The following is a 57,671-nucleotide window of genomic DNA, read 5'->3' as shown; positions in this document are numbered from 1 at the left end:
GAAACGGAGAGATTATGCTGGTTCTGGCGCGCAACCGGCTTCATCAATTCCTTCACCCAGTTGGTGTTGGGATAGTTGATCGGGTCGGAGCCGTCGCGGAATTTCTGGATCTCGGCATCGCTGTACCGCTGATTCATCCCTCCCGATGGGTTACGGTAATAATCGATCGTATTCAGGATTCCCGCATACGTAGGCGCGTCCACGAACCTGGGCATGCGCGTGGGCTGCACGAAGCCCTGATTGAAGGAATAGTCAAAGCGCGGCTTGCCTGCGAGGCCCTTTTTGGTAGTAATCAAAATAACCCCGTTCGCAGCCTGTGCCCCGTAAATGGCTGCGGAAGCGTCTTTGAGTACCGAAATACTTTCAATGTCGTTCGGATTAAGGCGATCCAACCCTCCTATTGCATTGGCGATACCGTCGATGACGATGAGCGGGTTACTGTTGCCTGTCGTAGCGCGGCCGCGGATCAATATACTCGACCCGTCCGACCCAGGCTCGCCGGACCGGTTATTGGCGATCAGGCCAGGCAAACGGCCGGCAAAAGAGTTGGAGATGTTGGCCTGCGGGCTGCGGGTTATTTCCGATCCCTGCACGGTCGCCACCGAGCCGGTAATATTCTTTTTAGACTGCGTACCATATCCTACCACTACCACCTCTTCCAGCGACTTCGAATCCACTTTCAAAGTCACATCCACCACAGTTTGCGTGCCGACCGTCACTTCCTGCGAAAGGTAACCTACGAAGGAAAATATCAGCACCGCCGGTCCGGCGGCAGACTTATCATCCGGAATATCCAGCACATAGCTACCCTGTTCGTCGGTAACCGTGCCCCGCTGGCTGCCTTTCAGCACCACGCTCACGCCGGGCAGCTTATCGCCCTTGTCGTCGGCGACCGTGCCCGTGAGCCGGATGTCGGCAGTACTCGCCGCGCCGATCGTCTGTGCTTCGCCGGGAACCAGCGGTTCCTGTAAAAACGACACTTTGCGGCTGCGTTTGAGGATAATCTGGCCATCGCCGGGCTGGTATTCGATCTGCAAAGGCAGCAGAAGCCGGTCAAGCACGGCGGAAAGTTTCTCATTGCTGGCGTTCAGGTTTACGCGGGTACGTACGGGAATAATGCTGCGGCTGTACGCGAAACGCACGCCGGCGAGGTTCTCCAACCGGTCGAGGGCACTGCCGAGCGGGATATTTTCCGCCTGGATGCTCACGTTTTTGGCCAGCAAGTCCTGCGCATTGATGTCCCTCGCATAACCGCCCGCCGCGATCATTCCAATCAGGAAAAGCTGTAAAATCGATAACCGCATAATATGGTATGCCGTCTTGCTTTTTAGGAAAAAATACATAAGTTTGAAATGGTTAATATGAACAATAGGAAGCCTTGCATCACCGGCCAGTGATGTTCCATCAAGGTCTTCGTTCAGGATCAGGGGTGGCTCCAACACTCCTGATTTTCTTTTGAAGCAGGTATTATTTCGGTTGGTTGAATTTCGTCATAGGGCGGCTGTTAGGTGTCTGTTTTAATTGATATTGAATGGAATCGCATTTACTCCGAAACGGCGCATCCTTCCCCTCGGATCACGATCTCGTCATTTTGCATCACATAGTTCGCATCCACGATCTGCATTGTCATTTCAAGTATTTCTGAAAGCCGGTTCTGGTCGAACGTGGCTTTTACCCGGCAATTTTCAAGATTAGGATTTTCAAGACGGATCTTTACATCGAATTTATCTTCAAGCCTTTTCATCACTTCTCCCAGCTTCGCATCGGTGAATGTAAGTGAAACAGGCTGCCATAACGGCGCTTTCTCGGCCACGTCGGGTACCTCTTCGCTGACGAGCTCCCCGGAGGCCACTTTGAAAACCGCCTGCTGGTGCGGAAGGAGCATTACTTCTTTGCCTTTGTCAGCCGTTACGGAAACCTTGCCTGTCACCACCGAAACTGCATACTCCGCCTCGCCCTTGTTGGCACGCACATTGAAACTTGTACCCAGCACTTTCACCTGCACCGACTCCCCATGCACGAAGAACGGCCTTGAAGGGTCGTGGGTTACCTCAAAAAATGCCTCGCCTTCGAGGGAAACCTCGCGGGAATCTTCATTGAAATCTTCCTTCGCATAGGTAATGCGCGTACCTGGATTCAACCACGCCTCGCTGCCATCGGGAAATACATGCTTCCGCACCTGGCGGGTCTTGTTGATGGTAGAATAAGTGTGCTTTCCGAACCTGAAAACCGATTTATTCTGGGATAAAAAATACCTCATACCCAGTCCGGCAACCAGCAGGATCATCGCCGCGGCGGCGTAGCGCAGGTATTGGCCGAGGGTCCGGTGCCGCAATGGTACCGTACGCGACACGCCGGGCGTGTCCACGCGGGACGTATCCACGCCGGACGTATCCACGCCGGACGACAGTCTCCGGATTTCGTCCTGCACTTTGCCTAAATGCCGGGCTTGGTCGAATGCAGCTTTCTCACCAGTCTCCTCCGACAACGACGCGTACCATTCGTCGACCTGAAACGCTTCCTCAGGAGTACATAGTCCTTCGACATAGCGTTTCAAAAGCTCCGGCGAAATGTTGTGATTGTTCATAATGTGTTTGTAATGACCTATTATTTCAGTCCCTATAAACAGGACGCGCCGTACGCCGGTATCCCTAGTGACTTTTGAAGAAATTTTATGACAAATACTATTTGAATCCTTATTACTTTTGATCGAAGTTGAAGAATGCACCTCATGAGTAAGGATTACCGCGGTAACGACGACCTGGAATTATGGCAGCTTGCAAAGGTTTCGGACGATTCGCTGGCCTTTGCCGAGCTGCATCGCAGGTATTCGCCCCGGCTTTACGCACTCGCATTGCGGAAGACGGGCAGCAGTGAGGTGTCGGAAGATCTCGTTCAGGATCTCTTTGTGCATTTATGGCTGCAGCGGACGGGCATCGCCATTGAAAAAGCATTCAATTTCTACGTTTTTTCCGCGCTTAAAAACCGCATTATCTCCCATTTACGGAAACAGCTCGTTCACCACACAGTGTCGTTGAACGACATCGACCTGGAAACATTGTCGTCGCAGTCGGCCAACCTGGTGCAGGAATGGCTGTCGTTGAAAGAAGTGCAGGAGATTTACTCGCGCGAGCTCGCGAACCTCCCCGAGAAGAGCAAACAGGTATTTGAAATGAGCCGCAGCGGCGTCCCCAACAAGGAAATTGCCCAAATGCTCGATCTCTCCGAGAAAACGGTCGAGTTCCACATCAGTAAATGCCTGCGGGTACTGCGGGCGAAGTTCGGCTATGTGGTGAGCGTCCTGGTGTGGGTGCTGGCAGCCGGAATGTAGGCGTCATCTACCGGCACGCATTTTGCACGTATAGTGATAAAATGCTCTTCCCATGTTTGAAGTTTCTGAATTAAGAAAAATCCTCATGCACGATCATCCGTTCGGCTTCCTCCTGGAAGTGGTGCTGCGGACAGTCGTTATGTTTATGATCATACTGGTTGCGCTGCGAGCGTCCGGCCGGCGCGGGATCAAACAACTTTCGATCTTTGAACTTGTCCTTATTATCGGATTGGGCTCCGCCGCCGGCGATCCGATGTTTTACGACGATGTAGGCATTTTGCCCGCATTAGTCGTTTTTCTCGTCGTCATTACACTCTATATTACCGTTACACGACTTTCGGACAGGTTTGTCAAGATCGAAAAACTGCTGGAAGGCGAGCCGTTGTACGTGATCCGCGACGGCAATCTGCTGATGGACGCATTCCGGGAATCGGGCCTGTCGCAGGACGAATTCTTCGCCGAACTCCGCCTGCGTAATGTGGAACATCTAGGCCAGGTGCGCACTGTACTCATCGAAACCTCCGGCGAATTCAGTGTATTGTTTTATGCGGAAAAAGACGTCCGTTACGGCCTGCCCATTTTCCCCAGCGAGCTGCAAAACAAACTCTCCGGAACAACTCATGAAAACTGCGAGTACATCGCTTGCGCGAAATGCGGCAGCGTGCGCAACGCCAGGGACTTCGACCAGCTACCGACATGCCCCGAATGCGATGCCTGCGAATGGATCGAAGCTTCGAATGCGAAGCGGGTAGGGTGAGTTGCTGCGTATTGGTATACCTGACAGCTTAATTCTCCGGTGCTATCGGCAACGGCAGATAATCCCGGTTCAAAATCATCCATTCCTGCAAGCGCGTTTTCAGATCGTGCTCAATCGCAGCTATTTCCGCTTTGCCGGATAGGTTGTTTGTTTCGTCGGGATCGGCCTGTAAATCGTAAATTTCGAACATTTTGCGACGCTCGGCGAACAGCAGCTTGTCGTATTTCTCGTCCAACCTGCCCTCGGCATGCTGCTGTTTCAAATCGAGCCAGAAAGGTTGTCCGGCGAAATCGACCGGATGGTAGGGAATCTGCCAGATCGCATTGTAGATCAGCTTGTACTTTTTATTAAAAATAGTCCTGCCCAAATCGAAATTGGAAGAATTGGTAGGCAAGCCCTGCCCGTGCGCACCACGGACGGCGAAAATATACTCGTGGCCGCCCTGCTGTGAATCGGCAAATGCGGGAGTGAGGCTTTTGCCGGTGATCTCTTTCGGAACAGGTAAACCCGCAACGGCAAGAAATGTGGGTGCGATATCGATACCGGAAACAAGCGCGTCGCTTACCTGCCCGCTCTTGATCAGCCTGGGATAACGGATGATCAGCGGCACGTGGATGCCCAGGTCGTACAATGTTCCTTTACCGCGCAGCAATGCCCCGCCGTTGTCCCCGATGAAGACAACAAGCGTATTTTCTTCCAGCCCACGCTTTTTCAGGTCATCCAATACACGGCCCACGTCGCTGTCGAGGCGTTGGATTTCGCCGAGATAGGCGGCGAAATCAGCCCGCACACCTTTGGTATCGGGCCAATGCCCTGGCAATGTGAGCGATTGCGGGTCGGGTTCAAAATCTTTGGCATTGAAGATCCGGTGCGGATCGCTATACCCGACTTGTACGAAGAACGGCTTGTTTTTAGGCGCTTTGTCCAGGAACTCGGTGTACTGCTGGAAGATACTGTCGCGGTTACCGGTCGTTTTCAGGTAGTCGACCCGGTTTTTAAAGGTTTCCAGGCCATATTTCTCCAAAACCGCTACCGTTTCGGGCACTCGGCGGTTGCCGTCGAGGTGGAAGCTCCGGCCGAGAATACCGGTATGGTAGCCGCCTTTGCGAAGCAGCTCGGGATAGGTCGTCACGGAGGCATCGAGCGGGGCCGAAAAGCGGGTCATCTGCACGTCGAGCGTATTACGCCCGGTCATGATCGCCGCCCGCGAAAGCACGCATTGCGGCGCGGTGGTATAGGCACGCGTGAAGCGGATACCTTCCTGCGCGAGTCGGTCAATATTTGGTGTTTTGATCTGGGGATAGCCATAGCTGCTCAAAAACGGCGCACTGTGGTCGTCGGACACGATGAGTACGATATTGGGGCGTTTCTGCTGGCCGGAAGCTGTCGATGCAATAAATGCAAGAACAATTAGAAGAAGAGTGATCCGGTGTTTCATTTCGCGTCCTGCTTTTTAGGATACACCTTGTCGATAGACGCCCCTTCATCCCCCTGCTGCCTCATCCAGGCCTCGAGTTCTCCGCGCAAGGTGGCAATGCGTTGCGCATATTGCGGGTCTGCCGCCAGGTTTTTCAGTTCAAAAGGATCTTTTTCGGTATCATAAAACTCGACGGCAGGCCGGTGCTCGAAACGGTCGGTGATCTTTTTGGCATTCGCATCAGCCTTGTCATCTACCCATGAAAACCACACAGTATTGCGGTCTTTGCGGTTGCGGTCCATCATGAAGCGGTTGTAATATGGCTTGTCGGACGCGAGGTTGAGGATCAGCTTATAGCGGTGGTCGCGGATGCTGCGGATGGGGTAAGGATCACCCTCCGGAATATTGTTATGAATTCCGTAGGCGTAGTTTCTCGCCTCTTTGTTCTTGCCTGAAATGACGGACAAAAAGCTGCGCCCGTCGAGACCGGCAACGGGCTTCCCACCGGCAATATCGATCAGCGTCGGCATAATATCTTCATATTGTACCAAGGCGTGCGTCTCAGTCGAAGGCTTTACTTTCCCCGGCCAGCGGACGAGCATCGAGCTCCGCTGACCTGTATCGTACAGGTTCCACTTCGCTCCCGGAAACTGCGCACCCTGCTCACCGAGGAAAATCAGGATGGTGTTTTTGTCCTGACCCGTCTCTTTCAGCAATGCACGGATCTGCCCCACCTGATCGTCCAGCCGGCGTACCTCGGCGAGGTATTTCACAAATTGCCTGCGGGTAATGGGCGTATCCACCCAGTTGGCCGGCAGTTTAAGCTTTGCCGCGTCGAATTCGGTGGTATCTCCCACAGTCCAGGGTGCGTGGGGATTAATGCTCATTACAAAAAGACAGTACGGCTTGTCGCTGCCCGTGATGTATTTCTTAATATCGTCGAGGCGGTAATCGTCCGTCGGGGCCACACAGTTAGGCTCAAAACCTTCGACGATATCGAACGGAAACACGCTTTTAGGTTTCGTCACATGGTCTTTTCCCGTCAGCCCTACGCGATAACCGAGGTCGGCCAGGTAATGGCCGACGCTTTTCAGATGGTCGTACACCGGCTTGTGGTTTTGGAACGAACCGTGGCGCACCGGATACAAACCTGTAAAAAGCGACGCCCGCGTTGGTACGCACATCGCTTCCGAAGTGAACAGGTTATGGAATTTCAGCCCATCCTTCGCCAATGCATCGATATGCGTGGTTTTGAGGTTTTGACCGCCATAGCAACTCAGCTGCCGACTGTCAAGGTCGTCGGCCATGATGAGGATGATGTTGGGGCGTTTTGCGCCGGCGTTTTTTTGACCGCCGGCTGGAAATGCCTGGCCACAGCTGGCGCAAAGCGGTAATAATACGTTGAGAATAATGCAGATTCCGAATGCTTTAAACATACACCTGTGGTTGTCATTGTTACCCGTTCGACACAAATCATTTCCGGATTCAATAAGCTAATAACCAATCCCTTCTAATGATTGATAAGGAGAAAGAAGTCGTCAAAGCGGCACAACCTCCGGTTCATCGAGCAACACTTCCCGGCGCGAACGCAGCCGTTCCACAAGCGAATCGTAATGCAGCAGCCCCGCCGCTTCCACCACGAGCACGCCCACAAACTCGCGTCCGCGCCCGATGATATTCAATCGTTGGATCCGTACGCCTTTTACCGATTCCACCAACGATGTGATGTGGTGCACACTCAACGTTTCGGGATATGTGAGTTTGAGTTGATAGGTCTTCATATAGCTTGCATTTAGTCGTTCATGAGTATTAGTTTATTACTTTATAGATCCGGAGTCAGATCAGTGGTCTCCGTAGCGCTTCTCACCTGCTGAGACGGCTAGCGTCAGCTTGTTTTGCTTGGGGGGAAGCGGACAGGTCGCGTACGGAGAGAATGCACAAGGCGGGTTGATGGCTTTATTGAAATCCAGCCATGCGGTACCATCAGCCTCGACGGAAGAATACAGGAAGCGGCCCGAGCCGTAAGTCTCGTGCTTGTTGGTTTGGTCGGCGAAAATAATGAACAGGTTTTCAGGCTTACCGACGGCGTCGAGGCTGTATTCCTTGCCATCGACATTAAAAACGAGTTTACCGGGCGAGACCTGGTTATCGATACGGCCCGTAATGTCGGTAATCGACACCGTGCGGCCCTGTGTTGGCACAAAACGCGCTTTAACCCGCCATTTTTCCTGCACAGGGTACCTTTCAATACCTGTAAAATCTTTCAGGTATTCGCTTTCCAGGTCGCGCAGGCGGATCGCATATTTCTCACCACGCTTGATCACAAACCACCTCAGCGGACCATGTTTCAATGTAACGGGCTTGCCGTCGGGGAAAATATCCAGCTTGGTGACCGGCTGGTCGCCATTGAAGATTTGCGCGCCCGGCTTCGCTCTGAGCGTGATTTTGTCGTTTTGAAGCACAAATTCACCCAAGAACGCATTGCTTTTACCTTCCGGAAAGAGGATATCGTTTTCCGCCGCGCTACCGAATGTGTTTTTGCCCTCCTTCAACCAGAACAGCCCGGCCAGGTTCAGCCAGCCCGATTCCGCTTTCAGGCTCTCGACACGTTTCTGGTGCCAATCGCGGATCTGCTCTTCGTAAGTATTGTCGGTTGCCGCAAATGCAGACAAAACCCATGCCGCCGCCAGCCCCACTAATTGATAAACATGCCTTTTCATTTCAGGTGTTTGTTAAATGATACATACCCATTCCTGCACCGGCGGATCTCCGTGGCGCATCAGAATTCGCAATTTGTTGGTGGCTGGTACACAAAATTAGTTAAACTATTTAATCTACCAATTTAATAGTTTAATATTTCAGAGAAATTTAACCGCAAATAGTTCCCCGGACCGGCGTCATCTGCAAACCCTCCTTTGACCTTACAATAAGAAGCGGGAACCCCCTAGCGCCATTTTTTGTAATTTCAACCTATGAATACTAAACCGGCGTTTCCGACTCTTGGCATCGATGCTTTTGACTCTTCTACGGAGTCGGGTTACAAGCTTTTGCGCCATGAGATCGATGGTAAAAGCCGGATTGATAAACCGCACAAGCACGATTTCTTCATGCTTTTTGTCGTGAAGCAGGGCGGCGGGACGCATTCTATCGACTTCGTCGATTACCCGGTTGCCAATGGACAGGTGCATTTGCTTTTTCCCGGCCAGGTCCATCGCTGGGAACTCGATGAAGCCACATCTGGATTTCAGCTAATGGTAGGGCGACGTGCTTTCGAGACTTCTTCTAACTTTCTGCGACTGTCGTTTATATCCTACCGGAACCACCAGGTGATCGATCTGCCGCGAGCTGTTTTCCAGGCATTGTGCTATGAGCTGGAAACTCTGGAAGGCGAGCTGGGCATGCCTTTGGTAGATTGGGATATGGTACAACTTCGCAGCCGGGTGGCTTTGCAACTTGTAAGCCGAGAAGCCGAACGCATTTACGAGGATATCGGCACCTACCGGGCCAATCCGATCCTTTTCAAATACCACGCACTGGTGGATACCCATTTCAAGACCCACAAGACTGTCGCATTCTATGCTGACCAGCTCAACATCTCCCCCAACTATCTTAATATTCTCTGCAAAAGGCACTTGCACGTACCCGCCACGTATCTGATTCACAACCGCGTGGGTTTGGAGGCGAAGCGCTTGCTGCTGGTTTCGGGGCAATCGGCCAAGGAGATTGCTTTTGAACTGGGTTTCAGTGATCTTCCTCATTTCTCCAATTTCTTCAAAGCCCAGACAGGTTCTTCGCCCCGCGCCTTTCGGAATTCGTTATAAATCCTACAAGTTTTGGCATAAATAGCGCATCGTTCAAACGCGTCACCGGGGTTAACTTTGCTTAAACCTTAACCCCAGGCATATGGAGTCTATTTCCCGCAAAACGTTCATTAAAAGTTCAGGTCTATTGTTGGCAGGCGAAATACTCGTCAAGAAAGCAGGAGCATTCGCATCCGGTGCCGCGCAACCGGCAGAAACAGCCAGTAAACCTGCGAAGAAATGGATGCTGAAAAACGTGCGCCTGGAAACGGGTTTTGTGTATGAGGACGGTGAGGTGATCGCCACCGAAACCGGACTTTTCCGGGTAGAGATCGAAGGCGGGAAGATCAAAGCCGTGCTGCCCAACGATCCTAAAGCCGATGCTACCGATGCCAAAGGGCAACTGATGCTGCCGGCGTTCAGGGATATGCATATTCATTTGGACAAAACCTATTATGGCGGCCCCTGGAAAGCGCGGCTGGCGAAAAACCGTTCGGTGAAGGATATGATTGCGTTCGAGCAGAAAACTTTGCCCGAACTCCTGAAAATGTCCACTTACCGGGCCGAAAAGATCATTGAACTACTGCAATCCAAAGGAACGAATTTCGCCCGAAGCCACGTCAATATCGAACCGACCTCGAAGTTGGATTCGTTAAAGAACCTGCAAAAAGCCATTGAAAATAAGAAAGATAGTTTCGGAACAGAGCTCGTCGCTTTTCCGCAGCACGGGGTTTTCTATTCGCATTCAGAGCAATGGATGAAGGAAGCCGCCGCGATGGATATCGACTTCATCGGCGGTCTCGATCCGAACGCCATCGATGGTAGCGTTGAGAAACAGATCGACTTCATCGTCCAACTAGCCCTCGATCACGGTAAAGGCATTGATATCCACCTGCATGAAGGTGGTGAGCCGGGTTTAAAGACGGTCGAATACCTGACGCAGAAAGTTATTGAAAACCCGGCGCTCGCCGGCAAAACATTCCTCAGCCACTGCTTCGTACTTGCCCGGCTCGAAAAACCAAAACTGGAAGAAGTATCAGAAAAGCTCGCGCATGCACGTGTGGGCGTGATCTCGACTATTCCGTTTGGCAGCACCATTATGCCCATCCCGACCCTTTACCGCCATGGCGTGACGGTTATGACCGGCAACGACAGCATTGTGGACCATTGGAACACATTCGGGTCCGGGAGCGTGTTGCAAAAATCGAATTTGATGGCACAGCTTTACGGCCAATCGACGGAACTCGACCTGTCGCGCTGCCTCAAACTGGCAACCTGCGGTATTCTTCCGCTCGACGAAAAAGGAAAGCAGCAATGGCCCAAGGCTGGCGACGAAGCGAGTGTGGTGTTGGTAGATGCGAGTTGTTCCGCCGAGGCTGTTGCGCGCATTTCACCCGTGAAAGCGCTTGTGCACCGCGGGAATCCGGTTTATCGGAACTGAATCGTGGTTCGGGGGCGGTCAGGGGTGGTCATTTATTGTCATTTGTGGTCAGGTGTTGTCATTGATTGATCATCCATGAGCAAGCGTGAAGAGAACCCAATACACTATGTAGGATCGATGCCACCTATGTTACATCGCCATGCGATTCCGATGACGCATTTAACTATTCTTGACTACATCTGACTATACCTGACCACTCATGACCATTCCTGACCACAAATGACCACACCTGACAAAACCTGGCTACACCTGACCAAAAATGACTATCAATGACCATACATGACTGCACTTGCCACCCTTGACTACACCTGACCACAAATGACAATCAATGACCAGGCCTGGCTAATCAAGCCAACGGTTCCTTTCGCATTTACCACTTATCAAGCGTAACCTGCTACATTTCATCCAATTAAATTCATCCCGGTTTCCGGCGCCGCGATAGTTTCGTGCTCAGTTAGTTTAAACACTGAACACTTAAAAATCATCGCTATGAAACACAGCATCGGGAAAATTGGAACGGGCCTTGCCATGTTAGGATTATTGGCGCTGCCCGCCTGTCATCGGCAGATGTCGGACACAGCCCTGGAGCGCGAAAAGGCAGCGATCCGGGATGTCATTGTCCAGGAAACGACTGCCTATTACAAGCAGGATTACGCCGCCTGGAAAAGTACGTATGTTACCAAACCCTATTTCCGCGAACATGGTTATTGGGACGGTTTCCCGGAAAAAGTACGGATCTATAACAGCTTCGCCCAGCTCGACAGTTTGAAGAAAAAGCAGTTCGACGAGAACAAAACCGTTTGGCAAACGGCCGTCGTCGCGCGGAGCAACGAAAATTTCCGTATTTACGGCGATGTGGCCTGGTACACCTCCGACCAGATCTCTTCCGACAAAAATACCGGCAAGCTGCTCGGTCGCTCGGTGGATATCCGGATTTTGGAAAAGGAGAAAGGAAAATGGAAGATCGCCTATCTTGGCTTCTACTACTTACCTGAAAAGGGTAACTGATTTCCCAGGCGGCACTCCGAATTTCTTCCTGAAAGCATTGCTGAAATGCTGTACCGAAGAATACCCCAGCGCTTCCGCCACGTTTTTGATCGGTACACCTTCGAGCAGTTGCTGCTTTGCTTTGTGCAGCTTCACGTCACTCAGATAACCGAAAACCGTGGTTTGGTAGAGCTCTTTGAAGCCATTTTTCAGTTTGAATTCGTTGATTCCCACCTGCCTGGCCAGCTCCTGTAACGACAGGGGCTGATCGGTGTTGGCTAGCAACAGGTCCTTGGCGTGGTGAATGGAATCAACGTCGTATTGGGACTTTAGTACCGATTGCCCCCGCTCTCTTCCAAACGCCTGGCTCGCCCTGGCCTGCAGTGTGAGGAGTTCCAGACACTTCGCATTGAGGAAAAGCGATTTCAAGCCTCCTTTGAAATTACAGTTGATAATATCCGACACACATTGCCGGATTTCGGACGTTATGGCCATGTTGTGCTCGGACAAAGTCGCGAAACGCCCGGCGGCCACGTGCTCGCAGAACCGGTCGATCATCTCGCCGTTTCCGGAAAGGGCGCTGATAAAGTACTCTTTCCGGAAATGGAGTTCCAGGAATTTATATCCGCCACTCTCGTTGAACTGCCCCGTGCCGTCGAATGCCGGCTCGTAGATGATATTGTGTTCCTGAGAACTGAACCGGTAGGAGCGTCCGCTGATGAAGTTCTCGAGTCGTCCGCCGCCTGAAATGCTGAAATGCAACTCCACGAAATCAGGTGCATCTGTTGTCCGGAACCGAAGACGGTGCTTTTGTAAGGCAATATCCCCGTATATAATGTAGATATCCGGCAGAGTGATCTCAACAATCTCCGCGTCGCCGAAGAAAAAGCTGTGTTTTTGCCTGTGCTCTGTGACCAGTGCCGGGCCGGGGCCGACGCTCGGCTGCTCCAGATGTTCCGCGCCATCCAACGCCCGCAGTTCCACCCATGGTCCTTCGTTGTGACAAATACTCATTCCCATAATAATCCCTTTCGTGTTAAAAGCTATCCGGATTATGTAAAAATGCTTCCGCTGAATGGCCGCACCTTTGACCAAAACTACAACGGTTTAAGCCACTTTATCAACAAGCTTCCATTTTAATTCAGTTCTATGAGCCATGAAAATCAACCAAAAAGCGGGATTGCCCGGCTTTTGGAAATTGCAGGCGCCAAACGCAACCTGCTGATCATCGCCGGTGTGCTGGCGGTGGCGCACGCGCTGCTTTCCATCGTTCCCTACGCATTGGTCTATTCCATTATCGATGCGTTGCTGTCGACACCGATGGAAATAGGGTTGGTGAAACTTTACATTTACCGGTCGGTATTTGCGGCAATCGCCGCCTACGTGCTGCTGTACGCGTCGGGCATGGTTTCGCACGTGGCGGCGTTCAACATCCTGTACGAGCTGCGCCGGCAAATGGCGGATAAACTCGGGAGGCTGCCGCTGGGTTTCATCAATCAGTCGAATTCAGGCGCATTGAAAAAAATCCTCGCCGACGATGTGGAGCGTATCGAAAACTTCATCGCCCACAGCATTCCCGATCTCGTCAAAGGCGTGGCGTTGCCGGTGGTTACGCTCGGCTATTTGTTTACGGTGAACTGGCAACTGGCACTCACAAGCTGCATTCCCATCATTATGCTGGCCGTAATGATGCCTTTTATGTTCGGCAAGAAATTCAAAGCCCTGCTCACGGAGTATCATAGTTCGCTGGAATCGATGAATGCCGGGATTGTGGAGTTCGTCAGGGCGATGCCCGTGATCAAGATATTCGGGCACAATGCAGAGCGCTTCGATAAATACAGCCAGGTCGTGCTCCGCTTCAAGCAAATGGTGATTGCCTACAATAGTACGGCATCGCCTGCATTCGGGATATTTATCAGCTTTATCAGCAACGCCACGCTGCCGGTGCTTGCCGTGGGGCTATACCTGTATTTCTCCCAGGGCATTACGTTGTCGACGCTTTTCCTGTTCCTCATTCTCGGCGTCGGTTATATCCGCCCGCTTTTTGCGCTCAGCACACTGGGCCCTCAAATTTCGGTGATCAACCACGGCGTGAAACGGCTCGATGAAATACTCTTTGCCCAGGAACAGGAAGCAGAGGGGGATGCATATCTGGATAACGATTTCAGCGTACGGTTCAAAAACGTCTCATTCGGTTATCAAAAACACCAGTATGCATTGGATAACGTCAGTTTCGACGTTCCGCAAGGCACTATTACCGCACTGGTTGGACCTTCGGGCTCGGGCAAATCTACGGCCGCACAATTGGTCGCGCGTTTCTGGGATGTCGATAGCGGTGCGATCCTGATCGGCCGGCAGAATATCCGCAATGTCAGACCGGAAGAGCTCATGCGAAACATTGCATTTGTATTCCAGGACAGCTTTATGTTCGAGCAAAGCATTTTTGAAAACATCCGTATGGGGATGGACAAAACGAAAGAAGAGGTGATCCAGGCCGCCAAAGCCGCCCAGTGCCACACTTTTATCGAAAAAATGCCATTCGGTTATTACACGCCATGGGGGCATTCGGGTGCACACCTCAGCGGCGGCGAGCAGCAGCGCATCCAGCTCGCGAGGGCCATCCTCAAAGACGCACCGATTCTCGTACTCGACGAAGCCACGGCGTTCAGCGACCCCGAGAACGAGTCCCTCATTCAAACCGCCCTCAATAAATTGATTTCCAACAAAACGGTAATCGTAATCGCTCACCGGCTCAGTACCATTACCGCCTGCGATCAGATCGTGGTCATGCGGCAAGGAACGATAGTGGCCAAAGGGACCCACGAAGAACTCCTCGCCGAATGCCCTATGTACACGGGGATGTGGCACGCACACACCCGGGCAGGCGAGTTTGCACTGAATTCATGAACGACCATTCCAAAATAGGAAAACCAATATCAGAGAAATGATCCAGAACCTCATTTATACATTCAGGACCGCACCGGCTATTGTGCGGAAAAGCATTTTGCTCGAACTCCTGCACAGCCTCTTGATAGCCGTACCGACGGGCTTCCTACTGCTCATTATACAGGAATTGTTCTCCCCCGCGCCTGATCCGCAGAAGCTCTGGACTTATGTGGGTATCATGGTGGTATTCATTGCCGGGCAATTTTTTGTTTCGGTCAAAAACATTGTCCGCAGCAACGATATGACCTATACACTCTCCACCAACTTGCGAATGGCCTTGGGCAGTCACTTGCAACGGATTTCAATGGGTACCTTCAAGCAGCGCGATCCGGGAGAACTGGCTTCGGTCGTTTTGCAGGATGTCGCCAATTTTGAGCTGATTTTTGGTCACACCGTCGGCAATATGGCCGGAGCTGTATTCGCAACGGTGATCGTATCGGCCTTTTTGCTTGCCACCGACTGGCGCCTCGCGCTGGTGCTGCTCGCGGCGCTGCCATTGGCCTGGGTGCTGATCCGTATTTCGGACTACCTCGTTGTGAAGCAGGGCCATCATCACGTGCAAGCCCGCAACGAAACCGGAGCCCGCTTTCTGGAATACGTGCAGGGGATCCGGCATATTAAGTCATTTGGCATGACGGGCCAGCGGTTCTCCACGCTGCAAAGAGCGCTGGACGATTTCCGCAAAGCAAGCATTAAAACAGAAGCTATCCCGGGTCCATTCGTCCTCACAGCCGGGCTCGTGCTCGAACTGAGTTTCCTGCTGATGGTCAGCCTCGCGCTCACCTACCTGGTTGCTGGCAACCTGCCCGTTCCGGTACTCATTACATTTCTGATCGTCGGTTACCGGCTGTTCGAACCCACCAAAATACTGCTTGTTGACTATGTAATCCTGCGCTACATGAATATCAGCCTCGACCGGATCGTCACGCTCTTGCGCACGCCCGTGCAGGCATCCGGACGGGAACTACGGCCAGTGAACTTCGATATTGAATTCGAAAATGTCAGTTTCGCGTACCGTGACGGCCGGAATGTGCTCCAAAATCTCTCGTTCACGGTGGCGGAAAAGAGCATGACCGCGCTGGTAGGGCCGTCGGGTTCCGGAAAGACAACCATTACCTCGCTAATCGCGCGCTTCTGGGACGTGCAATCGGGCAGCATCCGCATTGGCGGTGTGAATGTGCAGGATATGCGCCCCGACGACGTATGTGCGCTCGTGAGCGAGGTATTCCAGGAGGTGTATTTATTTGATGACACAATTTATAACAATATCCGCTTCGGTCGCTTGGACGCCACGGAGGAGGAAGTGCTCGACGCGGCAGAGAAGGCCCGGGTAATGGATTTTGCCTGGGAAATGCCCGACGGATTGAATGCCCGCGTCGGCGAAGGCGGCAACCAGCTATCCGGTGGACAAAAGCAGCGGATCAGTATTGCCCGTGCGCTGCTCAAAGACGCTCCGATCGTTTTACTGGATGAAGCTACCGCCTCGCTGGACCCGGAGAACGAAATTTACATTCAGCAGGCAATCCAGGAATTGGTGAAGAACAAAACGATAATCGTCGTCGCGCACAAACTGGCGACAATCCGCAATGCAACCCAGATCATCGTGCTCAGCGAAGGCCGCATTGAAGAACAGGGCAGTCACGAGGCGCTCAGGCAAAAGCAAGGCCTGTATCATCGGCTGCATCGAATCCAGCAGCAAAGCGGCGGGTGGCGGATCGAAAGCAAGGCCCCCTATTTCCAGGCCGATTCGGCATTGTAAATTTCCAGGTTCTTTCGTCGATCCTGTTGTCCGGAAAGTTAGTGTCACGTTACGCGATCAGCCCGTCGACCACCTTGCCATGAACATCGGTAAGCCGGTACCGCCGTCCCTGATGTTTGAATACCAGTTTCTCGTGATCGAGCCCGAAGAGGTGCAGCAATGTCGCCTGGAAATCATGCACATGCACGCCATCTTTGACGACATTATAGCTGAATTCATCGGTTTCGCCGTAGACCTGCCCGGTTTTAATGCCGCCACCGGTCATCCACATCGAGAAGCAGCCGGGATGATGGTCGCGTCCGTAGTTATCGGCGGTGAGCTTGCCCTGCGAAAAGCTCGTACGGCCGAATTCCCCGCCCCAAACCACGAGCGTGTCTTCCAGCAATCCGCGCTGTTTAAGGTCTTTCACCAATGCAGCCGACGCCTGGTCGACGTCCCTGGCCTGTTTCGCGATGTTTCGAGGCAAATCGCCGTGCTGGTCCCAGCCCATGTGATAGAGCTGGATAAATTTCACATCGCGCTCGGCCATACGACGCGCGAGGAGGCAATTGGCGGCGAACGTTCCCGGCCTCCGGGCATCCTCACCGTACATTTTGTAGATATAATCGGGCTCGTCGGAGGTATTGACCGCGTCCGGCACGGACGTCTGCATTTTGTAAGCCATTTCGTACTGGCTGATCTTCGATTGTATTTCCGGGTCGCCCCAGAGCGTAAACTGGTGCTCGTTCAGTTCTTTAATGCGGTCCAAAGCACGCCGCCGGTCCTCCTTATGTACGCCATACGGATTTTGCAGATACAGCACCGGGTCCTTACCGGCCCTCAGCTGCACTCCCTGGTGGTGCGACGCCAGGAAACCATTCGCCCAGGCGGCCGTACTTAAAGGCTGGTCACCGGTGACGCCCTTGGAAATCAATACCATAAAATGCGGGAGGTTCTGATTATCGGATCCGAGCCCATAGCTCAGCCACGAACCCATCGACGGTCGACCGCTTTGCTGCGAACCGGTTTGGACGAACATCACTGCCGGTTCGTGATTGATGGCCTCCGTAAATACCGATTTGACAATGCATAAATCATCGACAATACCCGCGGTGTAAGGCAGAAGCTCGCTCACCCACGCGCCCGACTGCCCGTATTGTTTAAAATCATAAATCGATTTGACCAACGGGAAAGTCGATTGCCCTGCTACCATCCCCGAATTTCGCTGTGTTGACTTGATCGAATCCGGGATTTCCTGCCCGTGCCATTTGGCCAATGCAGGCTTGTAGTCAAATGTTTCGAGTTGCGACGGCCCGCCGCTTTGAAACAGATAAATAATGCGCTTCGCTTTGGGAGAAAAATGCGGCCCGCGGACAAACGGCGCCACAGCCGACTCAGCGCCTCCTCCCTCCTCTCTGCGGGCGCCGGGGGAAGTACCTGCCTGCAAAATGCTCGAAAGCGCGATGGAACCGAAGCCAAGTCCCGCCTTCGTGAGAAAGTCCCGGCGGTTGAGTTGTGTCAATACCTTTTTCAGATCTTCCATAGCTATATTATTTGCGGGTATGCCCCTCGTCGGTATTCATAATCGAACTGGAAACGGTCGCGAGGGCGGCTATTTCCTCTGGTTGCAAAGTCGTATCCCACTTGCGCTCGCCTGTATGCAGGTATTCGAGTGCCTGCGCGGGCTTCGCGCGGAAACGTTTCAACTCGTCGGCGTAAAATGCCCCGAGTATCCGTTGCTCCGTTTCGTCAGGCTTCCTACCCGTTATCAGTCTGAATGCCAAAGCCGTTGCATCTTGTCCGCCTGTTTTACACGTATGCAGAACTTTCTCGGCCAATGCCCTGGCAGCCTCCACATACTGCGGGTCATTGAGTAATACCAATGCCTGTAAAGGGGTAGCAGTAGCGCGGCGTTTCACCACGCATTCCCCGCGTTCGGGCGCATCGAAGATCAGCATGGATGGTGGCGGGGAGGTCCGTTTCCAGATCGTGTAAAGGCTACGACGGTACAATCCTTCACCGGGCTCCTGCTGGTATTTGTAGCGCCATACCTTATCGCTCAGCTCATCCCAGAGCCCGGCGGGTTGATAGGGATAAACGCTTTTCCCGCCAATCTTGTTCACCAGCAATCCACTGATAGCAAGCGAGTTATCCCGTATCATTTCAGCCGTAAAACGAAACCGCGCGCCTCTTGCGAGCAATGCATTATCCGGGTCTTTTTCAAGCAGTTGCGGTGTGGCTTTGGAGGTCTGCCGATAGGTTGCCGAAAGCATAATGAGTTTGTGCAGCCTTTTGATATTCCAACCGGATTCCATGAAATCGACGGCCAGCCAATCGAGGAGTTCGGGATGCGACGGAAGGTTACCCTGGTTGCCAAAATCGGCCGAGGAACGTACAATACCGTTTCCGAAATGCATTTGCCAGATGCGGTTCGCGAACACCCGCGCGGTGAGCGGGTTATTTTTGTCGAAAAGCCAGCGCGCGAGACCCAGTCTGTTCGAGGGAAATTTCCCTTCGAACGGCATTACCGCATCCAGCGCACCGGGAGTCACCCGCTTGCCGGGCGCATTGTACGCGCCGCGCATGAGCAGGTAAGTCGGTCGCGGCTTGGGGAGGTCGCCCATTACCATCAGTTCCGGAACGCTGTTGATCAGCTTGTTTTGCTCGTCCATCCGGGTTTTCAGGCTGTCTCTCAGCATTTGCGCTTCCGCATTGAAATGCGCATTGTAAAACTCCTTCACCATCGACTTCTGATCCGCCGAAACCTGCATTTTCAGCATTTCAGCAGCTTTTTTGGGGTTATGGTTATATAAAACTTCAAGAGCGGTCAGCGATTTGTCGTAGATTTTCAGCTCATCGATCCCGCCGTCTTTGAAAGGAATGAGCAGGTTACGCTGCCCGACCATAAACCCCTGAAAACCATAAGTATGAATATCCTTTTCATACAAAATACCTTTGTACAGATTATCAAAATCGACCCCGGTCTTTGCGGCCTCCCCATTTACATAAATCTTCGTCCCGGACGCCTTGCTGGAACCGTCGTAAGTGACGGTAACCCTGGTCCATTGCTTCACAGGTACGGGGGCGAGGGTGCTTACCTGGATAGCATTTTGCGGGTAGGAGTGCGCAATGATAAACTGTAACTTGTTGTCGGCGAGCCTCAACGAGTAGCCTTTGTAACCCAGTCGCAAGTCTTCGCAATGGTAAAAAATACCTGCATCCGGATAAACCGTATTCGGATTGATCCATAGTTCAACCGAAAAAGGCTCGGTCCGTTCATGCCAGCCGATATTGTTCCCGAGTTTGATGGAATTATAGTCCGATACAAAATAGGCATTACCCTTCACGCCGGGTTTCAGAATGATTTCGTTGCATTGCGCCAGCTGTTTCGCATTGAGCGCATTCGGCATGACCACTTTGCCATCGGCAGTTTTCACGGCCTTTTCGAAAGGATAATAGGCGACCATTCCCTCGCGGATCTTCTGACCCAACAGTTTTTCGGATAACCCGCCCGCTTCCTGCCATTTCCGCAGCTCTTCCTCCGAATTGTCTTTAATCCGGGCGAGCCGGTTGCTGAGTCCCGTGATTTTCCGGTCGAAAAAACGGAGCATTTCTTCATTTTCTTTGCTCGTCAGCAACAGGGCAGGGCCCGGCGTCTGATCGGGGCCGTAAACGGGGCTTCCGGTTTCGTTGGTGCTGTTGAAAAGACCGAACATTTTATAATAGGCCTCCTGGCTGATGGGGTCGTACTTGTGGTCGTGGCAGCGGGCGCATTGCACCGAAAGGCCCAGTATCCCCTGCCCCAGCGTCTGCACGCGATCGGCATTGTACTCCACCCGGTATTCTTCAAAAACGATCCCAGCTTCCGAGCTTTTCTTATGCAAGCGGTTGAATGCCGTGGCCAGGATGGTCTCTTTGGTTTTATCAGGCAACAGGTCGCCCGCCAGCTGCATCGTCACGAACCGGTTGTAAGGGATATTACGGTTGAATGCGCTGATCACCCAGTCGCGCCAGGGTGAAAAATCGCGGTGTTTGTCATCGAGGTACCCATCACTATCGGCATACCGCGACACGTCCATCCATTCGCTGGCCATCCGCTCGCCGTAAGCAGGCGATTGCAGCAGGCGGTCGATCAGTTTCGCATACGCATCGGGTGACTGATCGGCTACAAATGCGTCAATTTCAGCGAGTGTCGGCGGCAAGCCTGTCAGATCGAAGCTTGCCCGGCGGATCAGGTCTTCGCGACTGGCCTCGGAAGAAGGCGACAGCTTTTCCTTATCCAGCCTTGCCAGAATGAAATGGTCGATCGGTGTGCGAGCCCATCCGGCCTGCTTTGTTGCCGGTACCGCCGGCTTTTCGGGTTTGATGAATGACCAATGCGGCTTGTATTTAGCCCCCTCCTCGATCCAGCGTGTGAGTATCGCTATTTCTTTTGCGGATAATGTGAGATTGGAGGCGGGCGGCGGCATCTTTAAATCCGGGTCCTGCGAAACAAGCCGGTTGTAAACCTCGCTGGCTGCCAGGTCACCGGGAACGATCGCGTGGTGCTTACTACCCTGTCCGTTTTTGGCGTTTTTTAGCGCTTTGTAAGCCCCTTCCTCGGTATCCAGCCGCAACCCACCTTTTTGCTTTTTAGCGTCCGGCCCGTGGCAGGCGAAGCATTTATCCGAGAGAATCGGTTTTACATCATAATTAAAATCCAGCTCCGAGGGTATTTCCTTCAATGCGAGTTTCACCTCTTCCGGCTTTTCAACGCCACAGCGCGCCAGGACCAGCATGCCCGCACAGGTCGCGGCCACCCATTTTCCCCACTTCAAAAAGGCAAAGTTCTTCGCTCGTAACTTCATGGTTTTCCTGTCTTTACGCACCTTTCAGAAGTTAAAAGCCGGAACACCCTAATTCTTAGTCATATATTGTGATTAAAGTTTTTAATTTAATTTTTCCGATATCACCACGGTACGACAACCGTCGCTTCGCTATCTCTTTTGAAGCGCCCAAACGTCCCCTTTCCAGGCCGGATCGGCACCTGTGTGCTTGCCGCTGAAAATCCACAGCTGATCATGGAATACGACACTGCTACCACCGCTCCGGGGGCTCCATGGGGCATGATCGGCGTGGCGGAACCAGTCGGTACCGTTCGAAGAAAACCATACGTCGTTTAATGCGCCTTTGTAGTGATCGGGATTGAGATCACGGCCTCCGTATACCCATAGCCTGCTGTCGAATACGCGCACGCCCATGTCGTATCGCTTTTTCCAGCCGGCTTCGTTTGTGAGCTGCGTCCAGCTTTTACCGTCTGCCGAACGCCACACATCGGCCATTCCCTGCGCGCCTACCATGTACAATGTGTCTCGCATGACCACTACCTGCGGGAAATCGCGCGGTGACCATGGTGCCTGCGCCACTTCCTGCGTCCACTTCAGGCCATCGGGCGACGACCATATGTCATTTTTCATTTCGAGTGATTCGAAATCCCGCGATATTCTGGAAGTACCGCCGAAAAGCCACAATTTGTCTTTGAAAACAACCAATGCATGGCCTTTGCGCGGCCCCCATTTGCCATTGGCCACTTTCTGCCAATCAGAGCCATTTTCCGAATTCCAGATTTCATCCGTGAGCTCTCTTTCCTGGTAGCGCATTCCGCCGGTTTGCCAGAGCTTGCCGGCGAAGTAAATACCCGACAGCCAGATGCGTTCGCCCCAGTCGTTTTTCCCGTGGCGCGTCCAGGTAATGCCGTCTGTCGACGACCAAGACGCTTTCTGGCCTACCATCCAGAGGTTGCCGTTAAATGCGACGTGCGGTACGAGCCCCATGGGGAATGTGCCGGATTGCCATTCGTACTGATGCGAACCATTTCCAGCCGGGAGGATTTCTTTCCAGGCGTACGTGGGTTTGCAGAGCATGGACTCGCGGTGGCGGGTAAAGCAGACCAAAGCCAACACCAGAACGGTGATTATGAGCAAGTTTCTGAGCGTTTTCATAACAAAGCATTTGATGTTACCCAAAGGAAATCAAATACCTGCACCCGGAAAAATAATGTAGACGAACCGTAGAAAACGTAGACCAACACGCCGTTAGAACCCGCGGACGCGTTGCAGGCTATCAGCTATTTCTCCAATATACCTTTTTCTACACTTTCATTGATCACGCCTTCCGCATACGCCCACAGCGCCTCCGACCCTTCTTTGATCACCTTCTTTTTCTCGTACACTTTTTCGTATTTCACGCCGAACTCGCGCCAGGTGCCGCCGTTGTTAGAGCTGTTTTGCAGGAGCGGTTCCAGACGGTCCATGGCCCGGGCAAATTTGGCTTCGCTCGTCTCGCCCGCCTCGAACTCTTCCCAGATGGCGATTAAGTCGCTAGCCTGTTCCGCGGGGAGCATCCCGAAAATCCGGTTCGCCGCGAGCCGCTCGTTATCCGTATTGATATGGCTTTTTTGCGTGTCGTAAATGAATGTATCACCCGCGTCGATCTCCACGATGTCGTGGATCAGGACCATTTTCACAACTTTAAGAACATCCACCTGCACATTGGAATGCCCGGCCAGCACAACGGCCATTACCGCCAGGTGCCAGCTGTGTTCTGCGTCGTTTTCGTTCCGGTCGCTGTTTAAAAGCCTGGTTTTCCTCTGAATGTATTTGAGTTTGTCAATTTCCTTGATAAACTCAATCTGTTTCAACACATTACCTAAATCCATCACCTCCGTATTTATAGTTTCAAAAGGTGAAATTACAAGGCATTCGGGTAAAACAGAAACCGCGCATTATGCATAAATGCAAAGTGCTATCAGTTGTAAAGCAAGTTTACAACTTTACAACTGAATCGTTATCTCCTCAAACAGTAGATCATGCCTCATAGCCGGTTTCATCGAATTTCGATATGGCAGCTCGGCGGCATTCGGGGCGGGAACAGGATACTGGTGATCAATCCCATCCATAGCCGTATTAACCCATCAATTTCACTTTCAATTTGATCAATGTGTTTCTGATCTGATGTTTGGTTCTGATGGCTTGCCGCTCCAATTTTAAAGCAAAAGGAATGTCCTTCGGAATCAGGTTGCGGGATAATAAATAGGCTTTCGCTCCGTCCTCGGAGTTTTTATACAAATCAAATTCAGTATCCGCGCGGTGTCCGCTTCCGTTGTTCGAGAATGGGGCGTGCTGCATGTGCGGCTCGAAAGGGAAATTGATAAACTTGTAACCCCGGTTGAACAGCGAATGGAACCAGATTGCGCCCCAATCAGTGCCATGCCAGCTTCCGCCAAAAGGCAGGATATCGCCAGTGGGAACTACGTTTTTCCGATAAACGGGCACGTTGACCAGGCAGGCGTACTCGTTCAACCGGCATTCGGGTAGGGGGTGGATGATTTCCCTGTCGATCAGTTTGTAATGTATATGCGCGCGCGGCGGATTGTACGTATCCACCAATTCCTTCAATTCCGCTTTGGTCGGCACAAAAGTTTCGAACCGACTGCCGTCGCACAGTTTGGCGGAAAATGCAGGGCAATTCCAGCATTGGCCAACCATTCCTATTCCCGCAACGGCTCTCTCGCCATCCCCCGGGTTAGTTTCATTTTTTACTCTCGTCAGCATTTTCCCCAACAAATCGTCTTCGTAAAGACAGTCATTGTGTGAGAGAAACAAAAACTCCTTATCGGACTTTTCGAGCGCATACTGGTATTTGAGACCATACCGCTTTTCAGGATCTGAAAGCCACGATTCATCGGGATTACCGGCATAGTAAAAGTATTGCGGATAGACGTATTCAATGGGCAAGTCTTTGAGGTAATATTTTAACAATGGAATAGCATCGTACTGGTAATACGGCTGTATTTTCTCAATGACCAGGTAAATCTTGTGAATGTGCCTGGAAGAATGTTTCCAAAGTGTCAGCAGGGTTACGGCAGTGTGGTACGGCTTTCCGTAGTAATTAATACAAACGTCAATTTGATTCATGCATGCGATTTTTATCACCCGCCAGAAACCATAAATACGATGGTTCGCAAGGGAGCGCGCGAGGCTGCAAAGAAACAACTTTGAGCTGAATTTATGCCTATTCAGCGCGGGTGGCCTCCGGAAAAAACGCAGTACGTAGCACTTGTACCAAACCACAAACTATTGACAACAAATTAGTTAACCGCTTAATGGATAATTGTACCCTATTCAAAAAAAACGTCTTACAAATGCAGCCCTCCATTTACCCGCTTAATAGGAAGTAGAAGTAGATTGACACCTGGGTCACTTTATGCATTTGAATTAACCTTAAACCTCTCAGTAACTTATGCCTACCTTCACAATCAATTTTGTCAACAATTCGGACTCATCAGGAAATTTTTGTGTTTTCCAGCAAAACCATAACAGCCCGAACCCGGATGTTTTTCCACTGGCGTGGCGCGTGGAAAAAGCCGGCCCGCATTCGCAGTTAGCCATATCCTGGAATATGGAGCTCTATTTCTTCTGGGGCAAGACCGGCGCTTTAAAGCCCGGGGTTGTTTTTAATGCAGGTGAAAATTCGCCTACCAGCCTGACGGAGAATAACGACATAACGCTTACCAAGGAAGACGGTAATTACAAGTTTGTCAACAAGAAGAATGCATTTCCGCAGGGCTCTCTGAACATCATGTCGGACAATACCACGGCCATTAACCAGGCCAGCGTGGGTATCGGCATGTCGGGCGCGGTAGCGTTTGCGGTGCAGGCTCAGCCCAACATGTATTTCCGGTTTTCTCCCCGCTTCGACTATTGGATAACATTCGCGGACGTGCAACAGGGCCAGGTACTGGATCCGTCCCAAATCAATGCCGTGAAGATCGAATTTCCCTATGGTATTTTTTCCATGAATGCTACGCTGAATCCCGACAACACCTGGACGATTACTCAAGGGTTGGACTAAATCGCCCGCAGGCAAGCAACAAAAAAGGCCGGGAGCAACGCCCCCGGCTTTTTTGAAATTCTGACACCAATTATATAAGATCTTAATAGTCTGTATTTTGCGGATCGAAGTTGGTCCAGCTGGCTGTCCAGTCTGTGGTACCGAAAGCTCCGATGTAAGCGTTCGCTTCAAACCCGGCCGGTAATGTAACACCGCCTGTCAGCAAAGGAGAGCCAGCCTGAGGAAGTACTTTCACACCTGCGCCAAGCGTATTGTAGGCCGCATCCAGTTTTAAAGTAGCGAGGTCCGCGCCGAAAATGTTTTTGCGGGCAGCGTCTTTCAGCAAAGTTGTATCACCCGAAACGATCGCTTTCGTCATCCCTGTCAACACCAGTCCGCGGTAATCCGAACGGCCTGCCTTGAAGTTATTTTGTGTAGAGTCACCTTCCAGTTCCAGACCACCCTTAGGGTAAGCAGCTGAAACTACCGAGTTGTAGATGCTTAACGCCGAATTTCTACGAATACGGAACGCTGAACGATACTTCGCATTAGGGGTTCCTGGTCCGATGAAGATACTTACGTTGCTGAATTTAGCGCTTGTTTTAGGAGAAGCACCTGATCCCGAAGCATCGTTATCCGATTCGAAACCATTGGAATCCGAGCATGAGCATTGGTCAGCAACAGCAGGGTCTCTCAGGGCCATTGCATATTGTACATTTCCACTGAAACCCCAGTCTGTATCGAAATCGTCGTCCAGTGTACGGTATGAGATCAGGTGTTTCGCATTTACATTTCCGCCGAACCACTCATAAGCATCGTCACCGCTGTATGAAACCTGTACATAGTCGATAGTTGTACCTGAACCTACACCGCCCAAAGTCAGACCGTTGATCTCTTTATCGGTTTCAAAAGCGATACCAGCGAACTCGATACGAACGTATTTCAAAGTACCTGAGTTGTCAGCTGCGTCTGTTCCACCGAAAGTCGATACGTTCTCTCCTTCGATTGTTGCCGGAGTCTTATTGACCGGTGCTTTTCCAAGAAGGATCACACCACCCCAGTCGCCGTAGTTACGAGCGCCTTTTGCAGCGGAAGAAGTAAACACGATAGGCTTGGTAGCAGAACCTTCCGCCATGATTTTCGCGCCTGGCTTGATGATCAGCGTACCTTTTGTCAGTTTATCGCCTTTGATGATCGTTCCCGGCTCGATAGTCAACACAGCACCATTGTCAACATATACAAAACCTTCCAGAATATATTTGTTTGCAGCTTTCCAGGTTGTCGAAGCCGAAATCGTTCCTTTTACGGTAATTGTTTCGCCCACTGGATCCGTTGGTCCCGGATCTTCACCATCATCATCAGTTTTACACGACACAACTACGAACGATGCGGATAATACCAGCATTGCCAATAACCAAGTTGCTAACTTTTTCATTTAACAGGATGTTTAATTGATTTGTTTTTAATTTTTATGATCAAAGTGTGTAGCGCAAGCCAATCATCGAGTAAGTGCCTCTCCGGTATCTCTGATACAAACCATCGGTTTTTGTATCGATTTTGTTATCGTGGTTGGTATCCTGGTACAAGCGGAATGGCTGGTTAAGCAGATCCTGGATACTTGCACGGATTTCGAGGCGTTTGCCGATGGTTTTGATAATGTTCAGGTCAATCACGTTACGTGACATTTCGAAGATATTGGCGCTGATCTGATTGTCGCCGATGATGAAAATCCGCTTGCCGATCACGTTGTACAGCGCATTCACCTGGAAGCCGCGCTCGTCGTCGTTGTAGAACAAACCGGCGTTGATCAGGTAAGGGGATTGCCCTTGCAGGTAACGGTCGGAGCTGCCAGTGGTTACGTTCGTTTTCACATTGCTGGTGATGAGCGATGCATTCAATGTCACGAGCATTTTGCTTAGGAAAGTCGCGTTATCGGGGTTCGACAATGCTTTGCGAACTTCCAACTCAACCCCTCTTGCATAAGCTGTTTTGGCATTGGCTACTGTGAAAGCCACTGTGCTACCGTTGTAGAAGATCGCCGCTTCGATAGGGTCTTTGAATGTCTTGTTGAACAACGACAACGTAATCAGTTCACTCTTGCTCGGGTAGAACTCATAACGCAAGTCGTAGTTCTGGATTGTCGCATTCACCAGGTTCGGGTTTCCTTTACGTGACACATCGAAGTTGAAGTCGTAATAGGTGCTTGGGGAAAGCTCGCGGAACTCAGGTCTGTTGACAGTCGTGCTGTATGCCGCTCTTACCGCGTGCTGATCGTTGAATTTGTAGGTAAGGTTGACAGAAGGCAGCGGAGTGAAAACCGGACGGTCTACATTGACCTCGATACCACCTCCACGCTCGTAACCTTGCAATTGCTGACGGTTATATTCGCCGCGGAAACCCACGGTTGCATTTAAATGCTCGGTGATCGGCCAGTAGAACGATGCGTAGCCGGCTGCGAGCAGGTTTTGCGCCGCGTATTTATCGTCGAAGTTGGTTCCTTCGGTGTAGTATACTTTATCGGAAGCCAGGTTCGAATTCTGGAAGAACTGCTCCGGAGCCTGCGTCAGGATCTCGTCACCTACACGGTTCGGGTTTACGATACCAAACCAGCGGGCAGAATATTTACGGTCTTTGTATTCCACATAGGTACCAATGTTCAATTTCGCCTGTTGCTCCGCCTCATCCTTTTTCGCGCCGATCAGCTGCTCGTAAGAAACGGTTCCAGTACCGACGATCTCTCCCAGACGCGAGTAGAAACGCGCTGCCTGCTGCAAGGTAGGGGATTCAAACTGTTGCAGGTTGATCTGGAACGGCTGGTTGCTACCGGTCTGGCGGGTTGATGTAAATCTTCTGAAATCGGGCTCGTTGCGGTAGGTATAACCAGCACCGGCGATCCAGCGGAGCTTCGATTTCGCGCTCAGTTCGTGTGTACCGCTCAGCTGTCCCGAGTAAATACTTCTGGCCTCGTAACGGAATGCACCGTTGCTGTAATCCAGGTTGTTTTCAAGGTTTCCACCGCCACGGACAACCGTTTCCTTGTTACCCATCTGGTTGAACAGGTTACGGAATTCGATCTTGTTTTTAGGATTGAGAATAAATGCCCAGTTCGACATGATACCCAACCGTGCATTTTCCTGCAAGAACTGATCGTTGAAACCCTCGATTTTCTGCCCCGAGAAATTGTAACGGCTCTGAGTAACGGTATTGTTTATACGTGAGAAAGAATAGTTGATATAAGAAGTATTGGTAACCTCCATATCGCGGACGTAGAACCGGCGGCTGAAATTGATACCCGCTCTCCAGTCCGGTGATACGTTGATCTGCTTCGGGGCATAGTAATCCGGCAGGTTCTGAAATTTCTGAATAATGGTTGGAGACTGCGCATTCAGGATCACCCCTCTCCTGTTCGGGAAATTATCCGGCAATGTACGTGTACCATTCTCGATGCCCAGGAATTCCAATGCACCGCCCTTGTGGCTGGTAGCCGAGCTGAAAGTGGTCCCCGCGCGGTAGCCGGTCGAGAAATTCACCGAAAGGCTGTTGCCGTCCGGGATTGTTTTGGTATATATTTTAATGGCGCCACCACTTACATCGCCGGGGAGGTCGGCGGAGGCCGATTTGAATACCAGCATCCGGTCGATGGCCGATGAAGGAATCAAATCAAAGGAAAAGGATTTAGTGTCTACCTCAGTAGAAGGAGTGATAATGTCATTGAGTAACACCGTGTTATAACGCTCGTTCAAGCCGCGTACTACAATGAAACGGTCGTCGAAAATCGAGATACCCGGCACGCGGCGGATCACCGCGGAGGCATCACGGTCTTGCGTACGCTGGATTTGCTGTGCTGAAATACCGACCGCAATCTGCTGCACCTGTTTGATTTCCGTGATAACTGAAACTTCTGTGTTGGTCTGACGCTGTCCTTTTACGACCACTTCCTGCAAGGTTTTGTTATCTTCAACCAGCGCAGTAGTGATCAGCGTCGATTTATCTGCTTCAACGCGAACATTATCGATTTCTTTCGTCGCGTACGATACATAACTGATCTGCACTTTGTAAGCACCAGCAGGTACTTTCTGAATTTCGAAGTTACCTTCTACGTCCGTCACGGAGCCGAACGGGGTTGCCGTTCCGATCAGTTGAACGGTCGCTCCAATGATTGCTTCGTTGTTCTTACCGTCTTTGATTGATCCCTTTATGGACCCCAATTGCGCAAGACAAGCGCCTGTTGTTAAAATAAGGAGGGAAATTGCTGTAACCAAATATCTCATAATCAGTGTCTAATATTTTGACACAAAACTATGGCGGCAAGATTATTCCGATATGTCGTTAATATTAAGTTATTGTTAAGTCCTGTTCTACATAATTGCGTGCTTCAAAGCCATAAGCTCCTTATAAACAGCATGATGCGAACCCAAAACGAACCGCGACCGTTTGCAGATCGCATGACAGCTTTCTTTTATTTGCTCAAAAACCAGCAGCCGCTCTTCGTAAACGACGAATATCTTCTGGACGATCACCGCAATCTCGCGGGTGAGGATCTCAGCCTGCGCCACGAGCGCCTGCAATGTTGTGACGGAATAAGGCGATGTCCCGGTCAACTCATTGGAAGTCGCCAACCTGGCGGCGAGAAGTCTGAAATTGTCGAGCAACACCTGGTATGACAAATTGAAAGTATCCAGGTCCTTTTCAAAATGAGGCCTTGCCAGATCAAAAGGAGGCGCTAACGGGTTTTGTGCGGAAATCGCGGCATAAATCTCTTTCACCTCTTTCAGGTAGCCGTCTTTCACGCCCCTGCCTTTGGCTGCCGCTGTCTTGATCACATACGCCACATGCTTGATACTCGTTTCTTCACCTTTGAAAAGGCGTTTACGTGTGAGGGATACATCTATATAATGTGTGATCACCCGGGCCAGCTCGCTATCCAGCTCCTCAAAAGTATCGATAAGCCGGCGCAGCTCCCCGGCAGAAGACAGCGCCGAAGCGGGTGTATATTCATTTTCCCTTTCAATCAGCTCCAGCACTGATCCTACCTTAACCAACCTTCTTCGCAAGGATTTCTCAAACGGGGTTTGGTGCAAGACGCTATCATTCAGCGACCTGCCTGACAAGAGTGGCGTAATTCGTTCCATCTAAAACCGTGAATGCAAGCCACAAAGCTAGCATTAATAAGGAAAACTCAATATTGAATCGCTTTTTGCCCCGATAGTACCGGTAAAACTACCGGGGCATACAGTAACGTTAACGGCCGATCGCTACCTTCCTGCTTGTGACAATGTCGTCTCGACCGGTGATCTGCAGAACGTACATTCCGGCAGGCAAATGCCCGACATTGATAACCGGATCCGGCCTGAAGGTTTTCAGTACCGTTTTGCCGCTTTGATCCAGCAATTCTAAGGACGCAGCATTTTTCAGGGCTGCTTCGGTGAGTTGCAGGCGGTCGGCGGCCGGATTGGGGTAGAATGAAAGTAAATCCGGGCTGTCGAAAACTACGCGTGCGATTTTACTGTATGAAAATGTACTGTCATGGTCTACCATTTTCAGCCGATAAAGGTTGTTGCCGATGAGCGGCGCATTATCCGCGGCCTCATAGTCAATTTTTACCCGACTCGCATTCGCAGCTTCAACGCTTCCGACTACGTGCCAGTTGTCTCCCGAAGCACTGCGCTGTATTTCAAAGTGGCTCGAATTGGTTTCTTCGGCGGTCGACCAGTTGAGCGATACGTGATTCTCCCGCGCGGTTGCTTTGAAGGCGATCAGTGTTACGGGCAATACATCGGTGACGGTTACCGCCATCTCGCTCGTTTTCGCACACCCGCCCTGGCCGGCTGTCACCGAATAGATGTACGTCCCCGGAACTGACGATACTTTGATGTCAGTCAGGTTAGCGGTGTTGCCGATCTGGGTGCCATTCAGCTCCCAGCGATAAGTGAGCCCTGAACAGTCTCCTGTGCAGGCCGACGACAGATTGATCAAAGTCCCTACCCGCGGGTTGCTGACGCTCGGCGATCCGGTAATCGAGAGCTGGCAATTCACCTTCAGATCATTGTTAATCAATATATTGACTGGTGCTCCATTGGCATTGTTTCGCGCGGCTATCCAGATTTTGTAAGCATCACAATCTCCCGAATAGCTATCACGGTTGGTCACGCAGCCATTCTGTTGAATAATGTTCGATAATGTAAAACTGTCCTGATTGCCCGGAGCAGGATTTGTAACGGGCTGACTGACCCACGTATTGGCCAGCTCCTGAACGGCGGGGCCGCCACCTGCACTCAACAGGTTTTCAAAAAACATACAACTTACCATCTGCGCGCCATGGGAATAGCTCTCGGTGGCGTAAGCGATGAAATTGTCAATGCCAAGGCTCGCGTTGAATCCGGCTTCATTGATGTACAGCTTTCCGGGAAGATTTGAGCGCAGAAGATCAATAGCGAAGCGGTGATCATAGAGGAAGTCATCGTTGATCTTAATCCCGTCCATTTCGGCGGCAATCTCGTCAAATGAGAAGGTAGTCCTTCCCAGCGACAATTTATCAAACACAGAACCATGATGCGATATGGCTTTGATCCGGCTATCGTGCGCTTTAACGGTATTCTTGAAAATCGTATTCACCTCCTTCAATACCTGTGTCCGGTACAAATACCAGTCGGTGCCGTCGGGCTGGGTGAATGTGGTGGCCGACGGTCTTTTGGGCGACACCTCGTTAAAAGAGTGATAGTTGGTCCCCCACACGAAATTGAGGGACTGGATTTTTTCATATTTGGCCATAAGCCAGGCCCTGTAACCTCTTACCATCGGCTGTGAGTAATCCGAGAGACTGTTGTTATCCCGAAGGTTCGTGGGTTGTTCGTAATGATATTTATCAGTTCCGATCTCGTACTCCCCTTCTCCGTTGCGGGTATAGATCAAGTCGACATACAGCAATTCACCCGTGTCCTGAAGGTAGCCATACCGCTGCAATACTTTGTTGGTAAAATCGACGATCCGGTCGCGCGTGGACTGTGCCGCGAGCGAAGTCATCACGAACTGCACATTGACTCCGTTGATCTGTCCTCCATATTTCTGAAAGACAGCCTCTGTCCCGTCATATCCGACATTCAGGATACGTTCCTCTTTTAGCCAGCCGTCGCCGGTATTAATACCATAACGATCTGAATAGCTGTGGGTAACGTTGTCGCCCGTACTCACGGCGACGTTGAGCCCGATCTTCATGCCCAGCGACCTTGCCTTGGCGATCTGGTCGTCGTACATCTGCCATACATTATAGTCTGCTCCGTATTGTTGCTTCAAAACCCGGGAAATATACCCTTCGATCATCCCCCATTGTACACTCAGAAAAACCGCATTGCAACCCACCGCATGTGCTTGTTCGATCAGTTTCAAACTATTCCAGTTGCCTTCATTTACCAGGCTGAGCCCCAGATAGCGCTGCTGCGCATGTGCCCTGGGCCAAAAACTAATAACATTTAGAAAGATAATCGTCAATAAAAGCTTCTTGGTCAGCACAGGATTGTTTCTGCTGACCCTAATCGTTTGCAACATTTTTTGCATGGCAACAAGGTTTTGTGAGTTTACGGATTGGGGCCAAAAGCCTAAAAAACTGGTGTATCGCCTATCTCTTACCGTGTATTTTGTATAACCAATACCAATACTCAACCAGCCTCCCGCACTGAATACCATTAGAATCCTGATCGATAGTAGATAAAATTCTACAACCAGTAAGCAAACTACTAACTTTTATTCAATTCACAATCGTTATTATTCGCAAGTTACATCTATCCTACTTCTACAAGGGAGAATCTTTTTGATGACAATAAACGCAGCAGACATGAGCAAAGTCAGTTCATAATGCACCATTGATCATCCTTAACCCTGCTATTTGCCAATAACTTGCAGCCGCTCCAAATGATCCGTTTGTACTTATGAAAAAGATCCTTGTTCCGTTCGACTTCTCCGCGCTTTCCATGTCCGCACTCCGGTTCGCCATCGAGCTGGCCGAAGCGGCCGGGGGTGAGGTGATTGCCCTGCACGTGGTAAATATGACGCCGGTTTACCTGGAAAGCCTTGATCCGAATGGATATGCCGTCGGCTCCGCTTCGATCCTGTCAGAACTGGGCCGGGAGGCGACCGAGAACTTTGCACGGGTAAGAAGTGAGTTGAAAACCCACCTGGAACCCGGCTTTCGGGTCGAGCAGGGATTGCTCCATCAGATTATCATCAAAACTATTCACGAGACCGGGGCCGATCTGGTAGTGATGGGAACAAGCGGCAGCAGCGGGCTTGCCGAAGTAATGGTAGGTTCGAACACAGAAAAGGTTGTCAGAACCGCCCCCGTACCCGTCATTTCCATCCACAAAGGCCAAAAGATCAGCCAGATCCGCAACATCGTTTTCCCGACGACCATCGATTTGCAGCAGCATCGCTTCGTATGGCAGATCCGGGCCCTGCAATCTTTCCTAAGCGCCCATCTGCACCTGCTCTATGTGAAAACGCCCGATTGCAGGGACTCCGATCAAGCTCTTACTCACATGCTCAGCGACCTCGCCGAGTATTATTCTCTTACCGAGTACAGCGTACATGTTACACACGCGTCGAGCGAAGAAAAAGGGGTTCTCAAATTTGCCGCCCGCTTGCCAGGTTCTATGATCGCTATGGCCACACACGGGTATACGGGCCTGACGCACCTGATGCTGGGAAGCGTAGCCGAAAATGTCATCAACCATACCCGTGAAGCTGTCTGGACGTGCAAGCTCTCAGAGCATGTGTAAATGCCAAAGCCCGGCAACAAGCGACTTCCCATTTTACATTTGCTTTGCATGGAGGTGGTAAAAGTGCTATTATTGTTCCAATCGGGCATTTGACCAAGACATACATGTTATGAAGAAGATAGGTTTTTTATCGTTCGGGCATTGGTCTAACCATCCGGCCTACAACGCCCGAACCGCGAGTGATACCTTGCTCCAATCCATTGATCTGGCTGTCGCTGCAGAAGAAATCGGTTTGGACGGGGCTTACTTTCGGGTGCATCATTTCGCGGCCCAACTCGCATCACCATTTCCATTGCTCTCGGCCATCGGCGCCAAAACAAGCAAAATAGAGATTGGTACAGGCGTAATCGACATGCGTTACGAGAACCCGCTGTATATGGTGGAAGATGCCGGCGCCGCGGATTTGATTTCGGAAGGACGATTACAACTGGGGATCAGCAGAGGATCGCCGGAACAGGTGATCGACGGATGGCGCTACTTTGGCTACGAGCCCGCCGAAGGAGAAACCGATGCTGATATGGGACGCCGCAAGGCGCTGGAATTTCTGGATAAATTAAGGGGTGTGGGATTTGCACAGCCCAATCCCTACCCGATGTTTCCGAATCCGCCGGGCCTGCTGCGCCTGGAACCTCACTCAGAAGGGTTGCGTGAACGGATCTGGTGGGGTGCTGCCTCCAATGCAACGGCAGTATGGGCGGCAGAAAACGGGATGCACCTTCAAAGTTCTACGCTGAAATACGACGAAAGCGGCAAACCTTTTCACGTGCAGCAAGCCGAGCAGATCAGGTTATATAAGGAAGCCTGGAAAAAGGCGGGACACCAGCGCGAACCCAGAGTTTCGGTGAGCCGGTCTATTTTCGCTTTGGTAACCGACCAGGACCGCTATTTCTTCGGGCAGGAAAGTAACCGGACCGACAAAATCGGTATGATCGAGCAGGACAAGCGCGCCATTTTCGGTAGAAGCTACGCCGCTGAGCCAGACCAGCTCATCAAAGAGCTGGCACAGGACGAAGCCATTCAGGAAGCCGACACCATTCTTCTAACAATACCGAATACATTGGGAGTTGACTACAATGTCCATGTACTGTCGTCTATCTTAGAGCATGTGGCACCGGGACTCGGATGGCGCTAAATGGCGATTAAACTTATCTTCCCCGCTCCGGTGGAAGATAAGTTTGTCACTGTCCGTTACACCAGCCCCTGTGCAATCATAGCATCAGCCACCCGCACGAAGCCTCCGATATTTGCACCCTGTATATAGCTCATGCGGCCGTCTGGTTTGTGGCCATAACGTATGCAGGTTGAATGAATGTTAAACATGATTTCCTTCAACTTCTTATCCACCTCTTCGCGCGACCATGACAGGCGTAGCGAATTTTGTGACATTTCCAGGCCCGACACAGCTACACCGCCGGCATTCGCCGCCTTCCCGGGGGCATACAGTATGTCGCTGTCTTCAAATACCGCAATTGCCTCCGGAGTACAAGGCATATTAGCTCCTTCGGCAACGCAGAAACAGCCGTTCTTAATCAACATTCGGGCGTCCTCCGCATGAAGTTCGTTTTGAGTAGCATTCGGCAAAGCAATGTCGCAGGGCACTTCCCAGGGAGTTTTGCCAGCCACAAATTGACATCCAAATTTGTCTGCATACATGCTTATCCGGCCCCGCTCTTCATTTTTCAAACGCATGACATAGGCAAGTTTCTCGGAGTCTATACCTTTCTCATCGTAGATATAACCGGATGAATCGGAAAGCGTGACGACCTTTGCACCCAGCTCTACGCACTTTTCGAGCGTGTACTGCGCCACGTTGCCAGATCCTGAAATCACTACCCGCTTGCCTTTAATACTGTCACGTCGTTGACCCAGCATTTGTTCAACAAAATAGACTACCCCATATCCTGTGGCCTCGGGGCGGATCAGGCTGCCACCATAGCTGGCGCCCTTACCCGTTAAAACGCCGGTAAATTCATTCTTGAGCCTCTTATACTGACCAAATAGAAACCCGATTTCCCTGGCCCCTACCCCGATATCCCCGGCAGGGACGTCATTATCGGAACTGATGTGCCGGAAAAGCTCTGTCATAAAGCTTTGGCAAAAAAACATTACCTCCCGATCAGAACGTCCTTTGGGGTCGAAATCGGCGCCTCCCTTCCCGCCTCCCATAGGCAACTGAGTGAGACTGTTTTTAAAAATCTGTTCAAATGCCAAAAATTTGAGTGTGCTCAGATTTACCGATGGGTGAAAACGCAGCCCACCCTTGTAAGGTCCGATCGCACTGTTCATTTGGACCCGATAGCCGCGGTTGACTTCGACTTCCCCGAGGTCGTTCATCCAGGGTACCCTGAAAATAATCACACGCTCAGGTTCGACAATCCGTTCCAGGATCTTAGCTTTCTGATAATGAGGTTTGTCTTCGATAAAAGGGATAATTGTTTCGACGACTTCCCGTACTGCCTGATGAAATTCACTTTCACCGGAATTTCGGTTGACAAGCCGGGTCATAAAAGATTCAACTGAAGTCACTGATTAACATAGTTTAAGACTAAAAATTAACTTGCCCATTCAATTAAGGCGCGCTAATATAAATAGATAAACCACGGGTCACATAAAATATTACCTTGGAGGAACACTTATTACTCGCCGATTTGAGGAGGAAAGTTTGCTATTCGAGTCCCTTTGTTATCATTAATATCTAATAGTTATGACCGTCGACCAAATTGCTACCCGTTTGCAGATTATTGCCGAAAAGAGCAATTTGCCCAAGCTATTGAGGAGCTGTATACTCGTGCGGTTGTCCCGGGTTCGGCACAATTTTCGCTGCACGGACGCTCCAAAGCGATTAATTTATCCTAATTCAGAACAGGTATGTTTTTCAGATCCATTTTTCGCCTGGCAGGTGCTTCCCTATTCGCTACTTCGGGAATTATATCGAACCGGACCTGCTTTCTAAAATAATAGCCAAGCGGGCCCATCCCGGCCGTAGTGCGACGGCAAAAGGCTGGGCAGCACACTATCTGGTAGGCATTCTGTGGTCGGTAGTGTACGGAATTTCGAATGAACGCCGCAATGACGATTTGTCAATCCCACTCAAAGCGTCGGTATTTGGCATCGCAAGCGGCTTGATCTCCACATTGGCATGGCGGATTATGCTGGAAAGACACCCGCGGACTTTACGAGCTACCAGGCTGTCCTTCTTTTTGCAGCTGGTAGCAGCCCATGTTGTGTATGCGTTCACGCTCACCCACCGAGACATCGGCTCTGTGAAGCCGGCCCGTTTGCGGCAAGACAAAGTACTCCAATCTTCCTTCTGATCTTCATTTCCCTTCCCGGTTATGTCTCCTGCCAAAAGCTTGTCAAAGCTTTTGAAGCAGGCTATTTACCGCGTCCATTATTTGACAAAATTCTACCCATTATTTGACAAGATTATCACCCGTCTGTCTCAGAACATTTTTTGAATATTACAGCACCTACAAAACAAGGTTGAGCTATTCAATCTGGAAAAACAACAGTACCCCTCCTGGAAAAATTTGGAAATGCAGGCAGGTTCAAACTAAATGATCGCCTGCCAGCATTTAACGGGACACTCCTATTAATTAATTCAACTCTGTCTCAAACCAATTTTTACTAACAGCAAATTAATTCAGGACACGAGCACTCCCATAAACAAGATAAAAGCTATTGATTTTACACGCCATTTAAACTTCGTAGCAAATGAAAAAAATCTATCACAGTAAACCATCATCTAAAACGGCACTTGTAATTGTCAAGTATTTGATAAGTATTTCCCTTGCATGGGCGCAAGAACCTACGCCGTTTGCTTGTTCTAATCTTGCATATCAGGTGAGCGGGCCAAATACAAGCAATTCTTCTCTTTACAGCTACAATGTATCCACAGGCGTCAGAACGCTGATGGGAGCCCTTCCTGCCAGAGTCAATTCCATCGGTTATAATACGCTTGATAATTATATTTGGGGCATCAACGTCCTAACCAACCAGGTCGTCAAAATTGGGGCTAATGCCGCACTTTCAACTTATTCCATACCGAATTTACCTGCCCCGGAAGTCAGCGCATATTACAATGTCGGGGAGGTTTTCGGGGACGGCTATTTATTCATTTATAGCAGGCTGGCCACAAGATACTACGTAGTCGACATCAATCCAGCCAGAACAGCCACGTATCTGCAACTGGTGGATCCAACAGCCTCTTATACGCTGGACGCGGCCCCGTACGGAAATACTTTTATCGGTGCGACCAGTCTGGATATATCAGATATTGTTTATAGCTCTTCAAACGGGCTGTTCAACGGCATCATAGACGCACAAAGTGCAACGAACGCATACCGCAGGTTTACGATAAATCCGGTAACACAACAGGTAACCATCACACCCACAACCATTGCGGGCGGTGGTATACAAAATAATGAAAAGGTGGCCTTTGGCTCTGTTTTTATCGATGAAAAGCCCAATACCTTCTATGTATTTGCCAATACATTGGGAGGCTTCTACAAGGTCGATATGACGACGAATGCGGCTACCCTGATATCGACTGCGCCCACAGGAGGGGCCAACAACAACGACGGAGCGAGTTGCCCCAACACCCTCCTGGTTACGACTATTTCGGGCACGGTATTCCACGATCCGGATGCAGGAAATGTTAATAACAGCACAGGAAACCCGAACGTAGCGCCTTCCGGACTGTATGCCAATCTCATCGGCACCGACGGAAATGTCGTTGCTGTTGCCCCTGTACTTCCATCGGGATTTTATGGCTTTGATGGCATTCCGGCAGGCAATTACCACGTGGTGCTGAGTACGACAAATGGTACCCCTGGTACGGCTTCCCCTGTGCCGGGCCTTCCGGCAGGTTGGGTAAATACGGGAGAGTTCAATGGCGCGGAGAATACCGGAAACACAGCCCCGGCAGACGGAATCAGTCCGGTGTTTACCGTAGGCGTAAATAGCACAGACATTAACTTTGGCATCCAGCAACCGCCTGTTGCGGACCTTAAAACATACCAGGTGCCCAACGCAGCATTTAGCGTCGCTCCGCCCGCCGGCTATCCCGCATTACCAGGCTATCAATCTATTGCTGCATCGTCGGCAAACCTGACGGGCTATCCTTCCGGCGGTTCCCTTTCGGGCTCTGATCCGGAAGATTGTGCCGGCGCCGGTACATGTAATACGGGCACGGGAACCACCTTCAATATTGAGGCGATCAACGCATCCACTCAACTATACTACGACTTGGGATCAGGACCTGTACCCATAGATGTAACTGGCGGGCCTGTGAGTATTCCTAACTTCGATGTTACCAAACTGGTGATCTACGGGGCAACCGGAAGCGGGACAAGCAGCAATCCTGTTGGTTTTACCTATTCCATTACCGATAATGGCGGAGCCACCAGTTCCGCCGCGGGTTACTCTATTGAGACAGAAAGCCCCATGCCGGTAACTCTGATCCGTTTCGATGTCCGTCCGGAAGGCAACACTGTGAACCTGCAATGGGCTACGTCCAGCGAAGAAAACAGTAAAGGCTTTGAGATCGAGCGAAGTGCAAACGCATCTGCCTGGACTAAGATAGGATTTTTGCCATCTTTATCTTCCGAAACCGTCAGCAGCAGCCGGCTCGACTACCATTTCGCTGATCCAAATCCCCTGCGGCGCAGAAGTTACTACCGCCTGAGGATGGTCGACGTTGATGGTAAATATACTTATAGTCAGATCAGAGTAATGGCATCTGAAAATAGTGCCATGATATATACTTACCCAAATCCCGCGGCGGACGAATTAACCATAAACGGACTAAATGGCTCAGAGGTGATCAAAGTGCTGGATATTTTCGGACGCACATTGATAGAAGGCCGCAACAGCGATGGTAAAAACAAGACGGTGCTTAACATCCGGCCTCTTCCGAATGGAGTATACCTAATCAAAACTCAAATGCCGGATGGCTCATCTGTTTCACAGAAAGTGATTAAGAAAAAGTAGTGCTCCAATTCGATTGAAGAGCCCCTGAGTGCGGTCCGTCCGCTTCTCAGGGGCTCTTTTTTGTCCGCTATCGCAGTAAAATGTTCACTTTCGGACATCTCAATCCGAGCAACAAAAAGCATAAAAGACTCATAAACAGCAACGTGCAAAAGCATCTTATTCATGGTACAGTATTTTATCTACAAAAGTTGAACTTATACAGCGATGAAGAGAAACTACCTGGGTGAATTTGAAGAACTTGTACTGCTGACCGTCACTGTCCTGCATCCAGGGGCATACGGGGCGGCAATCGCAGACGAAATGCAAAACCAGACAGGGAGATCGGTCAGCATTAGTGCCGTGCACGCTGCTTTGCAACGACTTGAGGAAAAAGGAATGGTCAGCTCCGCGTTTGGCGAAGCAACCCAGGAACGGGGAGGCCGGCGGAAGCGGCTGTTTGCGGTCACGACGTTGGGAAACCAGACATTGCAAAGCGTGAGGGACATGCGTTCAAAATTGTGGGATTCAATTATGTCCAAAGGTTTGCTCGTACAAGGAATATGAACGGCCCGAAACCACCGAAATTCGCTGAACAGCTGCTATATCTCTTTTGCAGCGCAGCGCAAGTCGAAGAAGTTCAAGGTGACCTTCAGGAACGTTTTCAAAAATGCGCATCACGATGGGGGATGCGTCGGGCGAAACTCAGGTACGTGCTCGAAGTATTGGGCTTTGCCCGGTTTGTTTTCATAAAAAGCCAAAAAACCACGCTGTATCCAACACCAAACTATTCCGTCGGTATGCTTAGTAACTATCTGCGTATTTCGTGGCGAAGCCTGCTGAAATCAAAAGGTTTCGCCTTCATTAACATTGTCGGGCTGGCTGTCGGGATGACGGCCGCGGCATTGATCTTCCTCTGGATTCAAAACGAATTACAATTTGATCGGCAGTATAGTCGAACCGACAGAATCTATCAGATTTATAATCGTGACGTTTTTAATAGCGAAAAGACCGTTTGGTCAACTAGCCCCTCGCCACTGGCCCCGGTCCTTAAAGCATCTTATCCTGACATTGAATTGGCGACCCGGTATGCACCGCTGACGCTGCTCTTGTCGGTCGGTGATGTCAACAGCAATGTGAAAGGTGCCCTGGCGGACCCCGATTTCGTCAATATCTTTGACATTTTCCCACTTTCAGCCACCAAGAATCCGCCACTTGCCGAAGCAGGGAAAATAGTCATATCCAAGCGATTGGCAATGAACTTCTTTGGGACGGAAAACGCCGTTGGAAAAAGAATTCAAATAGACAACAGAGACAATTTCTTAGTGGCGGCAGTAATGGATAATCTGCCTGCGAATAGCCAGTTTCAAGATATTGACTATCTGCTTCCCTGGGAATATATGATAAAGCCAGGCTCTGCCGGTGCCGACTGGACATCCAACAATTTCAGCACATTTGTCTTGCTGCGTCGGGGCGCACAGGAGGCGGCCGTCAACCAAAAAATCAGGAAAGTGACTGCCCATCATCTGAAAGGCAAAGTCGATAACGTGGCGCACCGGGAAATCTTTCTGCATTCGGCCCATAAGTGGCATTTGTATTCCAAAATAGAAAATGGTGAGGTCGTCGGCGGCGGAATCGTCGCAGTGAGGTTATTTGCCGTGGTCGCCGTGTTCATTTTGATGATAGCCTGCGTCAATTTCGTGAACCTGAGTACAGCCAGAGGGGAAATGCGCGCTAGAGAAGTTGGTATCCGCAAGGTTGCCGGAGCGGCGCAAGGCTCGCTTGTAATGCGGTTTATGGGTGAAGCGGTGTTGCTTGCCCTGATAGCAGGCCTGTTTGCGGCCGCCGCAATCTGGTCCCTGACACCCACATTCAACGAATTGATCGGCAGCCATCTTCAACCTGATTTTGGTTCTCCTGTTTTCTGGGCGTCGGGCATCGCATTTGTACTGTTTACGGGCTTTTTGGCGGGGAGCTACCCTGCCATTGTATTATCGTCTTTTCAACCGGCGAGAGTCCTGAAAGGCTCGTACAGTCGCGGACCTGTGGCGGTTCCTGCCCGAAAAGGTCTGGTAGTCATCCAGTTCACTTTCGCTATTGTACTGATAATTTCGACCTTGGTCATCCGCAATCAAATCGATCATGCCGAACAGCGTGACAATGGCTTTAACAAAGAGCACCTGCTTTATGCAGCGTTGCCGGGAAACCTGGAAAAACACTACGCATTGCTGCGTGACGAACTCCTTGCCAGTGGGGCGGTTGTGTCAACCACCCGGTCGCTGGGACCTGCGATGAGTCTGAACACGCGCCAATGGGGCGTAAAGTTCCCGGGCAGCGTCGAAACCGATAAAAATGTGGAATTTGACCTTTTCGGGGCCGATCGCGATTTTGTCAAAACGACGGGGGTTGAATTGGTGGCAGGCAGAGATATCGATCTTTCTCAGTATTCCACCGACTCAACGGCCATCGTGCTCAATGAAACAGCCGTCAAAGCCATGCGTTTAAAAACACCGATCGGCTCGATCGTCCACTTTCAAAACACTGACTGGCATATAGTGGGGGTAGTCAAAGATTTTATTTACGAATCTCCCTATTCACCCGTCAAACCTGCTATCATTACAGGGCCGGGCGGTCTGCTTGCTCATCAATGGGTTAATCTCCGCCTCAATCCGGCGAATCCGCTTGACAAAAGCCTGACGGTATTGGAATCTGTCTTTAAAAAGATTGATCCGCGCTATCCTTTCAGTTATTCCTTTGTCGATGATATCTATGAAGCGCGTTTTGCACGCGAAAAACAGATCGGTATCTTGACGAGCACTTTCACCGGCCTGGCCATTTTTATTTCCTGTATGGGTATTTTCGGGTTAGCCACATTCTCCGCACAACAGCGCATAAAGGAAATCGGCGTCAGAAAGGTGCTTGGCGCGTCGGTACCCAGCATTGTCGCGCTGCTTATCGGGGACTTTGTCAGGTTGGTCGCTATGGCATTTCTAATCGCGGCGCCCATTGGCTGGTACATCATGGATCAATGGCTCGGTGACTTCGAGTACCGGGTAAAGATCGGTCCGGGCGTATTCGTGTTTGCTATTTGTTCTACATTGTTCATTGTGGTGGCGACTGTCGTCATGCAGGCAACACGGGCCGCATTAATGAATCCAGTGCGTTCGTTAGCCAACGAATAAATGATATGACGAGGACGATGGGGGAAAAAGGTGGATGGTGCGAGGTGAGGCCCATTGCTCTGTTTCCCAACCAGTCGCGCTGATTCAGGCAAGTTAGCGTGGTCTCCCTGTATATTTTTGCCACAACAAATTGCCACGATGCAGTTCATAAAACACGACCCTTTTTAGCCTCGGTCGGCGTTTTTCCAAAAATCTTTTTTTGAATTCTGCGCTGAAATACTTGCTGTCATCAAAACGATCATTATGCTCACCTCACTGACGTAATAAAGTCCCGAATTGAGCAGCTTTTAGGCTTCATTAAATCGCATCGTTTTCATGAAGTCATTGATGATCAACCCTGTAAGTGATCTCAATTTTCGATACAAAACGAAAAAAAGCTCTGTGTACGCTTCAGTGCTCCCCCACAGGAATCCTGTATATGGTGCATATTCGCTCTAAATGGCTGCTTTTCCTATCTCATCGTCTCAAGTTAACGAATCGGTTAACAGATTGAATGATCTATTTTGGTTCACTTTCATCAATTGTTTTTCACATTCGTTCACAAACGATAAGATTTTCGAATTTAAAAAATCGAACTATTGAATAGTAACCAGAATTACGGTTGCATGGAATAAACTACTTGTAGTAATTCTTCAACTGCCATTAAATTTATTAAAGCGTAACAAATACATTTTGTTAACGGACAATCAAATTTTTTGTGGAGAGATTACCGGTTACATAAAGTACTTTTACCTCGATCTTAGTTGTTCGGACGATGTGCTGACGCAAGCGTTTTCACGCTATTTGGAAGCACGGCGCCGGACAATTTCAGAAACATTGCCCTAAAAGTTTACGTCCGAACCGAAAAAACAGGAAGGTGACAATTGCAAATGAGCCCCGGTATTTCCGTGTGCCTCTATAAAGCCTTGTCAGCTGGCCCCGGATATCAATAGAATCGCATTCTTTTAGAAAAATACCCTCCAACTGGATTACTCAAAGTAATCTTGAAGCGACTGTTTTGTCATTTTTTTTCACAAAATCACCAACATTATGCAACAAATTTGCGTCTTATTAAACTTCTTTAAGCGTTGGCCCAAACGCCTTTTTCCTACCTGGATATTACTTGTCGTGATCAGAACTGCGGCAACTGCCCAGTGTATCAATTTTATCGCAAACGGCAGTATGGAAACCTACACTAACTGCCCAAACTTCAGTACCCGGGGAACAATTAACTACGCGTCAAATTGGAAAACAATCGGAGGACTTAGTAGTACATACGGGCAGCTAATGGTCAACCGGCCTGGCGAATGTGTTTCTAATAAGCCAGCAGCTTCGTGGCCTGCTTCTACGGCGTTAACTGGTGGAAGCGATGGGACTAACTGGCTCGGAGGGCATAATACCGAAAACTGGCAAAACACGCTGGCCCAACCGCTACCGCCTGGAAACTACACATTCTATCTGGATGCGGGTAACGTCATCGCTAGTCCGTACGTAAATACCAATTCTACGTTACTGTTTTACGGCGTAAAGTCTACCGACCCAGACTTTTCCCACATTCCCGCGCAGCTAATCGGTTCTGTTGTTGTGGACAATGTCCTTTCAGCAACCAATCCAACGTGGGTTACAAGAAGTTTCAATATAACGACTACCGAGACCTATGACCGCATTGAAATATTAAATGCCCCTGTTGTCCCGGGAAATACAAGTGCTTACACTTATATCGACAATTTCCGGCTTACTTATACAGTCGACGGTGGCCCGGATACGACCATTTGCGTGGGCGCCACCACTGAAATGGCGGGGACCGGAACCGGCGTTTGGAGTGAAAAATCAGGCAATCCCACACCCACATCCATCGCAAACCCTAGCAGCGGCACAACAACCATTTCCGGGTTTTCGGCTCCGGGGGTTTATTATTTTATCTGGACTTCAAACGGTTGCACCGATGAAGTTGCCGTTACCGTGACCGGGCCTTCTGCTCCTGTAATAGCTGCTACCGACCCAAGTTGTGAGGTTCCGACCGGCAGTATCTCGGTAGAGTCGCCGGCCGCCGGCCTGACTTATACGCTCTCTCCGGGCGGCATGTCCAATACGACGGGGGTTTTTACAGGCTTGGCGCCGGCAACTGGTCCTTACACCGTTACGGCCAGCGACGGCACCTGTAATTCGGCGGCGTCCAATGCGTTGAGTATCGGAGCACTTGAATGTTGTCAGTCCGAAGCGGGAACCATTACGATTATACCATAACGTTACCCGTCAAGAAAGCTATGAAGAAAACATACTTTTCCCCTTTTTCAGCGCACTGGAAATTGACGGCATTGTTGGTCATGTTAGGAGCACTTCCCCGAATGCTCAGCGCACAATGCCTTAATGCTGGTTCGTCTGTCCATTTCTCAGTTGCGGGCAACAATACTACGGCCGGGTACACAACGGTATATCTGCTAACCAATACTAACGGCAGGATACTTAAAACGGTTACCGACGGATTCGCTGCTCCTGACGTTAATGGGACTTACTATCTCTACGCGGTCAACTACAAAACATCCGGAACTGCGCCGAACACAACACCCGGCACGAACATCTCCGCCATTGGAGGCGATTGCGTGGACATAAGTCAGCAACCGGCCCAATTTTGTGTTAGCGGCGGTTGTGTCCCTGCGGGAAGCTCTGTCGCATTTCAGGTGACCGGCCACAATACCTCTGCCGGATATCTCACCCGGTACGCACTCACCGACAGTACCGGGCGCATTGTATCTGCGCACACAGAAAGCCCGATTACGTTGCCGTCGGCACCAGGAAAGTACCGGATTTATGCCGTCAACTATTTGGCAGAGGGAGGAAGTTTGGCACCAAACCTTGCGGCAGGAGTGCTTATTGCAGACATCGGAGGTTCTTGCGCATCCGCAAGTCAGACCCCGATTGAAATTTGTGCAGCGCCGTCTATGCCGGTGACATTGCTTTCATTTTCCCTTACCCAGGAAGCCGGAACGGTGCAGGTAAATTGGGTTACAACAGAGGAAATTAATGCTGAGAAATTTGAAATTCAACGGGGCAATGATGCCAAAAATTGGCAGATAATAGGCTCACACATGGCCGAAGGGGATAGCAAGGCATTGGTTTCCTACCAGTTCACCGATGCGGCTCCACTTTCAGGCCAGGGGTATTACCGGCTGAAAATGATCGATCGTGACAAAACCTTTGCTTACAGCCGTATCCAGAGCATTAGGTTGAATAACAAAAGAACACACACGTTTGTATACCCCAATCCAACCCAAGACCGGTTGTTACTAAAAAAGCCGGAGGCTGACGTGCTCAGACACGTCTCACTGACTTCCCAGGCAGGTATCACCGTTTTCGAGGGAGCATCGTTTCCCTCGGCCGGAATTGATGTGAGAAATATTGCAGCAGGTAGTTACCTATTGAAAATTACGTGGCAGAGCGGTCAGGATGAGTTGCACCGGATCATTGTTGCCCCATAAATTGACACATTCATTTTTAGCAGCACTGAAAAAACTGCTGTGTCGAAAAAACACACTGCAAGCTATGCTCTTGCAGTGTGTTTGTAGCCTTAGGTAGTTTCCTCATTTGAATACACTCAAGAATAATAAGGATTTTTTGCCATAAACTTTGCCGTAGTTTCTGAGTTTTCTCATTTAACATAGAATGAGTTACCCGATCGTGAGAGGACTTGCGAGAAAGTGTGATGATCAATTAAGACTTTCCCTGAATTCCACCGGCGTTACCCCGGTCTTGTTTTTAAACAATTTGTTGAAGGACTGCGGATGCTCAAATCCTAGCTCGTAAGCGATTTCTGCTGCGGTCAACTCAGACAGCGAAAGCCTTTGCTTTGCTAAATCGATCAGCTTTGCGTGGATGTGTTGCTGTGTATTTAATCCTGTAAGATTCCTGAGCAAGTCGCTCAGATATCCGGCAGAAACATTCAATTGCTCGGAAAAATATCTTACCGACGGGACACCGTTTTCCAAAGCCAGCCGGTCACGGTAATAGTTATTGAGCGTTTCTTCGAACCGTTCGACAATGGGCTTACTCACCGCTTTCCTGGTGATGAACTGCCTTTTGTAATACCGATTGCTGTAATTTAAAAGGACCTCCAGATAGGAACTAATCAACTGCTGGCTAGTATCATCGATGGCTGCTTCCAGTTCCTCTTTAATAGCATTAAAGACATTCAGGACTTTATCTCTTTCTTTCTCGGAAAGATGCAGGGCCTCACTAATATTGTAGGCGAAGAATCCATATTTAGCTATGGATCTTGCCAAAGGATGTCCCGCGAAAAAGTCAGGATGAACAAACACACTGTACCCTCCGCACTGTTGATCATCGACCACAGAAAGTGCCTGGCCAGGCGCAACAAACACCAGCCCGCCTTCGTCAAAATCATAATAACCCTGTCCGTATTTCAGCTTTCCGTGTAAATTGCTTTTATAGGAAATCATATAGAAGTCATGCACAAGATACCTGACCTGAGAACTGGCAGCTATGTCGGCGTGATTTATCAGTGCGATCAGCGGATGTGTAGGCTTGGGTATTCCGAGCGCTTTACATAGCCGGGACACCGATTTGAAATAATGCAATTCTTTTTTTTGAACTGATTTATCTATCATAGCTATCATTATTGAACTAGAATGACTGTTTATTTAAGCGCGCGTCGCCACATGGTAGCGATTACTTTCCATTTTGATGCGGATAATTTTGCCGTCGCTTTCACCAGCCCGGAAGAAGCATCGGTTATGAATATGGTTTTCAATTGAGCTATTTTAACGGGCTTGGTAATGCTATCGCTTGTTTTGAGTAAAAATGTTATCAGTAAATTTCTGGTAGGCTTCTTCTGAAGTACTGCGACGGGCGTTCAGTATCGGCTGTATGTCTGTTGTTGGGGCATAGCGGAGACGGCCTGTCGCGTCCGTAGCCGCCTCGTAGATAGCCGCTACTACTTTTTCCACGGCATCCGCATCGGAAGTTTCGGCCATCGCATGAAACATTTTCCCAGTCTGCTCTAAGAAAGGGAGATAATCGTCAATCATGGACAATCCGGTACTTTCCCCGCCCACGCGGTTAAGAAAACCGGTTTGAGGCGCACCACCCGGTTCAATTACTTTAACCCTGATCCCCAAAGAAGCCAGTTCATACCGGAGCGCTTCCGACCATCCCTCCAGCGCAAATTTTGATGCGCTGTAAACGGAGGCCATTGGAAAACCGATAGCGCCAGCTCCGGAACTGACATTGATAACGACGCCTGAATTGTTTTCACGAAAGTGAGGCAGGATTGCTCTTGTTATATCCATTGCCCCAAACAAATTTACCGCGAACTGATTTTTGACGGCTTCCGCGCTGACACTTTCAAAAACCCCGAATAGCCCATAGCCCGCATTGTTAACCAGCACATCAATTTTTCCGAAGCGGTCAATACCTGCCTTGACAGCATTTCTAATAGACGTTTCATCTTCTACATCCAGTTTAGTAATAAAGATATTCCCGGAATTACTGAGACTTGTTGTTTTACCGGTATCCCGCATTGTGGCGATAACGTTCCAGTCTTGGGCTGCGAAATAGTTGGCTGCTGAGGCACCGAATCCTGAGGATGTTCCTGTAATCAATACTGTTTTGTTCATTTCTGAGATTTTTAATTGTTGGACATTTAACTACTCGACAAATGTCCAGCGAATCAAAAACCTGCAATAAGCCAAATCAGGGCAATGATTAGCCAAAACAAGGGTGATGCTTTAAGTTCGTTTACCCAGATAGCGCTTTGCAATGGTCCTGCGGTTTTGTTCATATACACGTGATCGAAGAGACCACGTCATGAGCAGTACCACTATCCTATCCGCCTTTTAAACAAAGTATATTGCGCCTTTTAAACAAAGCACAACGACGGGTTTAAACCGAATTTTGCATCATCAAAACATTAGATGATGGATACAAATTCAAATACAGAAAAATTAGTCCTCGTTACCGGTGGCACGGGCTTTATTGCCGTACACTGCATCCTGCAATTATTAAATGCCGGATACCGGGTTAGGGCCACTCTTCGCGATCTAAACCGGGGATTGGTGGTAAGGTCAATGCTGTGTGAAGGCGGCATCGAGGTGGGCGAAAAGCTAACGTTTATACGGACGGATCTATCGAGCGATGCGCATTGGGACGAAGCGGTAAAAGATTGCACTTACGTGTTGCATGTCGCATCGCCGACACCAAAACTGAATTTTAAGCATGAGGATGAAATGATTATTCCCGCCCGGGAGGGTGTGCTGCGGGTGTTACGCGCATCCAGGGATGCGGGCGTAAAAAGAGTGGTACTGACCTCGGCGATCGGTGCTATCGTTTATGGCCACCCTAGGCAAACGGTACCTTATGATGAAACAGTTTGGACGGATACTACGGATGCCCCGGCTTACCAGAAATCGAAAACGCTGGCTGAAAGAGCAGCCTGGGAATTTATAGAATGTGAAGGCGGCGACCTGGAACTGTCAGTGGTTAACCCGGCAGCGGTAATGGGGCCGGTATTAGGGCCTGATTATTCGCATTCCATTTACCTTGTCAAAAATCTGCTGACCGGTAAAATGGCGGGCTGCCCGAAGATCAATTCTTGTTTTGTCGACGTGCGGGACGTTGCCGATCTGCACTTGCGCGCTATGGTTAATCCTAAGGCAAATGGTGAGCGCTTTATTGCTACCGGCGGCGAAAGTATCTGGCTGGTGGAAGTAGCAAAGATCCTGAAAGCCAACTTGGGCGATAAAGCAGGCAAGGTGAAAGCCATACAACTACCGAATATTGTTCTGCACATTACTGCGCTAAAAGATCCGATGGTCAAAAGCATGGTGCCATTATTGGGTATTCCGATGAACCTGACCAGTGCCAAAGCGGTTGCGCTGCTGGGCTGGTCGCCCCGTTCGCAGAAAGACGCGATACTGGCCGCTGCGGAAAGCCTGATCCGGTTGAATTTGTTGTAAATTGCCACTATGCAGGAAGTCGCCGAAGTTTTTATATCCTGTAAAAAGGAAGTCCATTACAGCCGGGAGCTTATGCTCCGCTGGCCTGCTCTTGTGCGCGTGCTATCCGGGGAGATCCGGATAGCAGCGGCCGACCGCAGCTATCGTTTCTTTGCCGGTGATACAGTCCTTTTTCCGCGTGACCAACTGGGGCGAATGAGCAAGCTGCCGCTGAACGGCGAGCCTTGCGTGGCTATCTCGGTAATCTTCCGCAAAGATAGACTGGAGCAATACTACAAGGGAACTAAACCTACGGCGGAACGCAACCATGAGCCGTTGATCTTCGCTGATCATCCCTTGCTGCAAAGTTTGTTTATTTCTTTGCAGCCCTATTTCGATTTGGCTGATGCGCTACCCGCCGACATTGCCGCATTTAAGGTAGAAGAAGCTATTCGCATTTTAAGAGCGATCAATCCTGCGACGGATGGCTTACTGGGGCACTTTGAAGCACCGGGTAAAGTAGACCTGGTAACGTTTATGGAACAAAACTTCCGGTTTAACCTGCCGCTTGAAAAGTTCGGCTATTTAACCGGCAGAAGCTTGACAACTTTCAAAAAGGATTTTAAAAATGCGTTTAACACGTCGCCCGGGCGTTGGCTGACGCATAAACGCCTGGAACTGGCCCACTATCAAATTGTTGAGCAAAGAAGAAAACCTTCGGCGGTATACCTGGATACGGGCTTTGAGGACCTCTCTCACTTTTCCTTCGCCTTTAAAAAACAATATGGTTATCCACCAAGCCAGTTTTTGGGATCTTAATTGTAGGTGGTTCCGCCTAAATACTTTGCTACTATTTTCAAAGTTTTAGCGGGTCTCCTACATACGCTGGTCTATGTTATGCATGTTTCAATTATCTGTGTGAGGTCAAGGGGCTAAGAAATAATGGGTGAATTATCTGAAATTGTAAAATATAGCCTTTTGTCAATAGGCTTGGATAAAATATGAAATATTTTATCGGAAACTCTGCCTATCGATATAAATTTTCCGGCATCGCAGCTTCTTTCTAAAGTCGTTGTTGGCTTCCGATGAAGTTGACCAAAACGGTTTATTTTGACTATTATCAAGACGAGTGCCGCTAAAACTCATCAGTTAGACCGGAAGGGAATTACTGCTTGCAGCTCCCACTGTTGATTAGGGTCACCGGAGGTCCCTTTTAAGTAATAAATAATCATTGGGCATTCTCGTCATTCTGCGAACCCGGGTTATCAATCACAAATTGGTTTGACATCGTGCTTCTACGCAACACTGCTAGTGACATTTCCACCTTGTTCCATAAAGATAGGTATCTTCAACAGCATCGTATCCGGAGTTGAAACTCCAATGGTACACCGTTTCTGTTAATATCGCCCGCAGAATGTTTGCGTCGGACCCCACCGCTGGCACAAATTTTGCTTGCTGGCTGGACGTCGAGAATGCTACGGCATTGCCAGGATTTGTTTCACGATAAATTGCTGTCAAATGACGATAATTTCAAAGGCGCCATACCGGCCATACGCCTCTTCCAATGCGGGGGGGATTACAATAGGGAGCTGCAATTCTCCTGAAAATCTCATGGACCGCAAGCCTCCATGGAACCACTTTAAGCAAAACCGGATCTGATCCGATCGGATCCCGTACCGACATGCCTGCTTCGTATGTCGGGTTTTCCGCAATGATCATATGTGTCCCTTACCACAGGACAAAACCGTAGATTTTAACCTGTAAAACGATGTATATGAAAATCGCACAAATAGCGCCACTATATGAATCGGTGCCGCCGAAACTGTACGGTGGAACAGAGAGAGTAGTCTCCTATCTGACTGAGGAATTGGTTAACCACGGCCACGAGGTCACGCTTTTTGCGGCCGGAGATTCGAAAACCAGGGCAAAGCTGATCAGTCCGGTCAGTTCGGCCTTACGGCTTGACCCGTCGGTGACCGACCCCATCGCGTTTCACATTATTCAAATGCAGGATGTCGCCGATCTGGCCGGAGAATTCGATGTTTTGCATTTTCACACCGATTACTTCCACTTCCCTTTTTCAAGCAGGCTTTCGAAGCCCGTGTTGACAACGCTGCACGGCCGTCTGGATTTGCCCGAGCTGCAACATATATACCGCAGATTCGACCGTCAGCATATTGTTTCGATTTCCAACCATCAGCGGATACCGTTGCCTGATGCCCACTGGTTTGATACGGTGTACCATGGACTGCCCGAACACCTTTATACGCCGGGCGCCGGCGACGGCGGCTACGTAGCTTTTATCGGAAGGATTTCTCGTGAGAAGAGACCGGACCGCGCCATAGAAATCGCAAGGCGGGCAGGTATGAAGATTAAAATTGCCGCCAAGATCGATAAGGCCGATCGTCAATATTACGAGAGCACGATCCGGCCGCTCTTGCAGCAGCCGCATGTGGAATTCATCGGCGAAATCGGTGAAGACCTGAAAGGACCGTTTCTGGGCGGGGCAAGAGCGCTGCTTTTTCCTATCGACTGGCCGGAGCCATTTGGCATGGTGATGATCGAAGCGATGGCCTGCGGCACACCAGTGATCGCATTCAGGAACGGTTCGGTCCCCGAAGTTCTGCAGGACGGTATCAGCGGTTTCATAGTCGATTCCGTAGACGAAGCTATCTCCGCACTTGGTCGTATCGGTCTGATAGACAGAAGAGAAGTCAGAAGGTGCTTCGAACAAAGGTTTACAGCCGGTGTGATGACGGCTAATTACGAGCGGATTTATGCAAGGCTTCTAGCCCGACAGCGGCAAGCCTCCGACACATCGCACTCGTTAAACAGTACTTTTTCAGCAGAAACCGCGGCGTAATTATGGAAGATCAGATCGCATCATTGAATACCATCGATATTTCATTGCTCGACGACCGGACGCAGGTGCTCAACTATGGGGATACATTCGCCATTCTCAACCGGTCCGGCGATGCCACAAGCTCCCGTGGACAAGCCTTTGGCATTTATCACAGGGATACACGCTATATCAGTGGCTTGTCCCTGTGGATCAACGGCGTGCGCCCGCGGTTGCTGGGGTCCTCGATCAAAGAAGAAAACGAAATTTTGTCCATTGACTTGACGAACCCGACGCTCGCACTCGATAACGGGCTGACGATCGAGCAGGGACAAATCCATGTAAGGAGGAGCCAGTTTCTGCGGTCGGGACACTTTTATGAAAAAATACAATTGCAATCCTTCGCCGGAGAGGCATTGCCCATCAAATTGGCACTCCGGTTCAGTGGTGATTTTCTCGATATCTTCGAAGTAAGGGGAATCAAAAGAGAAAAGAGGGGCTTGACCGGCACACCTGTTGTAAACGGCCGCACGATCATTCTGTATTACGATGGCCTGGACGGCATCAGAAGGACAGCCAGGGTAAATTTCCCGAGGGTTTTTGAATACGACGACAACATTCCCGCTGCGCATTTCAACTTTGAGCTGTCGCCCGGCCAGGCTGCGGAACTGGATTACTCCATTCATTTTCACGAAGAGCACCAGAAAAACGACGCTGCTCCCGAGCGCTATAAAGAGGCACGGAGCCTTCTCGAACCCGGATTACGCAAGACAAGTGCGATGTTTCCCCGCATCGAGACGTCCAACGAACAGTTTACGCACTGGCTGAACCGTTCCAAAATAGACCTGATATCCCTGCTGGCCGACACTCCGCAAGGTAAATATCCGTATGCCGGCGTTCCATGGTACAACACTGCCTTTGGCCGCGATGGGCTGATAACCGCCCTGCAAACCTTATGGGCAGCCCCGGACCTGGCCAGGGATGTGCTCTTTTTCCTTGCCAGCCGGCAAGCATCGGGATGGGACTCGGCAGCTGACGCCGAACCCGGCAAAATCATGCACGAAACCCGCAACGGCGAAATGGTTGCCCTGAACGAGGTGCCGTTCCGCCAATATTATGGCAGTATCGATTCCACGCCGCTGTTTGTCGTGTTGGCAGGAAAGTACTACGAGCGAACGGCCGATAAAGTCACCATAGAGACATTGTGGCCCAACATCAGGGCCGCGCTGGAATGGATAGACCATTTCGGCGACCTGGATGGTGATGGATTTCTGGAATATCAGCACAAAGCCGAAAACGGGTTGACCAACCAGGCTTGGAAGGACAGCTTCGACTCCGTTTTTTATGATACCGGGGAGCTTGCCGCACCTCCGATTGCCATGTGCGAGGTGCAAGGATATGTTTACGCAGCCAGGATTAAGGCAGCCATCCTGGCCCGGGTAATGCGTGAACCTGAACTTGCGACCCGGCTGGAAGAAAGCGCCCGGAAATTAAAAGCGGAATTCCATAAGCGATTTTGGGACGAAGCCCTTCAATGTTATGTACTGGCCCTGGACGGTGATAAAAAGCCCTGCCGCATTAAATCTTCCAACGCCGGGCAACTGCTATACACGGGAATCGTTCCGAATGAGTTTGCGGCGCCATTGGCTAACACCCTCTTAAAGCCGGATATGTTCAGTGGCTGGGGCCTGCGCACCGTCTCTACCGAATCGCCCCGGTACAATCCGATGTCTTATCACAATGGCTCGGTTTGGCCCCATGACGTCTCGTTGGTGGCGATGGGTATGGCCAATTACGGCCTGTACCGGGAAGCGCAGCAACTGGCCACTTCACTTTTCGATGCGTCGCTGTTCCTGCCGTTGCAGAGGTTGCCGGAGCTATATTGCGGCTTCGAACGACGCAAGGGAGAAGGGCCGACGCCTTACCCGGTCGCATGCTCGCCACAAGCGTGGTCGGTAGCCGCGGCATTTCAGGTTATCGAGGCGCTGTTACTTCCCGGTTTTAGTCCTTCGACAGATTCCCTGACTTTCCATGCGGATGGTTTACCCGATTATCTGGACGATATCCGGATAAATGGCCTCCGGGTTGGTCGCAGTACTTTTCAGATCATATTCAGAAGGGAATCCGGTGCGGAAATCATAAAAATGTAAACAGCCTCATTATCTCCCATCTTTACCCGGTTGGCCCATCCGTTACGAGCTCACCCGCATAACGGGAGTGCAACGCGACCGATGGGTCTTGCCGCACCGGATGGTGTTCGATAACCAACTATACTATGAAAAAGGTACCTATCTATCGAACACCTTACGTCCTGCCCATCCTCGAAAGCAATTCACTAAAAACCAACCAATTACACGAGTTGATTTTACACAAAAAAGGGGAAAGCACTGCTGCTTTCCCCTCAAGTGGAGATGGAGGGAGTCGAACCCTCGTCCAGAACAGGGAAAACCTGCGCCTTCTACATGCTTATCCGTGATTCGGTTTTCGAGCCTGACAAGGTTCCCGGCGGACCTGCGTCATAGCCTTAGATGCTAGGGTCTCGTTGGTTTTACGCATCAATATACCAACCAGCGCTGCGGTTCGACACCTCTGAACCCACCCGGCAGCACGTTAGGTGGAGAGATGATGGCATTTGGTTAATCCTCCGGATTAAGCAGCCATGGCGTAAGTAGATTCGCCAGTTATTGTTTGAGAATATTATTTCCGGGAGGTACTCTCAACTCCCGACATGCTTACACACAAGCCCTCAGCCCGCTGTCAAAACCAGTCACCCCCATTTGTTAGTGCAGCCTCGGACAAAGCCAAAGTTTGATTGCAGATAAGTTTACAAATTAAAAATCCGGAAAGTTCAGCCACATTCGAAAATTCTCGAATCGCCAGAAACAACCCGTTGAAAAACACGACCTTCGACCCAAAAAATATCCAGTCATTCAATCATTCAATCATTCAATCATTCAGTCATTCACTCATTCAATCATTCACTCATTAAAACTAAAACTCCCACCGGTAACTCAGCACGGGGATGAGGCCCAACTGTTTTTGGCGGATAATCTTTTTCTGAAATGCATCGTAGTAACTGAACGCCTCATTTTTAGTCCCGGATACATTCTGTAAATCGAGCGCGAGGGTCGTACTATATGACGTCCGGCTCTTTTTGAGGTAAATACGAAGGTCGGGGCGGAAGTAATCTTTCAGCTTTAATGCAAAAGGCTCGTCGTTCTTGTACATCGTTTGCTCTCCGTTTTTTGACGCTTCCAGATCGATGGGCGTTTCGCGGAAACCACCCAGCCAGAGAACTTTGGTATTAATTCCCCAGATACGGGCACCGGACTTAAACTCCTTTCCTCCCGTAAAACTGAATGTATGCCGACCGTCGAAGCGTCCCTTTTTGCGTTCGCCCCGGAACGTCAGATAGGTAGCGCTATACAACGACCCCGAAATCATCATATAAAAGTCATGGTTCAACAACTTCTGATACGTCGCTTCCAAGCCATAATTACGCCCCTTACCACTATTAGTCAGGCTCTCTCCTACTCTCGCTTCGATAAGGTTCAAAGCCGAAAAACCGGAACTGTTAGCCGGCACATCGAAATGTTGCTGCCAGTAAGCTTCTATTTTCAGGTTGTCATTCCTCTTAAAATCACGTTGATAACTGGCCGCAAAATGGTGCGCTTTGGCGGGTCCGAGGTTTGGATTGCCGGACAAATTCGTTGTGGAATAGCTAGCCGCATAAAGTTGGGCGAGAGGAAGCTGGCTATGCAGACCGTATGAAATCGTCACTTTCTGATTTTCGGACAGCTGCCAGCGTAACGCCGCACGAGGTTCGAGCGTGCGATGCGTACGCGCCCGCGGGAGGTCCAGTTTGCTGACCGTGGCGTTCAATCCGATTTCAGCTGTAATACCTGCCGCGAGAGGGACCGTCCATTCCGCAAAGGGCTGAAACAGCCGCGATCTCATTTCCTCATATTCGTACAGGGGGGCAAGACGGTCGTATTGGAACGTCAGGTACCAGCCCACTTTCAACTTGCTCTCACCCGCAAACCGGTAGTTGAAAATCATGTTCCCGGTAACCTTGCTTTTGGTAAGCGAATCGTCTTCGATCGGATACCAATATTCGGGGGTATTGGTATCCCCTTTGTAAAACGCCCGCGACGTTTGCAGGCCCGACATGACAAATTTCGTGTTGAGCACAGCCCTGTTACCCATAGGAAGCGTGTGCGTGACACCCGCAGCGCCCATTTTGTTTTTGTAAATAATATTATGCGAGTCTTTGAAAAACTCCCATTTTGTGGAGTCGGGCTCAGCCTTGAAGGTATTGCTGCTAATGCCTCCCAAACCGAAAACACTGAGATTACCCCCTTTTTTCATTGGGAAATTCAGATTGAACGAGAGATCCTGAAAACGGATATCCTCGCCCCCGAAATTCACACCCATCGCTCCAAGCAGACCGGTAAATGAATAGCGGTAGTTGATTAGGAAAGAAGCCTTCGACTGCTTTGAAAAAGGTCCCTCGGCCGCCACGTCCAGCCCGATCAGTCCGGCTTGTGCAGTAAACTCGCTACGCTCATCATTCCCTTTCCGCAGGCGCATGTCCATAACGCCCGCAATCGCATTACCATATTGTGCGGGAAACGCGCCATTCAAGAAATACGATGTCGCCAGTAGCTGTGTGCTCAGGATGTTCACTCCTCCTCC

General features: G+C 50.3%; 40 protein-coding genes and 1 other RNA gene (2 of these 41 running past the window's edge). 19 read left to right on the top strand and 22 right to left on the bottom strand.

Annotation, left to right across the window (positions count from 1 at the left end; genetic code table 11):
- Both ACQ4MZ_RS05040 and ACQ4MZ_RS05035 read right to left on the bottom strand, forming a co-directional pair.
- Window positions 1-1,343, bottom strand: the beginning of a protein-coding gene (locus ACQ4MZ_RS05040) for a TonB-dependent receptor (protein ID WP_430843489.1). It extends 2,110 nt beyond the left edge of the window; 1,343 of the gene's 3,453 nt are visible here — the first part of the coding sequence; it begins with the start codon at window positions 1,341-1,343; its stop codon lies beyond the left edge, outside the window.
- A gap of 200 nt (window positions 1,344-1,543) precedes the next feature.
- On the bottom strand, window positions 1,544-2,587 hold the full coding sequence (locus tag ACQ4MZ_RS05035; protein WP_430843488.1) for a FecR family protein: 1,044 nt from the start codon (window positions 2,585-2,587) through the stop codon (window positions 1,544-1,546).
- A gap of 144 nt (window positions 2,588-2,731) precedes the next feature.
- Here ACQ4MZ_RS05035 and ACQ4MZ_RS05030 point away from each other — a divergent pair, with 144 nt between their 5' ends.
- Window positions 2,732-3,331 carry an RNA polymerase sigma-70 factor gene (locus ACQ4MZ_RS05030; protein WP_430843487.1) on the top strand — a complete coding sequence of 200 codons (600 nt, stop codon included), beginning with the start codon at window positions 2,732-2,734 and terminating at the stop codon, window positions 3,329-3,331.
- 52 nt (window positions 3,332-3,383) lie between these two features.
- A complete protein-coding gene (locus ACQ4MZ_RS05025; protein WP_430843486.1) occupies window positions 3,384-4,088 on the top strand; it encodes a DUF421 domain-containing protein in 705 nt (234 codons plus the stop codon).
- Window positions 4,089-4,116: 28 nt separating this feature from the next.
- On the opposite strand, the gene ACQ4MZ_RS05020 is transcribed toward ACQ4MZ_RS05025, so the two are convergent.
- From ACQ4MZ_RS05020 to ACQ4MZ_RS05005, 4 genes are all read right to left on the bottom strand, one after another.
- Window positions 4,117-5,526: a sulfatase family protein gene (locus ACQ4MZ_RS05020; protein WP_430843485.1), complete on the bottom strand. Its 1,410-nt coding sequence runs from the start codon at window positions 5,524-5,526 to the stop codon at window positions 4,117-4,119.
- On the bottom strand, window positions 5,523-6,941 hold the full coding sequence (locus ACQ4MZ_RS05015; RefSeq protein WP_430843484.1) for a sulfatase family protein: 1,419 nt from the start codon (window positions 6,939-6,941) through the stop codon (window positions 5,523-5,525). The genes ACQ4MZ_RS05020 and ACQ4MZ_RS05015 overlap by 4 nt, the downstream gene beginning before the upstream one ends.
- 102 nt (window positions 6,942-7,043) lie before the next feature.
- On the bottom strand, window positions 7,044-7,286 hold the full coding sequence (locus ACQ4MZ_RS05010; protein ID WP_430843483.1) for a hypothetical protein: 243 nt from the start codon (window positions 7,284-7,286) through the stop codon (window positions 7,044-7,046).
- Between the two features lie 60 nt (window positions 7,287-7,346).
- Window positions 7,347-8,225, bottom strand: a complete 879-nt coding sequence (locus tag ACQ4MZ_RS05005) for a DUF1684 domain-containing protein (RefSeq protein ID WP_430843482.1) — start codon at window positions 8,223-8,225, stop codon at window positions 7,347-7,349.
- Window positions 8,226-8,477: 252 nt separating this feature from the next.
- Here ACQ4MZ_RS05005 and ACQ4MZ_RS05000 point away from each other — a divergent pair, with 252 nt between their 5' ends.
- The 3 genes from ACQ4MZ_RS05000 to ACQ4MZ_RS04990 all read left to right on the top strand — a co-directional run bounded on the left by ACQ4MZ_RS05000 (window position 8,478) and on the right by ACQ4MZ_RS04990 (window position 11,754).
- Entirely contained in the window at window positions 8,478-9,326 is an 849-nt protein-coding gene (locus ACQ4MZ_RS05000; protein ID WP_430843481.1) for a helix-turn-helix domain-containing protein, read from the top strand.
- Between the two features lie 82 nt (window positions 9,327-9,408).
- Window positions 9,409-10,746, top strand: coding sequence for an amidohydrolase family protein (locus ACQ4MZ_RS04995; protein WP_430843480.1), 1,338 nt, complete (start codon window positions 9,409-9,411; stop codon window positions 10,744-10,746).
- Window positions 10,747-11,235: 489 nt separating this feature from the next.
- Window positions 11,236-11,754, top strand: a complete 519-nt coding sequence (locus ACQ4MZ_RS04990; RefSeq protein WP_430843479.1) for a hypothetical protein — start codon at window positions 11,236-11,238, stop codon at window positions 11,752-11,754.
- On the opposite strand, the gene ACQ4MZ_RS04985 is transcribed toward ACQ4MZ_RS04990, so the two are convergent.
- Window positions 11,734-12,753, bottom strand: a complete 1,020-nt coding sequence (locus tag ACQ4MZ_RS04985) for a helix-turn-helix transcriptional regulator (protein WP_430843478.1) — start codon at window positions 12,751-12,753, stop codon at window positions 11,734-11,736. The two genes, ACQ4MZ_RS04990 and ACQ4MZ_RS04985, sit on opposite strands and share 21 nt — an antisense overlap.
- A 129-nt stretch (window positions 12,754-12,882) precedes the next feature.
- Between ACQ4MZ_RS04985 and ACQ4MZ_RS04980 the strand changes: the two genes are divergently transcribed.
- Window positions 12,883-14,640, top strand: coding sequence for an ABC transporter ATP-binding protein (locus ACQ4MZ_RS04980; RefSeq protein ID WP_430843477.1), 1,758 nt, complete (start codon window positions 12,883-12,885; stop codon window positions 14,638-14,640).
- 37 nt (window positions 14,641-14,677) lie between these two features.
- Entirely contained in the window at window positions 14,678-16,438 is a 1,761-nt protein-coding gene (locus ACQ4MZ_RS04975) for an ABC transporter ATP-binding protein (protein WP_430843476.1), read from the top strand.
- Window positions 16,439-16,487: 49 nt separating this feature from the next.
- Here the strand turns inward: ACQ4MZ_RS04975 and ACQ4MZ_RS04970 are convergent, their stop codons facing one another.
- The 5 genes from ACQ4MZ_RS04970 to ACQ4MZ_RS04950 form a co-directional block, all read right to left on the bottom strand.
- Entirely contained in the window at window positions 16,488-17,960 is a 1,473-nt protein-coding gene (locus tag ACQ4MZ_RS04970; protein WP_430843475.1) for a DUF1501 domain-containing protein, read from the bottom strand.
- A gap of 7 nt (window positions 17,961-17,967) precedes the next feature.
- Window positions 17,968-21,264 carry a DUF1553 domain-containing protein gene (locus tag ACQ4MZ_RS04965; RefSeq protein WP_430843474.1) on the bottom strand — a complete coding sequence of 1,099 codons (3,297 nt, stop codon included), beginning with the start codon at window positions 21,262-21,264 and terminating at the stop codon, window positions 17,968-17,970.
- Window positions 21,265-21,393: 129 nt separating this feature from the next.
- On the bottom strand, window positions 21,394-22,398 hold the full coding sequence (locus ACQ4MZ_RS04960) for a hypothetical protein (protein ID WP_430843473.1): 1,005 nt from the start codon (window positions 22,396-22,398) through the stop codon (window positions 21,394-21,396).
- Window positions 22,399-22,523: 125 nt separating this feature from the next.
- Window positions 22,524-23,114: an HD domain-containing protein gene (locus ACQ4MZ_RS04955; protein ID WP_430843472.1), complete on the bottom strand. Its 591-nt coding sequence runs from the start codon at window positions 23,112-23,114 to the stop codon at window positions 22,524-22,526.
- Between the two features lie 247 nt (window positions 23,115-23,361).
- The gene (locus tag ACQ4MZ_RS04950) at window positions 23,362-24,372 is read right to left on the bottom strand and encodes a hypothetical protein (protein ID WP_430843471.1); all 1,011 of its coding nucleotides are present in this window, start codon (window positions 24,370-24,372) and stop codon (window positions 23,362-23,364) included.
- A 325-nt stretch (window positions 24,373-24,697) separates the two neighbouring features.
- Here ACQ4MZ_RS04950 and ACQ4MZ_RS04945 point away from each other — a divergent pair, with 325 nt between their 5' ends.
- Window positions 24,698-25,309: a hypothetical protein gene (locus ACQ4MZ_RS04945; protein WP_430843470.1), complete on the top strand. Its 612-nt coding sequence runs from the start codon at window positions 24,698-24,700 to the stop codon at window positions 25,307-25,309.
- 82 nt (window positions 25,310-25,391) lie between these two features.
- Here the strand turns inward: ACQ4MZ_RS04945 and ACQ4MZ_RS04940 are convergent, their stop codons facing one another.
- The 4 genes from ACQ4MZ_RS04940 to ACQ4MZ_RS04925 form a co-directional block, all read right to left on the bottom strand.
- Window positions 25,392-26,723 carry a T9SS C-terminal target domain-containing protein gene (locus tag ACQ4MZ_RS04940; RefSeq protein ID WP_430843469.1) on the bottom strand — a complete coding sequence of 444 codons (1,332 nt, stop codon included), beginning with the start codon at window positions 26,721-26,723 and terminating at the stop codon, window positions 25,392-25,394.
- Between the two features lie 40 nt (window positions 26,724-26,763).
- Entirely contained in the window at window positions 26,764-29,496 is a 2,733-nt protein-coding gene (locus ACQ4MZ_RS04935) for a TonB-dependent receptor domain-containing protein (protein ID WP_430843468.1), read from the bottom strand.
- Between the two features lie 150 nt (window positions 29,497-29,646).
- Window positions 29,647-30,420: a hypothetical protein gene (locus ACQ4MZ_RS04930; RefSeq protein WP_430843467.1), complete on the bottom strand. Its 774-nt coding sequence runs from the start codon at window positions 30,418-30,420 to the stop codon at window positions 29,647-29,649.
- Window positions 30,421-30,529: 109 nt separating this feature from the next.
- Window positions 30,530-32,842: a T9SS type A sorting domain-containing protein gene (locus ACQ4MZ_RS04925; RefSeq protein ID WP_430843466.1), complete on the bottom strand. Its 2,313-nt coding sequence runs from the start codon at window positions 32,840-32,842 to the stop codon at window positions 30,530-30,532.
- Between the two features lie 371 nt (window positions 32,843-33,213).
- Here ACQ4MZ_RS04925 and ACQ4MZ_RS04920 point away from each other — a divergent pair, with 371 nt between their 5' ends.
- Both ACQ4MZ_RS04920 and ACQ4MZ_RS04915 read left to right on the top strand, forming a co-directional pair.
- Entirely contained in the window at window positions 33,214-34,059 is an 846-nt protein-coding gene (locus ACQ4MZ_RS04920) for a universal stress protein (RefSeq protein ID WP_430843465.1), read from the top strand.
- Between the two features lie 109 nt (window positions 34,060-34,168).
- On the top strand, window positions 34,169-35,191 hold the full coding sequence (locus tag ACQ4MZ_RS04915) for an LLM class flavin-dependent oxidoreductase (RefSeq protein ID WP_430843464.1): 1,023 nt from the start codon (window positions 34,169-34,171) through the stop codon (window positions 35,189-35,191).
- A gap of 56 nt (window positions 35,192-35,247) precedes the next feature.
- Here ACQ4MZ_RS04915 and gdhA read toward each other — a convergent pair whose 3' ends face one another.
- Both gdhA and ACQ4MZ_RS04905 read right to left on the bottom strand, forming a co-directional pair.
- Entirely contained in the window at window positions 35,248-36,585 is a 1,338-nt protein-coding gene (gene gdhA, locus ACQ4MZ_RS04910; RefSeq protein WP_430843463.1) for an NADP-specific glutamate dehydrogenase, read from the bottom strand.
- A 487-nt stretch (window positions 36,586-37,072) separates the two neighbouring features.
- Window positions 37,073-37,408, bottom strand: a complete 336-nt coding sequence (locus ACQ4MZ_RS04905; protein WP_430843462.1) for a hypothetical protein — start codon at window positions 37,406-37,408, stop codon at window positions 37,073-37,075.
- Window positions 37,409-37,773: 365 nt separating this feature from the next.
- On the opposite strand from ACQ4MZ_RS04905, the gene ACQ4MZ_RS04900 reads away from it, so the two are divergent.
- From ACQ4MZ_RS04900 to ACQ4MZ_RS04880, 5 genes are all read left to right on the top strand, one after another.
- Window positions 37,774-40,050 (top strand): DUF6923 family protein, encoded by a 2,277-nt coding sequence (locus ACQ4MZ_RS04900; protein ID WP_430843461.1) that lies wholly within the window; start codon window positions 37,774-37,776, stop codon window positions 40,048-40,050.
- A 204-nt stretch (window positions 40,051-40,254) separates the two neighbouring features.
- Window positions 40,255-40,593 (top strand): PadR family transcriptional regulator, encoded by a 339-nt coding sequence (locus ACQ4MZ_RS04895; protein WP_430843460.1) that lies wholly within the window; start codon window positions 40,255-40,257, stop codon window positions 40,591-40,593.
- Window positions 40,590-43,208, top strand: a complete 2,619-nt coding sequence (locus tag ACQ4MZ_RS04890) for an ABC transporter permease (protein ID WP_430843459.1) — start codon at window positions 40,590-40,592, stop codon at window positions 43,206-43,208. Before ACQ4MZ_RS04895 ends, ACQ4MZ_RS04890 begins: the two co-directional genes overlap by 4 nt.
- A gap of 1,266 nt (window positions 43,209-44,474) precedes the next feature.
- Window positions 44,475-45,434, top strand: a complete 960-nt coding sequence (locus ACQ4MZ_RS04885) for a hypothetical protein (protein ID WP_430843458.1) — start codon at window positions 44,475-44,477, stop codon at window positions 45,432-45,434.
- 20 nt (window positions 45,435-45,454) lie between these two features.
- The gene (locus tag ACQ4MZ_RS04880) at window positions 45,455-46,666 is read left to right on the top strand and encodes a T9SS type A sorting domain-containing protein (RefSeq protein WP_430843457.1); all 1,212 of its coding nucleotides are present in this window, start codon (window positions 45,455-45,457) and stop codon (window positions 46,664-46,666) included.
- A 228-nt stretch (window positions 46,667-46,894) separates the two neighbouring features.
- Here ACQ4MZ_RS04880 and ACQ4MZ_RS04875 read toward each other — a convergent pair whose 3' ends face one another.
- Both ACQ4MZ_RS04875 and ACQ4MZ_RS04870 read right to left on the bottom strand, forming a co-directional pair.
- Window positions 46,895-47,812 carry a helix-turn-helix domain-containing protein gene (locus ACQ4MZ_RS04875; protein ID WP_430843456.1) on the bottom strand — a complete coding sequence of 306 codons (918 nt, stop codon included), beginning with the start codon at window positions 47,810-47,812 and terminating at the stop codon, window positions 46,895-46,897.
- Between the two features lie 171 nt (window positions 47,813-47,983).
- Window positions 47,984-48,820 (bottom strand): SDR family oxidoreductase, encoded by an 837-nt coding sequence (locus ACQ4MZ_RS04870; RefSeq protein WP_430843455.1) that lies wholly within the window; start codon window positions 48,818-48,820, stop codon window positions 47,984-47,986.
- Between the two features lie 297 nt (window positions 48,821-49,117).
- Between ACQ4MZ_RS04870 and ACQ4MZ_RS04865 the strand changes: the two genes are divergently transcribed.
- The 4 genes from ACQ4MZ_RS04865 (at window position 49,118) to ACQ4MZ_RS04850 (ending at window position 55,126) form a co-directional block, all read left to right on the top strand.
- Complete coding sequence (locus ACQ4MZ_RS04865; RefSeq protein WP_430843454.1) at window positions 49,118-50,158, top strand: SDR family oxidoreductase; 1,041 nt, start codon at window positions 49,118-49,120, stop codon at window positions 50,156-50,158.
- Between the two features lie 9 nt (window positions 50,159-50,167).
- Window positions 50,168-50,956: a helix-turn-helix domain-containing protein gene (locus tag ACQ4MZ_RS04860; RefSeq protein ID WP_430843453.1), complete on the top strand. Its 789-nt coding sequence runs from the start codon at window positions 50,168-50,170 to the stop codon at window positions 50,954-50,956.
- Window positions 50,957-51,911: 955 nt separating this feature from the next.
- Entirely contained in the window at window positions 51,912-53,000 is a 1,089-nt protein-coding gene (locus ACQ4MZ_RS04855; RefSeq protein WP_430843452.1) for a glycosyltransferase family 4 protein, read from the top strand.
- A 2-nt stretch (window positions 53,001-53,002) separates the two neighbouring features.
- Window positions 53,003-55,126 (top strand): amylo-alpha-1,6-glucosidase, encoded by a 2,124-nt coding sequence (locus ACQ4MZ_RS04850; protein WP_430843451.1) that lies wholly within the window; start codon window positions 53,003-53,005, stop codon window positions 55,124-55,126.
- Window positions 55,127-55,379: 253 nt separating this feature from the next.
- On the opposite strand, the gene ssrA is transcribed toward ACQ4MZ_RS04850, so the two are convergent.
- Window positions 55,380-55,751, bottom strand: a transfer-messenger RNA (tmRNA) gene (gene ssrA, locus ACQ4MZ_RS04845).
- A 216-nt stretch (window positions 55,752-55,967) separates the two neighbouring features.
- Window positions 55,968-57,671, bottom strand: partial view of a TonB-dependent receptor gene (locus ACQ4MZ_RS04840; RefSeq protein ID WP_430843450.1) — the 3' portion only. 591 nt of this gene lie beyond the right edge of the window; the window shows 1,704 of its 2,295 coding nt (coding positions 592-2,295); the start codon falls outside the window, past its right edge; its stop codon occupies window positions 55,968-55,970.

Origin of the sequence: Dyadobacter sp. BHUBP1, assembly GCF_050587785.1 — a bacterium.
Taxonomy (GTDB): domain Bacteria; phylum Bacteroidota; class Bacteroidia; order Cytophagales; family Spirosomataceae; genus Dyadobacter.
The sequence above is the reverse complement of the archived record's forward strand: the minus strand, read 5'-3'. Positions and strand labels throughout refer to the sequence as shown.

Excerpts from the sequence above, each read along its gene's own strand:
- ACQ4MZ_RS04865 (WP_430843454.1), top strand. The coding sequence starts at position 49,118 with ATGATGGATACAAATTCAAATACAGAAAAATTAGTCCTCGTTACCGGT.
- ACQ4MZ_RS04950 (WP_430843471.1), bottom strand. The coding sequence starts at position 24,372 with ATGAATCAAATTGACGTTTGTATTAATTACTACGGAAAGCCGTACCAC.
- ACQ4MZ_RS04985 (WP_430843478.1), bottom strand. The coding sequence starts at position 12,753 with ATGGGAATGAGTATTTGTCACAACGAAGGACCATGGGTGGAACTGCGG.
- ACQ4MZ_RS04975 (WP_430843476.1), top strand. The coding sequence starts at position 14,678 with ATGATCCAGAACCTCATTTATACATTCAGGACCGCACCGGCTATTGTG.
- ACQ4MZ_RS05005 (WP_430843482.1), bottom strand. The coding sequence starts at position 8,225 with ATGAAAAGGCATGTTTATCAATTAGTGGGGCTGGCGGCGGCATGGGTT.
- ACQ4MZ_RS04915 (WP_430843464.1), top strand. The coding sequence starts at position 34,169 with ATGAAGAAGATAGGTTTTTTATCGTTCGGGCATTGGTCTAACCATCCG.
- ACQ4MZ_RS04945 (WP_430843470.1), top strand. The coding sequence starts at position 24,698 with ATGCCTACCTTCACAATCAATTTTGTCAACAATTCGGACTCATCAGGA.
- ACQ4MZ_RS05020 (WP_430843485.1), bottom strand. The coding sequence starts at position 5,526 with ATGAAACACCGGATCACTCTTCTTCTAATTGTTCTTGCATTTATTGCA.
- ACQ4MZ_RS04925 (WP_430843466.1), bottom strand. The coding sequence starts at position 32,842 with ATGCAAAAAATGTTGCAAACGATTAGGGTCAGCAGAAACAATCCTGTG.
- ACQ4MZ_RS04995 (WP_430843480.1), top strand. The coding sequence starts at position 9,409 with ATGGAGTCTATTTCCCGCAAAACGTTCATTAAAAGTTCAGGTCTATTG.
- ACQ4MZ_RS04970 (WP_430843475.1), bottom strand. The coding sequence starts at position 17,960 with ATGGAAGATCTGAAAAAGGTATTGACACAACTCAACCGCCGGGACTTT.
- ACQ4MZ_RS04850 (WP_430843451.1), top strand. The coding sequence starts at position 53,003 with ATGGAAGATCAGATCGCATCATTGAATACCATCGATATTTCATTGCTC.
- ACQ4MZ_RS05035 (WP_430843488.1), bottom strand. The coding sequence starts at position 2,587 with ATGAACAATCACAACATTTCGCCGGAGCTTTTGAAACGCTATGTCGAA.
- ACQ4MZ_RS04855 (WP_430843452.1), top strand. The coding sequence starts at position 51,912 with ATGAAAATCGCACAAATAGCGCCACTATATGAATCGGTGCCGCCGAAA.
- ACQ4MZ_RS04885 (WP_430843458.1), top strand. The coding sequence starts at position 44,475 with ATGGTCAACCGGCCTGGCGAATGTGTTTCTAATAAGCCAGCAGCTTCG.
- ACQ4MZ_RS04870 (WP_430843455.1), bottom strand. The coding sequence starts at position 48,820 with ATGAACAAAACAGTATTGATTACAGGAACATCCTCAGGATTCGGTGCC.
- ACQ4MZ_RS04960 (WP_430843473.1), bottom strand. The coding sequence starts at position 22,398 with ATGAAAACGCTCAGAAACTTGCTCATAATCACCGTTCTGGTGTTGGCT.
- ACQ4MZ_RS04875 (WP_430843456.1), bottom strand. The coding sequence starts at position 47,812 with ATGATAGATAAATCAGTTCAAAAAAAAGAATTGCATTATTTCAAATCG.
- ACQ4MZ_RS05025 (WP_430843486.1), top strand. The coding sequence starts at position 3,384 with ATGTTTGAAGTTTCTGAATTAAGAAAAATCCTCATGCACGATCATCCG.
- ACQ4MZ_RS04880 (WP_430843457.1), top strand. The coding sequence starts at position 45,455 with ATGAAGAAAACATACTTTTCCCCTTTTTCAGCGCACTGGAAATTGACG.
- ACQ4MZ_RS04890 (WP_430843459.1), top strand. The coding sequence starts at position 40,590 with ATGAACGGCCCGAAACCACCGAAATTCGCTGAACAGCTGCTATATCTC.
- ACQ4MZ_RS05030 (WP_430843487.1), top strand. The coding sequence starts at position 2,732 with ATGAGTAAGGATTACCGCGGTAACGACGACCTGGAATTATGGCAGCTT.
- ACQ4MZ_RS04980 (WP_430843477.1), top strand. The coding sequence starts at position 12,883 with ATGAGCCATGAAAATCAACCAAAAAGCGGGATTGCCCGGCTTTTGGAA.
- ACQ4MZ_RS04940 (WP_430843469.1), bottom strand. The coding sequence starts at position 26,723 with ATGAAAAAGTTAGCAACTTGGTTATTGGCAATGCTGGTATTATCCGCA.
- ACQ4MZ_RS04955 (WP_430843472.1), bottom strand. The coding sequence starts at position 23,114 with ATGGATTTAGGTAATGTGTTGAAACAGATTGAGTTTATCAAGGAAATT.
- ACQ4MZ_RS04895 (WP_430843460.1), top strand. The coding sequence starts at position 40,255 with ATGAAGAGAAACTACCTGGGTGAATTTGAAGAACTTGTACTGCTGACC.
- ACQ4MZ_RS04930 (WP_430843467.1), bottom strand. The coding sequence starts at position 30,420 with ATGGAACGAATTACGCCACTCTTGTCAGGCAGGTCGCTGAATGATAGC.
- ACQ4MZ_RS05015 (WP_430843484.1), bottom strand. The coding sequence starts at position 6,941 with ATGTTTAAAGCATTCGGAATCTGCATTATTCTCAACGTATTATTACCG.
- ACQ4MZ_RS04920 (WP_430843465.1), top strand. The coding sequence starts at position 33,214 with ATGAAAAAGATCCTTGTTCCGTTCGACTTCTCCGCGCTTTCCATGTCC.
- ACQ4MZ_RS05010 (WP_430843483.1), bottom strand. The coding sequence starts at position 7,286 with ATGAAGACCTATCAACTCAAACTCACATATCCCGAAACGTTGAGTGTG.
- ACQ4MZ_RS05000 (WP_430843481.1), top strand. The coding sequence starts at position 8,478 with ATGAATACTAAACCGGCGTTTCCGACTCTTGGCATCGATGCTTTTGAC.
- ACQ4MZ_RS04900 (WP_430843461.1), top strand. The coding sequence starts at position 37,774 with ATGAAAAAAATCTATCACAGTAAACCATCATCTAAAACGGCACTTGTA.
- ACQ4MZ_RS04965 (WP_430843474.1), bottom strand. The coding sequence starts at position 21,264 with ATGAAGTTACGAGCGAAGAACTTTGCCTTTTTGAAGTGGGGAAAATGG.
- ACQ4MZ_RS04860 (WP_430843453.1), top strand. The coding sequence starts at position 50,168 with ATGCAGGAAGTCGCCGAAGTTTTTATATCCTGTAAAAAGGAAGTCCAT.
- ACQ4MZ_RS04990 (WP_430843479.1), top strand. The coding sequence starts at position 11,236 with ATGAAACACAGCATCGGGAAAATTGGAACGGGCCTTGCCATGTTAGGA.